Source organism: Moraxella sp. ZY210820, from assembly GCF_030674635.1.
Taxonomy (GTDB): domain Bacteria; phylum Pseudomonadota; class Gammaproteobacteria; order Pseudomonadales; family Moraxellaceae; genus Acinetobacter.
Genome location: NZ_CP089978.1, coordinates 173,015 through 230,685, shown reverse-complemented (window position 1 = coordinate 230,685; position 57,671 = coordinate 173,015). Strand labels below are relative to the sequence as shown.

58 protein-coding genes, 3 tRNA genes and 1 pseudogene (2 of these 62 running past the window's edge) are annotated in these 57,671 nt (G+C 35.8%); 31 read left to right on the top strand and 31 right to left on the bottom strand.

Annotated elements, in window-relative coordinates; all coding sequences use genetic code 11:
• From LU301_RS01160 to LU301_RS01095, 14 genes are all read left to right on the top strand, one after another.
• Positions 1–103, top strand: partial view of an ApeI family dehydratase gene (locus tag LU301_RS01160; protein WP_305271755.1) — the end only. It extends 1,619 nt beyond the left edge of the window; only the last 103 of its 1,722 coding nucleotides appear in the window; the start codon falls outside the window, past its left edge; it ends in the stop codon at positions 101–103.
• Positions 104–122: 19 nt separating this feature from the next.
• Positions 123–878 (top strand): glycosyltransferase family 2 protein, encoded by a 756-nt coding sequence (locus LU301_RS01155; protein ID WP_305271752.1) that lies wholly within the window; start codon positions 123–125, stop codon positions 876–878.
• Positions 875–1,804, top strand: a complete 930-nt coding sequence (locus LU301_RS01150; RefSeq protein WP_305271750.1) for a lysophospholipid acyltransferase family protein — start codon at positions 875–877, stop codon at positions 1,802–1,804. Before LU301_RS01155 ends, LU301_RS01150 begins: the two co-directional genes overlap by 4 nt.
• Positions 1,805–1,814: 10 nt before the next feature.
• A complete protein-coding gene (locus tag LU301_RS01145; RefSeq protein ID WP_305271749.1) occupies positions 1,815–2,231 on the top strand; it encodes an acyl-CoA thioesterase in 417 nt (138 codons plus the stop codon).
• A 49-nt stretch (positions 2,232–2,280) separates the two neighbouring features.
• Positions 2,281–2,985 (top strand): LolA family protein, encoded by a 705-nt coding sequence (locus tag LU301_RS01140; protein WP_305271747.1) that lies wholly within the window; start codon positions 2,281–2,283, stop codon positions 2,983–2,985.
• Positions 2,960–5,356: an MMPL family transporter gene (locus tag LU301_RS01135; RefSeq protein WP_305271746.1), complete on the top strand. Its 2,397-nt coding sequence runs from the start codon at positions 2,960–2,962 to the stop codon at positions 5,354–5,356. Before LU301_RS01140 ends, LU301_RS01135 begins: the two co-directional genes overlap by 26 nt.
• Entirely contained in the window at positions 5,337–6,608 is a 1,272-nt protein-coding gene (locus LU301_RS01130; protein ID WP_305271744.1) for an NAD(P)/FAD-dependent oxidoreductase, read from the top strand. Before LU301_RS01135 ends, LU301_RS01130 begins: the two co-directional genes overlap by 20 nt.
• A gap of 298 nt (positions 6,609–6,906) precedes the next feature.
• On the top strand, positions 6,907–8,562 hold the full coding sequence (locus LU301_RS01125; protein ID WP_305271742.1) for an AMP-binding protein: 1,656 nt from the start codon (positions 6,907–6,909) through the stop codon (positions 8,560–8,562).
• A 443-nt stretch (positions 8,563–9,005) separates the two neighbouring features.
• On the top strand, positions 9,006–9,569 hold the full coding sequence (locus tag LU301_RS01120; protein ID WP_305271741.1) for a DUF3261 domain-containing protein: 564 nt from the start codon (positions 9,006–9,008) through the stop codon (positions 9,567–9,569).
• 6 nt (positions 9,570–9,575) lie between these two features.
• Positions 9,576–10,748: a beta-ketoacyl-ACP synthase gene (locus tag LU301_RS01115; protein ID WP_370692211.1), complete on the top strand. Its 1,173-nt coding sequence runs from the start codon at positions 9,576–9,578 to the stop codon at positions 10,746–10,748.
• 11 nt (positions 10,749–10,759) lie between these two features.
• Positions 10,760–11,236, top strand: a complete 477-nt coding sequence (locus tag LU301_RS01110; RefSeq protein ID WP_305271737.1) for a hotdog family protein — start codon at positions 10,760–10,762, stop codon at positions 11,234–11,236.
• Positions 11,237–11,252: 16 nt separating this feature from the next.
• Positions 11,253–11,978, top strand: a complete 726-nt coding sequence (locus LU301_RS01105; RefSeq protein WP_305273896.1) for a 3-ketoacyl-ACP reductase FabG2 — start codon at positions 11,253–11,255, stop codon at positions 11,976–11,978.
• Positions 11,975–13,204, top strand: a complete 1,230-nt coding sequence (locus tag LU301_RS01100; protein WP_305271735.1) for a beta-ketoacyl-ACP synthase — start codon at positions 11,975–11,977, stop codon at positions 13,202–13,204. Before LU301_RS01105 ends, LU301_RS01100 begins: the two co-directional genes overlap by 4 nt.
• Before the next feature lie 108 nt (positions 13,205–13,312).
• A complete protein-coding gene (locus tag LU301_RS01095) occupies positions 13,313–13,741 on the top strand; it encodes an excinuclease (protein WP_305271732.1) in 429 nt (142 codons plus the stop codon).
• Between the two features lie 302 nt (positions 13,742–14,043).
• Here LU301_RS01095 and LU301_RS01090 read toward each other — a convergent pair whose 3' ends face one another.
• Positions 14,044–14,460 (bottom strand): hypothetical protein, encoded by a 417-nt coding sequence (locus tag LU301_RS01090; RefSeq protein ID WP_305271730.1) that lies wholly within the window; start codon positions 14,458–14,460, stop codon positions 14,044–14,046.
• A 122-nt stretch (positions 14,461–14,582) separates the two neighbouring features.
• Complete coding sequence (locus LU301_RS01085) at positions 14,583–14,972, bottom strand: hypothetical protein (protein ID WP_305271727.1); 390 nt, start codon at positions 14,970–14,972, stop codon at positions 14,583–14,585.
• Between the two features lie 211 nt (positions 14,973–15,183).
• Here LU301_RS01085 and LU301_RS01080 point away from each other — a divergent pair, with 211 nt between their 5' ends.
• From LU301_RS01080 to LU301_RS01065, 4 genes are all read left to right on the top strand, one after another.
• Positions 15,184–16,803 carry an inorganic phosphate transporter gene (locus LU301_RS01080; protein ID WP_305273895.1) on the top strand — a complete coding sequence of 540 codons (1,620 nt, stop codon included), beginning with the start codon at positions 15,184–15,186 and terminating at the stop codon, positions 16,801–16,803.
• A 141-nt stretch (positions 16,804–16,944) separates the two neighbouring features.
• Positions 16,945–17,625, top strand: a complete 681-nt coding sequence (tsaB, locus tag LU301_RS01075; protein WP_305271725.1) for a tRNA (adenosine(37)-N6)-threonylcarbamoyltransferase complex dimerization subunit type 1 TsaB — start codon at positions 16,945–16,947, stop codon at positions 17,623–17,625.
• Between the two features lie 9 nt (positions 17,626–17,634).
• Entirely contained in the window at positions 17,635–18,462 is an 828-nt protein-coding gene (locus tag LU301_RS01070; protein ID WP_305271723.1) for an undecaprenyl-diphosphate phosphatase, read from the top strand.
• Positions 18,456–19,289, top strand: a complete 834-nt coding sequence (locus LU301_RS01065) for a class I SAM-dependent methyltransferase (RefSeq protein WP_305271721.1) — start codon at positions 18,456–18,458, stop codon at positions 19,287–19,289. The genes LU301_RS01070 and LU301_RS01065 overlap by 7 nt, the downstream gene beginning before the upstream one ends.
• 58 nt (positions 19,290–19,347) lie before the next feature.
• On the opposite strand, the gene LU301_RS01060 is transcribed toward LU301_RS01065, so the two are convergent.
• From LU301_RS01060 to LU301_RS01025, 8 genes and pseudogenes are all read right to left on the bottom strand, one after another.
• Positions 19,348–20,136, bottom strand: a complete 789-nt coding sequence (locus LU301_RS01060) for a hypothetical protein (protein ID WP_305271718.1) — start codon at positions 20,134–20,136, stop codon at positions 19,348–19,350.
• Positions 20,137–20,140: 4 nt separating this feature from the next.
• On the bottom strand, positions 20,141–21,223 hold the full coding sequence (gene aroB, locus LU301_RS01055) for a 3-dehydroquinate synthase (protein ID WP_305271716.1): 1,083 nt from the start codon (positions 21,221–21,223) through the stop codon (positions 20,141–20,143).
• Between the two features lie 83 nt (positions 21,224–21,306).
• Positions 21,307–21,870 carry a shikimate kinase AroK gene (gene aroK, locus LU301_RS01050; RefSeq protein ID WP_305271714.1) on the bottom strand — a complete coding sequence of 188 codons (564 nt, stop codon included), beginning with the start codon at positions 21,868–21,870 and terminating at the stop codon, positions 21,307–21,309.
• A 92-nt stretch (positions 21,871–21,962) separates the two neighbouring features.
• Positions 21,963–24,089, bottom strand: coding sequence for a type IV pilus secretin PilQ (locus LU301_RS01045; protein WP_305271712.1), 2,127 nt, complete (start codon positions 24,087–24,089; stop codon positions 21,963–21,965).
• A 26-nt stretch (positions 24,090–24,115) separates the two neighbouring features.
• Complete coding sequence (locus tag LU301_RS01040) at positions 24,116–24,655, bottom strand: pilus assembly protein PilP (RefSeq protein ID WP_305271710.1); 540 nt, start codon at positions 24,653–24,655, stop codon at positions 24,116–24,118.
• Positions 24,655–25,353 carry a type IV pilus inner membrane component PilO gene (locus LU301_RS01035; protein WP_305271707.1) on the bottom strand — a complete coding sequence of 233 codons (699 nt, stop codon included), beginning with the start codon at positions 25,351–25,353 and terminating at the stop codon, positions 24,655–24,657. The genes LU301_RS01040 and LU301_RS01035 overlap by 1 nt, the downstream gene beginning before the upstream one ends.
• 197 nt (positions 25,354–25,550) lie before the next feature.
• A pseudogene (locus tag LU301_RS01030) lies at positions 25,551–26,243 on the bottom strand (PilN domain-containing protein); the annotation flags it as partial.
• Complete coding sequence (locus LU301_RS01025; RefSeq protein WP_305271705.1) at positions 26,243–27,301, bottom strand: pilus assembly protein PilM; 1,059 nt, start codon at positions 27,299–27,301, stop codon at positions 26,243–26,245. The gene LU301_RS01025 and the pseudogene LU301_RS01030, both read right to left, overlap by 1 nt.
• Positions 27,302–27,469: 168 nt before the next feature.
• Here LU301_RS01025 and LU301_RS01020 point away from each other — a divergent pair, with 168 nt between their 5' ends.
• The 6 genes from LU301_RS01020 to LU301_RS00995 all read left to right on the top strand — a co-directional run bounded on the left by LU301_RS01020 (position 27,470) and on the right by LU301_RS00995 (position 34,694).
• Positions 27,470–30,193, top strand: a complete 2,724-nt coding sequence (locus tag LU301_RS01020) for a penicillin-binding protein 1A (protein WP_305271703.1) — start codon at positions 27,470–27,472, stop codon at positions 30,191–30,193.
• A gap of 302 nt (positions 30,194–30,495) precedes the next feature.
• Positions 30,496–31,719 (top strand): hypothetical protein, encoded by a 1,224-nt coding sequence (locus LU301_RS01015; RefSeq protein ID WP_305271701.1) that lies wholly within the window; start codon positions 30,496–30,498, stop codon positions 31,717–31,719.
• Positions 31,720–31,756: 37 nt separating this feature from the next.
• The gene (gene ribBA, locus LU301_RS01010; protein ID WP_305271699.1) at positions 31,757–32,854 is read left to right on the top strand and encodes a bifunctional 3,4-dihydroxy-2-butanone-4-phosphate synthase/GTP cyclohydrolase II; all 1,098 of its coding nucleotides are present in this window, start codon (positions 31,757–31,759) and stop codon (positions 32,852–32,854) included.
• Positions 32,855–32,884: 30 nt separating this feature from the next.
• Positions 32,885–33,358, top strand: coding sequence for a 6,7-dimethyl-8-ribityllumazine synthase (gene ribH / locus LU301_RS01005; protein ID WP_305271696.1), 474 nt, complete (start codon positions 32,885–32,887; stop codon positions 33,356–33,358).
• A gap of 12 nt (positions 33,359–33,370) precedes the next feature.
• Positions 33,371–33,829: a transcription antitermination factor NusB gene (nusB, locus tag LU301_RS01000; RefSeq protein ID WP_305271694.1), complete on the top strand. Its 459-nt coding sequence runs from the start codon at positions 33,371–33,373 to the stop codon at positions 33,827–33,829.
• A 55-nt stretch (positions 33,830–33,884) separates the two neighbouring features.
• Positions 33,885–34,694 (top strand): hypothetical protein, encoded by an 810-nt coding sequence (locus tag LU301_RS00995; protein ID WP_305271692.1) that lies wholly within the window; start codon positions 33,885–33,887, stop codon positions 34,692–34,694.
• A 145-nt stretch (positions 34,695–34,839) separates the two neighbouring features.
• Here the strand turns inward: LU301_RS00995 and trhP are convergent, their stop codons facing one another.
• From trhP to LU301_RS00975, 4 genes are read right to left on the bottom strand one after another with little or no spacing between them, the layout of a single operon-like run.
• Entirely contained in the window at positions 34,840–36,240 is a 1,401-nt protein-coding gene (gene trhP / locus LU301_RS00990) for a prephenate-dependent tRNA uridine(34) hydroxylase TrhP (protein ID WP_432525796.1), read from the bottom strand.
• Between the two features lie 54 nt (positions 36,241–36,294).
• Complete coding sequence (locus LU301_RS00985; protein WP_305271688.1) at positions 36,295–37,287, bottom strand: hypothetical protein; 993 nt, start codon at positions 37,285–37,287, stop codon at positions 36,295–36,297.
• A 4-nt stretch (positions 37,288–37,291) separates the two neighbouring features.
• Positions 37,292–37,576, bottom strand: a complete 285-nt coding sequence (locus LU301_RS00980; protein WP_305271686.1) for a virulence factor — start codon at positions 37,574–37,576, stop codon at positions 37,292–37,294.
• 2 nt (positions 37,577–37,578) lie between these two features.
• Positions 37,579–37,785, bottom strand: coding sequence for a DUF5397 family protein (locus tag LU301_RS00975; RefSeq protein WP_305271684.1), 207 nt, complete (start codon positions 37,783–37,785; stop codon positions 37,579–37,581).
• 145 nt (positions 37,786–37,930) lie between these two features.
• Here LU301_RS00975 and hslO point away from each other — a divergent pair, with 145 nt between their 5' ends.
• A complete protein-coding gene (gene hslO / locus LU301_RS00970) occupies positions 37,931–38,806 on the top strand; it encodes an Hsp33 family molecular chaperone HslO (protein ID WP_305271682.1) in 876 nt (291 codons plus the stop codon).
• Positions 38,807–38,960: 154 nt separating this feature from the next.
• Here the strand turns inward: hslO and LU301_RS00965 are convergent, their stop codons facing one another.
• From LU301_RS00965 to LU301_RS00955, 3 genes are all read right to left on the bottom strand, one after another.
• On the bottom strand, positions 38,961–39,503 hold the full coding sequence (locus LU301_RS00965; RefSeq protein WP_305271680.1) for an REP-associated tyrosine transposase: 543 nt from the start codon (positions 39,501–39,503) through the stop codon (positions 38,961–38,963).
• Positions 39,504–39,563: 60 nt separating this feature from the next.
• The gene (locus LU301_RS00960; protein WP_305271678.1) at positions 39,564–40,025 is read right to left on the bottom strand and encodes a hypothetical protein; all 462 of its coding nucleotides are present in this window, start codon (positions 40,023–40,025) and stop codon (positions 39,564–39,566) included.
• Positions 40,026–40,105: 80 nt separating this feature from the next.
• The gene (locus LU301_RS00955) at positions 40,106–41,554 is read right to left on the bottom strand and encodes a protein adenylyltransferase SelO (RefSeq protein WP_305271676.1); all 1,449 of its coding nucleotides are present in this window, start codon (positions 41,552–41,554) and stop codon (positions 40,106–40,108) included.
• An 86-nt stretch (positions 41,555–41,640) separates the two neighbouring features.
• Here LU301_RS00955 and LU301_RS00950 point away from each other — a divergent pair, with 86 nt between their 5' ends.
• Together LU301_RS00950 and LU301_RS00945 are read left to right on the top strand one after the other, a co-directional pair.
• Entirely contained in the window at positions 41,641–42,273 is a 633-nt protein-coding gene (locus LU301_RS00950; RefSeq protein WP_305271674.1) for a DedA family protein, read from the top strand.
• Positions 42,274–42,350: 77 nt separating this feature from the next.
• Positions 42,351–42,426, top strand: a tRNA-Gly gene (locus LU301_RS00945).
• 110 nt (positions 42,427–42,536) lie between these two features.
• Here the strand turns inward: LU301_RS00945 and glmS are convergent.
• The 9 genes from glmS to LU301_RS00900 all read right to left on the bottom strand — a co-directional run bounded on the left by glmS (position 42,537) and on the right by LU301_RS00900 (position 51,713).
• Complete coding sequence (gene glmS / locus LU301_RS00940) at positions 42,537–44,375, bottom strand: glutamine--fructose-6-phosphate transaminase (isomerizing) (protein ID WP_305271672.1); 1,839 nt, start codon at positions 44,373–44,375, stop codon at positions 42,537–42,539.
• 109 nt (positions 44,376–44,484) lie between these two features.
• Entirely contained in the window at positions 44,485–45,510 is a 1,026-nt protein-coding gene (locus LU301_RS00935; RefSeq protein WP_305271670.1) for a PTS sugar transporter subunit IIC, read from the bottom strand.
• A 5-nt stretch (positions 45,511–45,515) separates the two neighbouring features.
• Complete coding sequence (glmU, locus tag LU301_RS00930; protein ID WP_305271668.1) at positions 45,516–46,883, bottom strand: bifunctional UDP-N-acetylglucosamine diphosphorylase/glucosamine-1-phosphate N-acetyltransferase GlmU; 1,368 nt, start codon at positions 46,881–46,883, stop codon at positions 45,516–45,518.
• A 358-nt stretch (positions 46,884–47,241) separates the two neighbouring features.
• Positions 47,242–47,853 carry a phosphatidylglycerophosphatase A family protein gene (locus tag LU301_RS00925; RefSeq protein ID WP_305271666.1) on the bottom strand — a complete coding sequence of 204 codons (612 nt, stop codon included), beginning with the start codon at positions 47,851–47,853 and terminating at the stop codon, positions 47,242–47,244.
• A 30-nt stretch (positions 47,854–47,883) separates the two neighbouring features.
• Positions 47,884–48,294, bottom strand: coding sequence for a S24 family peptidase (locus tag LU301_RS00920; protein WP_305271664.1), 411 nt, complete (start codon positions 48,292–48,294; stop codon positions 47,884–47,886).
• Between the two features lie 5 nt (positions 48,295–48,299).
• Positions 48,300–48,881 carry a nucleotidyltransferase family protein gene (locus tag LU301_RS00915; protein ID WP_305271662.1) on the bottom strand — a complete coding sequence of 194 codons (582 nt, stop codon included), beginning with the start codon at positions 48,879–48,881 and terminating at the stop codon, positions 48,300–48,302.
• The gene (locus tag LU301_RS00910; RefSeq protein WP_305271660.1) at positions 48,871–49,887 is read right to left on the bottom strand and encodes a hypothetical protein; all 1,017 of its coding nucleotides are present in this window, start codon (positions 49,885–49,887) and stop codon (positions 48,871–48,873) included. The genes LU301_RS00915 and LU301_RS00910 overlap by 11 nt, the downstream gene beginning before the upstream one ends.
• A complete protein-coding gene (gene thiL, locus LU301_RS00905; RefSeq protein WP_305271657.1) occupies positions 49,887–50,852 on the bottom strand; it encodes a thiamine-phosphate kinase in 966 nt (321 codons plus the stop codon). The genes LU301_RS00910 and thiL overlap by 1 nt, the downstream gene beginning before the upstream one ends.
• A gap of 27 nt (positions 50,853–50,879) precedes the next feature.
• The gene (locus LU301_RS00900) at positions 50,880–51,713 is read right to left on the bottom strand and encodes an RsiV family protein (protein ID WP_305271654.1); all 834 of its coding nucleotides are present in this window, start codon (positions 51,711–51,713) and stop codon (positions 50,880–50,882) included.
• 239 nt (positions 51,714–51,952) lie between these two features.
• On the opposite strand from LU301_RS00900, the gene LU301_RS00895 reads away from it, so the two are divergent.
• The 3 genes from LU301_RS00895 to LU301_RS00885 all read left to right on the top strand — a co-directional run bounded on the left by LU301_RS00895 (position 51,953) and on the right by LU301_RS00885 (position 53,216).
• Positions 51,953–52,028 (top strand) — tRNA-Glu (locus tag LU301_RS00895).
• A 148-nt stretch (positions 52,029–52,176) separates the two neighbouring features.
• Entirely contained in the window at positions 52,177–52,518 is a 342-nt protein-coding gene (locus LU301_RS00890) for a hypothetical protein (protein ID WP_305271651.1), read from the top strand.
• 173 nt (positions 52,519–52,691) lie between these two features.
• Positions 52,692–53,216: an SgcJ/EcaC family oxidoreductase gene (locus LU301_RS00885; protein ID WP_305271649.1), complete on the top strand. Its 525-nt coding sequence runs from the start codon at positions 52,692–52,694 to the stop codon at positions 53,214–53,216.
• Between the two features lie 135 nt (positions 53,217–53,351).
• Here LU301_RS00885 and LU301_RS00880 read toward each other — a convergent pair.
• Positions 53,352–53,427, bottom strand: a tRNA-Phe gene (locus LU301_RS00880).
• Between the two features lie 185 nt (positions 53,428–53,612).
• Here LU301_RS00880 and LU301_RS00875 point away from each other — a divergent pair.
• On the top strand, positions 53,613–54,455 hold the full coding sequence (locus LU301_RS00875) for a matrixin family metalloprotease (protein ID WP_305271647.1): 843 nt from the start codon (positions 53,613–53,615) through the stop codon (positions 54,453–54,455).
• A 1-nt stretch (position 54,456) separates the two neighbouring features.
• Here the strand turns inward: LU301_RS00875 and LU301_RS00870 are convergent, their stop codons facing one another.
• The 4 genes in view from LU301_RS00870 to LU301_RS00855 are tightly spaced (at most 40 nt apart) and all read right to left on the bottom strand, a layout consistent with a single transcriptional unit that may run on beyond the window.
• Positions 54,457–54,906 carry a rhomboid family intramembrane serine protease gene (locus LU301_RS00870; protein ID WP_305271645.1) on the bottom strand — a complete coding sequence of 150 codons (450 nt, stop codon included), beginning with the start codon at positions 54,904–54,906 and terminating at the stop codon, positions 54,457–54,459.
• Entirely contained in the window at positions 54,906–55,214 is a 309-nt protein-coding gene (locus LU301_RS00865; RefSeq protein ID WP_305271642.1) for a rhomboid family intramembrane serine protease, read from the bottom strand. Before LU301_RS00865 ends, LU301_RS00870 begins: the two co-directional genes overlap by 1 nt.
• A 40-nt stretch (positions 55,215–55,254) precedes the next feature.
• A complete protein-coding gene (gene mraY, locus LU301_RS00860) occupies positions 55,255–56,370 on the bottom strand; it encodes a phospho-N-acetylmuramoyl-pentapeptide-transferase (RefSeq protein WP_305271640.1) in 1,116 nt (371 codons plus the stop codon).
• A protein-coding gene (locus tag LU301_RS00855) for a UDP-N-acetylmuramoyl-tripeptide--D-alanyl-D-alanine ligase (RefSeq protein WP_305271638.1) crosses the window boundary here: on the bottom strand, positions 56,371–57,671 show its 3' portion. 124 nt of this gene lie beyond the right edge of the window; 1,301 of the gene's 1,425 nt are visible here — the last part of the coding sequence; its start codon lies off the right edge, out of view — the gene reads right to left on this strand; the stop codon is at positions 56,371–56,373.

Genomic DNA, 57,671 nt, shown 5'->3' with positions numbered 1-57,671 from the left:
AGATTTGCATTTGACACGCACTCAACATAAAATTAGTTTTCAGCTCAAGTCTGATGAAAATATCATTGCGTCAGGACGTTTATTATTTAATTTAACTGAATAAAAACCATGGATTGACCATCATGACTATATTTAAACCATGTTTAATTTTGCCTGTTTATAATCACCCACATTATTTACTGCGTTTGGCTGAACATATCCAACAATATGACTGCACTATTATTTTTATTGATGATGGCAGTCATGCAGAATGCAAGGCTATTTTACAGCAAATCCAAAATCAATATCCTGAAACCATTGTATTACAACATGAATATAATCAAGGTAAAGGACAAGCCGTTATGACAGGCTTAGATTATGCTTATCAACATGGTTTTAGCCATGCCTTACAACTTGATGTTGATGGTCAGCACGATTGGCAAGATATTGATAAATTTTTAAAATCTGCACAACAGCATCCACAAGCAATGATTATTGGTAATCCAATTTATGCTGATGATGTGCCTAAAAGTCGCTTATATGGTCGCTATGCAACACATATTTGGGTGTGGATTAATTCGCTTTCTTTTGCCATCAAAGATAGTATGTGTGGCTTTCGTGTCTATCCTGTGCCTGCCTGTTGGCGTATTCTGCAAAAATATACTTTGCGTAAGCGTATGGGCTTTGATAGCGAAATTTTAGTATATTTACGTTGGCAAGGCATTGATTTTATTAATATACCAACTAAAGTCATTTATCCTGAAGATGGGATTTCTCATTTTAGATTATGGGAAGATAATATCGAATTATCCAAAATGCACGCACAATTATTTTTTGGTATGCTATGGCGTTTACCCTATTTATTATGGAAAAAAATCGCCAAAGGGTCATCGTCATGACACAAGCAAACGATTGGAATACACAACAAGAAAAAGGCAGTTTTTTCCTGCTTAAATTAACCGTATGGCTCTATCGTCATTTAGGACACTATGTATTTACACTGATTTTAAATATTATCATTTTTTGGTATTGGCTATTTTCACCTAAAACACGGCGTGTATCTTTAGAATATTTACAACGTGTCGCCCAATACAATCCACAATTATTTGCTACAAAACCAAACATTTGGCATAGTTATGTGCATTTACGTCAATTTGGTATTGCTATTTTGGATAAAATTGATGCTTGGCTGGGTCAAACCACAGAACACGATTTACAACTGTTTGGTCATGAACATATCCGTCAATATTATGGCAAAGGTGCAGTGATTATGGTTTCACACTTTGGTAATATTGAATTATTGCGTGCCATTAAATCAGACCATCACCAACAAGTGAATGTTTTGGTATATAATCAACATGCTGAACAGTTTAATGTTTTTTTACAGTCAATTAATCCTAAAGCAGGTGTACGTTTAATTTCGGTGGCAGAGCTAGGGATAGAAACGGCAATGGTTTTACAACAACGTTTAGATGCTGGCGAATGGATTATCATTGCGGTGGATAGAGTGCCAATTCATTCTACACGCCAACAAGCCATTGATTTTTTAGGCGAGCCTGCCTATTTTCCTGAAGGTGCGTGGTGGTTGGCACATTTATTGCAAGCCCCTGTGATAGCGGTGTTTTGTTATCGTGCGATGCAACAACAGCAACAAACATTTCAGCTCCATATTCACCCATTGAGTGAGAAATTTCAATTACCACGTCAGCAACGCCAGCAGGTTTTACAGCAATATATGTCGCAATATGTGCAATTATTAGAGCAACATTGTTTAAATGCACCATATCAATGGTTTAATTTTTTTGATTTTTGGATAAAGAAATAAAGGCTCAATCATGCAAGCAGAAATTGAAATTGATGTTCCCTTCCACGATGTTGATAGCATGAATGTGGTATGGCATGGACATTATTTAAAATATTTTGAATTGGCACGTTGTCAATTATTAGAGCAATTTGATTATAATTATAATCAAATGCGTGAGTCTGGCTATGTTTATCCTGTAATTGAAAGCCACATTCGTTATGTACATGGTATTATTTTTAATCAAAAAATCCGTGTAGTTGCCAAATTAGTTGAATGGGAAAATCGCTTAAAAATTGACTATATTATTTATGATGCTCAAAGCAATAAACGTCTTACTAAAGGTTATACGATTCAAGTTGCCGTGCGTATCGAAGACCGTGAATTATGTTTAGCCAGTCCGCCCATTTTGTTACAAAAACTACAACAATGGTCAGCATTTAATGCTTAATTGTTAGTTAAAATAATGCCTTTCATCGTTAATTTAATATGAGCATTTTATGAATACACGTTTTTTAAATTTATCTTATATCAGAGCCATTACATTAAGCACTTTTGCTTTAATAAGTGGCATGGTAATGATGACACCACAACACGTACTTGCCAATACACAACTCACAAAGCAACAGAGCGAACAGCAAGCATTACAAAGCATTTTTCAGCGTTTATCTCAACAAACGATGGTGCGTGCCAATTTTATCCAACAAAAAAAATTAGCGACCATGAATAAAACATTTAATTCTTCAGGTCATATCGTATTTACTAAACAACACGGCGTATTATGGCGTATCCAAGCCCCTGTACAAGCGGATTTAATCATGACTCCAAAAGTTGTGGTACAAAAAACAGCCAATACACAAAGTAAAATTAATCTCACACAAAATCAATATGCAGGTGTAGCAAGTGTCTTTATGCAACTGATGGCAGGCGACCAAAAAACCTTAAAACAGCATTTTAATATTCAACAAGTACATTATACAGCACAAAATTGGCAATTAAAGCTAACGCCCAAATCTGCTACCATGCAACGCTTATTTGCTCAAGTAGATATTTCAGGACATGACTATGTACAAAATATCATCATACAAGAAAAAGCTCAAGGCAAAACCGCAGGCGGAACAACACAGATTCAATTTAGCCAACACAAAAATACTCCAACATCATTAAATAGTAGTGAATATGCACTTTTTGAATTGGCGAAATAATCCACATAGCGTACCATCACGTTATCGTATAGCAACCTATGTATGGCTGACGATTGTTATGGTAGTTGCCATCATTATGATGTCCATGTGGTGGCAAAAAAGTATTCATATTCAAAGTGATATTGTTAAATTATTACCTAATTTAGCCGTACCTGAACACGTCTTAGAAACACAACAAAAAGTCAATCAACAACTCAATCGTAATGCATTTATCATGCTACAAAGCCAAGATAAACAAGCATTAGAGAAAGCAACTGAGCAATTCGAACAAGCAATTACACAATCAACGCTTTGGCAACCTTTACAAAAAAATAGCTCATCAGAACAGTTTGCTAGCACTTTATATCAGCAACGTACAGGCTTACTCGATACACAAAGCAGGCAGTTTTTACAGCAAGGTCAATATGATGCCTTACTTGAAAAAAGTATGTTACAAATGCTCAATCCCATCATGCCGATTCATGAGCAAATGCTTAAAGATGACCCATTATTACTTTTCTCTCAATATTTAATGCAACAAGCTCAAGGCAATCAAGGCAATATTGAGCTGGAACAGGGCTGGGCAACACATCAGCAAGTTTTATCAGACGATGAAAATCCTGAGAGTTTATATTCACGTTTGATTGTTTTACAACTCACACAAAGTCCCTATAATATTGATTATCAACAACAAACAAGTGATTGGCTCAAACAAATACAACAACAAATTCAAGCACAATCTAATGATAAAACACATCAAGTCAATATGCTTTGGTCTGGCACACTCGCTTTTGCAACTTTTGGTACACAATCAGCCGAATATGAAATTTCTACTATAGGCTTAGGCTCTAGTATTGGAATTATTTTATTAGTATTATTTGGTTTTCGCTCGGTTCGCCCTCTATTTACTGAATTTATTGCAGTATCAATTGGATCATTAATGGCTTTTGCCGTCACTCATTGGCTATTTGGCGAAGTACATTTAATGACCTTAGTGTTTGGTGCAAGTTTGATTGGAGCCAGTGTTGATTTTTCTTTTTATTTTATGGCATTACAATCGCAATACCGAAATCAAAATGGCTTTAATGTTTTAACCCCTGTATTACCTAGTCTGTTTTTAGGACTCATGACGACTATTTTAGCCTATTTATTTTTAACACTTACACCATTTCCTGCTTTTAAACAAATTTCTGTATTTTCAATGGTAGGATTATTTTCAGCATGGGTAAGCAGTATTTTATTATTACCACGTTTACCTGCCTTAAATGTTCAACCCGCTTTAAATTGTTTAGCATTTTTACAACGTAGCCGTGTCGCAATTGTTCATCGACCAATACGCCGTTATACAATCATTGCTTTAACACTCATCGTGAGTGCTTTCGGTTTAAACCATGTTCAGTTTAATGATGATGTACGTAATTTACAAAGTGCTGACCCAACATTAATTGCTCATGATAAAAAAATCCGTGAATTATTTTCTGCTCAAGGTAGTAGTGAATATTTCATTATTAGCAGTAACAATGCAACAGAAACCGAACAAGCTGAAATTCAGCTATTAGACCAACTATCTACCCTACAACAACAAGGTAAAATTGAAACATTTCAAGCTGCAGGGCAATGGTATAATACTCAACTACACCAGCAAAATATTGAATTACTACAAAAAATTCCTACATCATATTTACAGCAATATGCTCAAGCGATGCAAATTCCATTGGTACAGTTACAACTATGGCAACAACAGCTAGCACAACAAGCAACTTTAAATTTTGATAGTTTTAAAACACATCCTTTAGCACAACTGATTTTATCCGAGCATGAACGTGTGGTATTATTACATGGCATTCATGATAAAACTGCACTACAAGCATTACAAAATAAGCATGTGTATTTTATGCAACCTACCACTGCATTATCAGAACAATTCGCCTTACATCGCCAACAAGCACAATGGCTACTCCTTGGAGCAATGTTAAGTTTAGCAATTTTAATTGGAATATTATACGGTTATCGCTCAATATTACCCATTATGCTCCCTGTAAGTTTAGCATTGGCTTTAACATTTGCTATTCAAGCGATGTTAAATGTACAATTAAACTTATTTAGCATTATGGGGTGCTTTTTAATTTTGGGAATTGGCGTAGATTATGCTATATTTTATCGTCATGCTGGACAACGTGATGATGTGGTCTCAATGGCACTATTTTTATGTATGCTATCCACGCTATTCGGTTTCGGCTTACTCTCATTAAGCAATACCTATGCGATTTTTTGTTTTGGATTTACCGTGTTATGTGGCGTGATTTTATCCTATATTTTTGCCAGCTATTTAACACCTGTCGATCAAGATTATTTTTCTAAAGGGCAACAAAATGCAAACCATACACACTGATGTCGTTATTATTGGTGCAGGGCCTTCGGGTAGTTCTGCAGCAAGTTTATTATGCCAAAAAGGATATAAAGTCATCATTATTGAACGACAGCATTTTCCACGTTTTTCCATTGGCGAATCTTTATTACCGCAATCAATGATATTTTTGGAAGAAGCGAAATTATTAGACAAAATTAAAGCACACGTTGCCACGGAACATTTCCAATTTAAAGATGGTGCAAGATTTTTGCGTGGTACAGAAACGGCTTATTATAATTTTACAGAAAAATTTACTGCAGGACCAGGAACAACATGGCAAGTTCGCCGAGCTAGTTTTGACCATTTACTCGCTCAAGGAGCAATAGAACAAGGAGCTGAAATCCGCTTTGGCGAAACCGTACTTGCCGTTGATATCGCAGGTGAAAAACCATGTATTACCGTACAAAATGAACAACATGAAACTTATCAAATTCAAGCTAAATTCTTACTTGATGCGAGCGGTTTTGGACGTATTTTACCAAAATTACTGGACTTAGAATATCCGTCTAATTTTCCAGTTCGTCAGGCAATTTTTACCCACATTGAAGATGGCATCACACAACATCCAAGTTTTGACCGCAATAAAATTTTAATTACCGTGCATGAAAAAGACCATCGCATTTGGTATTGGTTAATTCCTTTTGCAGATGGACGAGCATCATTTGGTGTCGTAGCTGAACAAGCCATTTTAGAAAGTTATCAACGTAAACATGAAGATAATGAACCAGAACATATTTTAAAACGTATTTTGGCTGATGATGTTGCTCTGTCAGATGTATTAAAACACGCTAAATTTGATACACCTGTACGTACTTTGGTCGGTTATTCTGCGAATGTTAAACAATTATATGGTCATCGTTTTGCCTTACTGGGTAATGCAGGCGAATTTTTAGACCCTGTATTTTCATCAGGTGTTACCATCGCCTTAAAATCATCAAGCATGGCCGTTCCCTTAGTAGATAAAGTATTACAAGGACAAGAAGTCGATTGGCAAAACGAATATGAAAACCCTTTACGCAAGGGTATTAACGTATTTCGTGCTTATGTGGAAGCATGGTATCACGGTGATTTTCAAGATGTCGTTTTCTCTAAACATCAAAATGAAAATGTGCGGAATATGGTCAGTTCACTTTTGGCAGGTTATGCGTGGGACGATAGTAATCCGATGAATAACCAATCAGCACGCCATTTAAAAACGTTGGCAGAATATTGTCGTATGCAAGACAATCGATAGTATATTTTATATACATTATATATCCAATATGATAATTTTTTCCCTTTCATTCCAAGACTAAAGTTGTAGTGAATATTCGTTGAAAAACCATCAGTACATTGTTATGATAAACTGACCGATAGTTAAGATATATACTAATTCAACCTAAAAATTGGTATAGGTTTGTAGGGGCAAATCACATTTGCCCTTATGCAAACCTTGTGTTTATTGGGCGAATATGATTCGCCCCTACAACACAATGGTTAATTTTGTACCAGTTCTTAAGCTCTTTGACTATAGTTAAGATAAGGAATTTATCATGACGGATTTTCACACAGGTTTAGGCAAAAATTCAGCAAATTATCAGCCATTGACGCCAATTGATTTTTTGGAGCGTACCGCACGCATTTATCCACAGCGGACGGCAATTATTTACGATGATTTACAGCATAATCATTATACACAAACGTGGGCGGAAACCTTTACTCGCTGTAAACAACTCGCATCAGCCCTAAAAGGATTGGGTATCGATAAAAATGATACGGTCGCCGTGATGTTACCCAATACACCAGCGATGGTTGAAGTTGCATTTGGTGTGCCAATGGCAGGTGCAGTCTTATCCACGCTGAATACCCGTTTGGATATTAACGCACTCACCTTTTGTTTACAGCATTCTGAAGCTAAAGTGCTGATTTTAGATAGCGAATTTGCCCATCATGCAGAATTGATTGCAGAAACTTTTCCGAATTTAATCATTATTCATGCCACTGATAATGCCATTCAGGTTGAACCATTTGGACAGATGAGTTATGAAGAATTACTGACCAAAGCCGATGATTTAGACGCATGGGAAAAACCCGAAGATGAATGGGAAGCCATCACCCTAAATTATACATCTGGCACAACAGGCGTGCCAAAAGGTGTGGTTTATCACCATCGTGGAGCAGCACTGAACGCTATTTCTAATATTTTAGATTGGGATATGCCAAAATTTGCTACTTATTTGTGGACATTACCACTCTTTCATTGTAATGGTTGGTGTTTCCCGTGGTCAGTGGCAGAGCGTGCTGGCGTGAATGTGTGTTTACGCAAAATTGATGCCGATTTGATATTACAACTCATTGCCAAATATCAAGTCACACATTATTGTGCCGCACCGATTGTGCATAATATGATTGCTGGCGGTAAAGATGAATTAAAACAACATATCCAACATCAAGTCAAAGGTTGGGTGGCAGGTGCTCCACCATCAGAAGCAATGCTTGAAAAAATGGAAGCAATGGGCTTTCATATCAGCCATGTATATGGTTTAACTGAAGTTTATGGACCTGTAACCATCTGCGTAGAACATGATGAATGGAACGATTTGACGGTGGCTGAACGTGCTAGCAAAAAATCACGTCAGGGCGTAACCGCTCATTTGATGGCAGGTTTTGAAGTATTTAAACAAGGCACGACCATTCCTGTAGAAGCCGATGGCGAAGAGATGGGTGAATTGGCATTGCGTGGTAATATGGTGATGAAAGGCTATCTGAAAAGTCGTAAAGCCACAGAAGAAGCCTTCCGTGATGGTTGGTTTAGAACAGGTGATTTAGGTGTAAAATATCCTGATGGTTACATCAAAATTATGGATAGATTAAAAGATATTATTATTTCTGGTGGGGAAAATATCTCTAGTATTGAAGTGGAAAATATTTTGTATCGTATGCCTGAAGTGGCAAGCTGTGCTGTCGTTGCTGCACCACACGAAAAATGGGGCGAAGTGCCTGTGGCATTTATTGAAATTCAACAAGGTTGTACCTTAGACCGTACATCGGTGATTGAGCATTGTCGTAAACATTTGGCAGGTTTCCAAGTGCCAAAACACATTGTGTTTGCTGAAATTCCAAAAACCAGTACAGGTAAAGTGCAAAAATTTGAATTGCGTCAGGTCGCAAAATCGATGGCTCATGAAGTGGATAAAGTTACACATTAATGTCTAAATAGACATACGCAAGAAGTTTGCTAGCTATAAAAATGATTAACATTTTACAGCTCATTGCCAATGCTAAATTTGAGAAAGTATGTTGTTGATATTTCTATATTAGGTACTTCAATTTTATTGGTGTTATTGTTAAAGTAACTTTGATTATGACCTTTACTGTTGATTTAAGCAAGACTAAAAATATCAACACTTATTATTTCCTATTCTAAAAAATCTTCCTAATTTCAATAGGAAGATTTTTTTTAATTACAAACACTGCCCCAATCAAGTAAAACATAGCGTTTATCTCTTGTTTAGAATGAATTTTTAAGATAGAATTTCTTTTCAATTTGTTCCATTTGAATCTAGTAATATTCATGAAAAATGATAATTATATGCTTTAAAAAACAGATATTTCCCTTTATCTTATCAAGTATAAAATTGGATATAACCCTATGATAAATTTTAAATTATATATTATCATCATCATACTAACTGGACTGAGTGGATGCCAAAGTTTGCTCCCTACTGCTAAAGGTTTACCTGAGTTACAACTGAGCATATCACAAATTACACAAGCAACAAGCACACAACAACAAGTAGAAATGATTTGGCGTGAACAATCGTTCAGTTTTTTGTTGTATCAACAGCAACAAGCACAACAACTTCATGTGATTGCAATGACTTTTTCAGGACAAGTTTTATTTGAACTTCATTATGATGGCAAAAAAATCAATGTGTTACAACGTTATTCTGCTTTAAAAAATCTACCTTTGGATTTTTTGATGCGTGATATTTGGTGGGCAACATTACCGAGTTCACAATTACAATCTGCTTTAACATCATTAAACTATCAACTGATTGAACAAGAAAATTCACGACAAATTCTCAACGATCAACAACAAACTAGACTCTCCGTTCAGCGTGAAACACAAAAAACACTGATTGATAATCATGTGATACCCTATCGCCTGATTTTGAGTACAACCCAAGAACAATTTTTACTTGATCATGAATAGGATAAAATGATGTCAGCCGTAGGTATTCAGCTTAGTTCCGCATTATCTGCTTTAAATCAGCCCAATATTGATTTAAAACAGATTCTCACTAGCGATTTTAATCCATTATCAATCAATGAGCATTTACTCAACCGTCCTATTTGGGTTGGAGCTTATCCTGATAGTACAGAATTGGCTTTAGCTGATGAATTACAAGTGTTAAATTCCCGCAATTTACGTTTTGCCTTATTGGCATTACAACCCATTTTAACAACATTAAAACAACAAACGGCTAGTATTCCATCCTCACGTTTAGCTATTGTACTCGGGACTTCAACTTCTGGTATTAGCGATAATCAACAGCACCTCAAACAACAAAAACAAACAGGTCGCATAGAAAAATTAGACTATGATAAACAAGCTATGCATGCCTTAACCATCGGAGTACAACGCTATTTGGGTTGGACTGGCATTTGCTATAGTATTTCGACTGCCTGCTCTTCAAGTGGCAAAGCATTGGCAACAGGACAACGTTTACTTCATGCAGATTTAGCTGATGTGGTTTTAGTTGGTGGTGTAGATACTTTATGTCCTTTGACCTTAAACGGTTTTGATTGTTTAGATAGTTTATCCAGTCATATTTGCCAGCCGTTTGGTATAGGACGTGATGGTATCAATATTGGCGAAGCAGCCGCTCTATTTGTTTTAAGCAAAGATAAAGCACCTACTATGCTCATCAGTAGTGGTGATGCGATGGACGCATGGCATATTTCCGCACCACACCCAGAAGGTTTAGGAGCTTATACAGCAATGCAACGTGCTTTACAACAAGCTAATTTAACTATTGATGATATTGATTATATCAACTTACACGGCACCGCTACCCCACAAAATGATGCAATGGAAACAAAAGCCATTCGACAACTTGGAGCAACACAAACTTTCGTCAGCAGTAGCAAACATAAAACTGGACATTGCTTAGGTGCAGCAGGGGCAATCGAAGCATATATTTGCCAACAAATTCTGCAAGATAAACAACTGTGGTTACCCCATCATCAATATGGTCAAATTGATGATGAGTTAAGCGATTTAAATTATGTAACACCTACATCAAATATTAAAAAAGTCGATTATATTTTAAGTAATTCTTTTGCTTTTGGTGGAAGTAATGTCAGTTTAATATTCACTCGTGGTTATTAAGTAGTTATTCTATGAATACAGCATATCAAAATACAACAGAATCGGTATTACCTTATATTTTACATCGCTCACCAATATTATTAATTGATGAATTATTATCTATTGATGAAAACCGTGTGATTTCACAGCTTGAAATTCGCCCAGAACTCATGTTTTGTGAATCACAAGGCTTACCTACATGGGTGAGTATTGAAATTATGGCTCAAACTATCAGCTTATATGCAGGTAAACAAGGTAGTCTTGCAGGACAAGCACCTAAACTTGGTTTTTTATTAGGTACACGCAAATTATTATTACCATTTGACCATTTTCCACTAGCAAGTCGCTTACAGATTACTGCGGAAAAACAATATATTCACGATAATTTAGGCGTATTCAATTGCCACATTGATGTCATTCATTCATCATCACAGCAAGTTTTACCGCCTATTCAAGCGGTATTAAGCGTCTATGAACCACAAGATGCAACAGAGTTTTTAAATAAATAATAGATGAGTATAGATGATGAACAGACGTATTTTAGTAACAGGCTCCAATCGTGGTATTGGCAAGGCTATCGCCCTAAGTTTAGCCCAAGCGGGATTTGATGTTACCATTCACACACGCAGTCGTATGCATGAGGCACAGCAAGTGGTTGCCGAAATTCAAGCAATGGGACGAGAAAGTCATGCTCTACAATTTGATGTCAATGACCGTGCAACGATTGAACATATTTTAAATCAAGATATTGAACAATATGGTGCTTTTTATGGCGTGGTCTTAAATGCAGGATTGACACGAGATGGGGCATTCCCTGCTCTTTCTGATGATGATTGGGACAATGTCATCGATACTAGCCTGAACGGTTTTTATAATGTACTCAAACCACTCATCATGCCAATGATACGCCTAAAACAAGGCGGACGTATTGTTACTATCGCCTCTGTATCAGGCATTATGGGTAATCGTGGGCAAGTGAATTATAGTGCTGCCAAAGCAGGTTTAATTGGAGCAACCAAAGCCTTAGCGATTGAACTTGCTAAACGTAAAATCACCGTAAATTGTGTCGCACCAGGGTTAATTGAAACAGACATGATTACCGATGAAATTAAAGACCATGCACTCCCCCTAATTCCAATGGGACGTATGGGACAAGCCGATGAAGTGGCAAATTTAGTTAAATTTTTATGTTCTGATGAAGCAAGTTATATTACCCGACAAGTCATTTCAATCAATGGAGGAATGCTATGAAACGTGTCGTCATTACAGGTATGGCAGGCATTACATCACTAGGTGAAAATGCTGATGATATTTTTACCGCCTTTGCCGAACAGCGTAGTGGTGTAAAATATATCGCTGAATGGGAAAACCGTGACGGTTTAAATACTCGTTTGGGGGCACCTGTAGAGCATTTTACTATTCCAGAACATTTCACACGTAAAACCATTCGTGGTATGGGGCGTGTTGCACTCATGTCCGTTATTACTGCTGAAAATGCCTTAAAAGATGCGGGACTAAACCAGCATCCAATTTTAACATCAGGACAAGTTGGCGTGGCTTTTGGTTCATCGGCAGGAAGCGTTGATGCAATTACCGATATGGGTGAATTTTTACTACACAATAATGGCAAAAAAATTAATGCAACCACTTATATCCGTATGATGTCGCATACCAGTGCGGTCAATATAACCGTGCATTTTGGTTTAAAAGGTTTAACATTACCAACATCAAGTGCTTGTACTTCTGGCTCAATGGCAATTGGTCAAGCTTTTGAAGCCATTAAATATGGTAAACAAACCATTATGCTCGCAGGTGGAGCTGAAGAGTTTAGTGCAGGTAGTGCGGCAGTATTTGATGTACTTTTTGCCACTAGCTGTAAAAATGACCAACCACAAACTACACCACAACCATTCGATGCACAACGTGATGGCTTAGTCATTGGTGAAGGTAGTGCCTGCCTGATTTTAGAAGAATATGAGCATGCCAAAACACGTGGTGCAACCATTTATGCTGAAATTATCGGTTATGGCTCAAATACTGATGGTGAACACGTTACACGACCAGCCAGCGAACAAATGGGACAATGTATGCAACTCGCTTTACAAGATGCCCAACTTAGTGCAGATGATATTGATTATATCAATGCACATGGCACGGCGACCGAACAAGGCGATATTGCAGAAACCCAAGCTACAGCACGTATTTTAGGTAAAAAACCAATCAGTTCATTAAAAAGTTATTTTGGACATACACTAGGGGCGTGCGGTGCGATTGAAGCATGGCTCAGTATTGAAATGTTACGCCGTAATCAATTTATTCCAACGCTCAATTTACAACAGATTGATGAACGTTGTGGCGATTTAGATTATATCCAACATCAAACTCGACATATTGATAACGCAAACATGATTATGAGTAATAATTTCGCTTTCGGTGGCATTAATACATCCTTGATTTTTAAAAAAGTTGATTTGTGATAGAATAAATCTTATACTCATCATCAATAATCGCTGTACACTATGATGATATTATCTCAATATCATCATAGATAATACACCATGTAATGCAATTTTTGGAGAAAAAATATGCTTAAAAAATTAATGTTAATGACAACTTTAGCAGTTGGCTTGACGACTATCGCTCACGCTAAAGATGAAGCACACTATCTTGATTTTAACCAAGCTGTACAAAATGCTATTTCACAGGGTTTAATTGACGGTAAAGTCAAATTTAATCTAGCAGGTACACGCTCTGGCGGTCAAGTAATTAAAAAAGATGTGATTTCAAACAAAAAAACCAATGGTTTTGCTAAATCAGTAGAAAAATCATGTGAACACGCTTTACATTCAGCACTCATTCACTTAGATGCTACTGCAAAAGCACAAGGTGCTACTGCAGTCAATAATATCGTAGGATATTTTAAGAAAATTGAATACCGCAGTACTTCAAAATATCAATGCTACAAAGGTACAGCGATTGCTTCTGTAACTTTAAAAGGCGATTTGGTACGTTAATTTTCAGTTGATATAGCCAAATAACCTAAGAATTGGTACAAAATTCACTATTGTATCGTAGGGGCGAATCATATTCGCCCTGTATGAATAAATATCATATTTATTGGGCAAATGTGATTTGCCCCTACAAATCTGTACCAATTTTTAGGTTAAATTAGTATATGATTTGCCCCTACAAATCTATATCAATTTTTAGGTTGAGTTAGGATAGTGAATAAAAAATATTCACTATCCTTTTGAAAAATCAATAAAAAATCCTATAAGAACATCTTATAGGATTTTTTGTGATTTGTACTAAATCATTATTGTGCTTGTGCAACACTTGGTACTGCACAACTTGTTTTAAAACGTTGTTCTTCTGTATCAGTATAGGTATATTCTGCACGTGTTGCATTATGCGTAAAGATACTATTATCATCTGAATAAGTATCCATATGCGTATGCTCTTTTGGACGATAGAATGGATAAACTGTTTTTGGTGTATCGTCATATTCACGTGTTAAGATACTTTGACCATTCATTGTCGTTAATTCGATGGTTTGTAAATCGATAAAACGAACTTCAACTGTTTCACCATTGTTACAAGTAAATTGTTTAGATACAACTTTTTGCATCACAGGTGCATTCATCGCTGATGGCTTACTATCTTCAATATGTGCCATAGCAGTTGTTGAAGCAAGAGCTAAACCCATCAAAGCCCAAAGAGATAATTTTTTCATAAACTTTTAACCAGTTATTTAGAGGAAATTTACTTATTTTATCAAGAAATATCATGCTTGAATATAGTTTATGCGATATTTATCACATTTTTTACATTTCTTAGCGAAATAAACACACGTGATTATTTTTTCATAAAATCGTTATAGCAAGCATTTAAAGTTTTAGCAACAGCATTCGCTACAATTTTAGTACGTGCATTGCTATCTACAGCAGCCTGACCTAATTCAACTGCAGTTACACTTTGCGGTGCTTTCTCACTCACACAACCACATACATTTGTTAAAACTGTAGATTGTTGCTCTGAATTCATCGCCACAGAGGCTAATTTCCATGCTTGATGGTTTTGAATTTCACTACGACATTTTTGGTCAGCTGCATATTTAAATACACCTACACCCACATTAGTTACAGTATTCATACCATTGGCAATATCTGTACTGCTCACTGTACCCGTTGTACATGCCGTTAATGCACTACTAGCAAGTAGTGCCAAAATTAACGATTTTTTCATTACATTTCTCTATAGAACTTAACATTAAATTTATCATAATCAATTTTTATTCATTATTCAAACAGTTGATTGTATCAATATCTTATCATTTGCATACATGAAATGTGAGCATCATTTATATCAATCATATCTTATTTTTTGTCATTAAATTGTCATATTACTATTTTATAATATTAAGATTTAGTTATACTTTTTAAATTATTATATGAATATGCAACCCAATTCATCATACCCTCATCAAAACACAGAAACTCATCATGAACATCAAGCAACCAATGTGCATGTGAAAAATCCTAAATTTTTTAAACCAGCCTTTTTTACGCTAATTATCGGGACTTTATTTTATATAGCCATACAACTTAATGCAGATTTAGCTCATGTTCCAGCTTTAAGTTTTGGTGTTTTAGCGTTATTGGCAATGGCTTTATTTTTAGCCTTAGGTTTTGAATTTGTAAATGGTTTCCACGATACAGCAAATGCTGTTGCAACAGTGATTTATACCAATGCTCTGCCTGCACCTGTTGCAGTCATTTGGGCGGGTTTTTGTAATTTTCTTGGAGTGATGGTTGCAAGCGGTGCAGTTGCCTATGGTATTATCGCCCTATTGCCTGTTGAATTAATTATGAATGTGAGTAGCGGTGCAGGGTTTGCGATGGTATTTGCCATGTTACTTGCTGCTATCATCTGGAATTTAGGGACGTGGTTTTTTGGTATTCCAGCATCGAGCTCACATACATTAATTGGTTCAATTTTAGGTGTGGGCATTATGAACTATATCTTACACTCAAGCACAGGTGCAAGCGGTGTCGATACGGAACAAGTAATAAAAGTTGGTAAAGCCCTATTATTTTCACCGTTAATTGGTTTCTTATTTGCAGGGATTTTATTCTTTTTAGTTAAAAAAGTATTCCATAAACATTTTGAATTATTTCAACCACCTAAGGGTAATCAACCACCACCACCTATTATCCGTGCCATTTTGATTTTTACTTGTACAGGCGTAAGTTTTGCTCATGGCTCAAATGATGGGCAAAAAGGTATGGGCTTAATCATGTTAATTTTAATTGGTTTAGTGCCTTTAGCCTATTCATTAAATAAAAATTTAGATGCTCAACATTTACAATCATTCCAACAATTATCAGCTCAAACCGCTCAAATTATTAGTCCAAATACACAATTAGATGAAACCAAAGCACGTCAAATTTTAACCACTTATGTACAAACCAAACAACATACCCCTGAAGTTTTACCTGCCTTAGCCAGTCTTACGCAAGATTTAGGGCAAGAATTAAAAACTCATGGCGATATTAAAAGTATCCCTGAATATAAAGTGGCTGAAGTGCGTAATGATATGTATTTAAGTCATACCGTATTTAAACGTTTAGATAAAGCCAAAGCCTTACCAACAATGGACGATACGCAAAAACAAACAGTACAAGCCTATCGCTCTAATTTAGATAGCTTTTTACAATACATTCCAACTTGGGTCAAAGTAGCCGTTGCCCTAGCACTTGGTCTAGGTACAATGGTTGGTTGGAAACGCATCGTAATTACCGTTGGTGAAAAAATTGGTAAAAACCATATGACTTATGGTCAAGGAATGTCAGCAGAATTAGTGGCGATGAGTACCATTGCTGCAGCTGATGGTTTTGGTATGCCTGTATCAACTACACACGTTTTAAATAGTGCAGTTGCTGGTACAATGGTAGCCAATCAATCAGGTTTAAATGCCAATACTATTAAAAGTATCTTATCAGCTTGGGTACTCACTTTACCAGTTACCATTTGTTTATCAGGTGGATTATATTGGTTATTACTGAAAGTGTTTTAATCATACTAAGGCAGATATCTGATCTGCCTTTTTACTATCGTTTAAATTGAGTTTAACAATATTATTAACGAAATTAAAAACAGCAAATGGCGATTTTATAGTATTATATTACGCTTTCTATTTTTCTATCATAGGTTAAATATGCGACTGTTGGCACTTGAAACTGCAAATGAATATTGTTCTATCGCCTTTTATGAACAGCAACAATGCCGTTTTTTTCAGCTTGATGAACGCACCAAAATGCAAACTCAAGTGATTTTACCCATGATTGAACAAGGATTGACTCATTGTGGCTGGTCATTTGCTGATTTATCTGCGATTGCTTTTAGTCGTGGACCGGGGTCATTTAGCGGTGTACGCATTAATGCAACTGTCGCTCAAGCACTCGCATGGGCAAATGATATTCCTGTCATCAGTGTTTCAACCTTACAAGCCTTAGCCCAACACGCCTATCAACAACAAAATTTAAGCCAAGTCAGTGCGATTATTGACGCACGCATGAATGAAGTGTATTTAGCTAATTTTAGCTGTGATAGTCGTGGGATTATGCAAGCGATTGATAATGAACAATTATTAGACTATCCATCAGCTCAACACTATGCACAATTTACAGCGGTGGGTTCTGGTGCAAAATTTGTACAAGATGATACAGCATTTACCCAACTAATGCCAACCGCTCATGACATTGCCCAAATCGCATTAAAGACACCAACTTCACAATGGTTAAAACCTGAACAAGCATTGCCTGTTTATTTACGCAATGATGCATGGAAAAAAATCAATGAACAAGGTAAAAATCCTTCAACATCAACCAATATTTAGGAGTAAATTATGGACATTTTATTATTTATCAAAGCCTTTATTATGGGTATTGTTGAAGGCATTACCGAATTTTTGCCGATTTCTAGTACAGGACATTTAATGCTTTCTGCCGATTTAATGAATTTTTGGCAAGATGAAAAAAAATTAACCGTATTTGTCGCTGTTATTCAAATTGGTGCAATTTTAGCCGTTATTTTTGAATATTGGCATAAATTATGGGGAACAGCAAAAGGTATGCTCACAGGCGATAAACAAAGTCGCCAGTTAGGTTTAGGCTTGATTTTTGCATCTATTCCGATTGTAATTGCTGGGCTAACACTTGATGATTTAATCGAAAGCATTCTAGGTAGCAATGTTATTATTGCCATCAGTTTAATTGTTGGCGGTCTCATTATTTGGTGGGTCGAAAAACATCCACCAATAGTAGTCGCAGAAGAAGTCGAACATTTGACTATTAAACAATCTATTTTAATTGGTCTTATTCAAATGCTATCGCTCATTCCCGGGACATCTCGCTCTGGTGCAACCATTATCGGGGCAATGTTTATGGGCGTATCTCGTAAAGCAGCCACTGAATTTTCATTTTTCTTAGGTTTACCAGTGTTAATTGGTGCGGGATTATTGGCATTTCTCAAAGGTTATCAAACCTTTGTAACTGTTGAAGATTGGGCGGTATTAGGCTTTGGCATTTTCATTTCATTTGTCTCAGCTTTATTATTTATTCGTGCTTTAGTCGCTTATGTCGCTAAACGTGATTTTATGATTTTTGCTTATTATCGTATTCTTTCAGGCATTATTATTTTAATTTTTGCATTAACAGGTTGGCAGTTATGGTAAATACAACAACAGCCATAGCCATTTATTATGACAATCCGCTTCATTTAAATACCATTCAAGACTATCAGCAACGCCTACATCAACGTGGTGTTATTAGTCAATTACATTATATTGATAAAATTAATGCCAAATTTTTACGCTTAAATGCTGAACTTGCCCTTGTATTTGATGATGATGGTTTGTCATTGGCATGTAATGGTATGAAAATGAATCCTGATTGGCAAGGAGAAATCAATCGCTTAAAACGAGCAGGATTAAAATCAGAAATGCTTGCTCGTGCGTGCCAAGTGGATAAACAGCCACAATTATTAGATGCCACTGCAGGACTTGGGCATGATAGCTTATTGATGGCACATTTAGGTGCAAATATTATACTGGTAGAACGAGACCCCATTTTATATACATTATTAGAATATCAGTACCAAAATGCATTACAACATGAATTTTTAGCACCGATTGCACAACGTATACAACTTGTTTTTGTTGATGCTCAACACTATTTACAACAACTTATTGAAAAACAACACTATATTGATGTAATTTATCTTGACCCAATGTTTCCACAACGCAATCAACATCAACACAAAAAAGCACAAGTCAAAAAACAAATGCAACTATTACACATTTTGCTAGAACAAGATAATGTTGATAGACAACAAAACCCTAATGCCATGGATTTAGGCGATAGACTATTACCTTTAGCACAACAAGTGGCTAAACGTGTGATTGTAAAACGTCCACGCTTGGCAGTTTATTTAAATCAACAAACTCCAGACCACCAGTGGTTAGGCGATACTTGCCGTTTTGATGGTTATTTCTGGAAATAATAGATTTATTTTAGCTGTGGAAAAGTTAAAAAGTTATCCACAGCATGCAACCAAATAATTATTCTGTAGTTTTAGTTTGTGTCTCTTTAGCAGACTGGGTTACTGGCACTTGTGGACGTACTACACGTGTTACAGGTTCTACAGGTGGAGGGGTAGTTATTGTCGTACCATTTGGACTCACTGGTGCTGATGGTGGTACAACTTTAGGTATAGCAACAGAACGTAAATTTATCGTATATAAACGATTAGCCGAACCATTCGTTATTTCTTCTGAACCCACTTCATTCACTAATTTTACATAATCAGCAAAGGGCTTTGGTTCAGGCTTTAATGTTTTAGGAATATCTAAAGTAATCAACTGCTCTGCTAAACGCTGTGCTCCTTCTTTGGTTTTTAAACTACCATATAGCACAACATAGATTTCTTCTTGATTTTCACCACTCAAACGTGTATAAAATAATTCTTTTTCATTTTGATGATGTTGCATATAATCTAACACAACACGCTCTTCATTCGCACGGAATAATTCTACCGTCCATTTCTTTTGATTCGCTTGAATAAACTTAGTCCCACGGAAATTAGGTCCATGATCATTATTAATCGACACGACACGTTTTTTTAACTCTAATGGAACAACTTCTTGCGTTAAAGCACCTAAAGTTTTATGCGTAGTTACAGCTTCTATTTGAATTTCTTCAGTGCTACTCTCTTCAGCTTGCTGTTTAACCATATTTAAGCTTGGTTTATCAACCAAAAACCACGACACCAAAGCCCCTGTTACACATAGAATTGCAACAAAACCCCAATATTTTTGGGGTAAATGTGGATTAGACTGCATAGCACTCATCTAATTAAACCTTTTGCTGTGAAATAATAGTTTGTCGTAATGCTGTTACATCAAAATCTTTAGTAATAAATGCTTGCCCTAATTTTTTCAATAAAATCAAACGCAATTGACCATTTAACACTTTTTTATCATGACTCATATAAGCTAAAAATTCATCTAATGGAATTTGTGGTGCTTGTGTAGGTAAATTTGCACGTTGGATAATACCTTTAACTCGCTCTACATCTTCAGTAGAAATCCAACCCATGCGTTGTGACAAATCAGCAGCCATTACCATACCAGCCGCCACTGCCTCACCATGTAACCATGTACCATAACCCATATATGACTCAATCGCATGACCAAATGTATGTCCTAAATTGAGTAAAGCACGATTACCTTGTTCAGTTTCATCTTCAGCAACAATATTTGCTTTTTGCTGACAACAACGATAAACCGCTTCAGCCAATAAATCTTCATCACGAGCAATCAACGCTTCCATATGTTGCTCAAGCCATACAAGAAATGATTCATCACCTAAAAGTGCATATTTAATTACTTCTGCCATACCTGCTGATAACTCACGATCAGCTAAGGTATCTAACTGAGCCATATCCGCCAATACTACATTGGGTTGCTTAAACGCCCCAATCATATTTTTACCAAGCGGATGATTAATTCCTGTTTTACCTCCCACACTTGAATCTACTTGTGATAATAATGTAGTTGGTACTTGAACAAAATTTACACCACGCTGAAAACTAGCAGCAGCATAACCAGCCATATCACCAATTACCCCACCACCTAAGGCTAATATCGTACAATCCCGATTAAAACCAACTTCTAATAAAGCATCAAAAATTAAATGTAGATGTTGGAAATCTTTATATTGTTCGCCATCAGGTAGAATACATTCAGCAACATATTTACCTAAACTTTGTAATGCTGTTTTATAATGTATCAAATACAATGGTGCAACTGTCGTATTTGTTACAATCATCACTTGTTGGCTTTTAATATATGGTGCTAATAATGTTGCAACATCTAACTGACTTCCAATAAAAATTGGATAACGACGCTCACCTAATTCTACGTATAATGTTTGCATTTGACTTACTCAATCAATTCATCTAATAAAAATGTGGATTATGGTATTTATTTTACCTTAATCCACATCGAAAATCATTAGCTTTAAAAATAAGACTTATATTGTGGTAAATTTTCTTTACCTAAAGTCATTTCAATGATTTTACTGGCTAATAAACGTGGCTCACCTTGATGTGTTTCAATCACATAATCTGCAACTTCACGATATAAAGGATCACGTATAGCCAATAAATCTCTCAAGCGTTGTTCTGGGTTTTCAACCTGTAACAATGGACGATTTTTATCACGATATGTTCTTTGTAACTGTATTTCAACTGGTGTATATAAATAAATCACAATACCATCTCGTTGTAACAATAACCGATTAGCACGTTGTGTTACTACACCACCGCCTGTTGCAACCACTAGATTAGTTTGCTGTGCTAATTCATTTAAAACAGCAATTTCTCTCTGGCGAAAACCACTTTCCCCTTCTTTCTCAAAAATCCAAGGAATAGTTGCACCTGTTTTACGTTCGATTTCATGGTCGCTATCAACAAAAGAACGCCCTAGCATTTCTGCTAGATAGCGTCCAATTGTTGTTTTGCCTGCTCCCATAGGGCCTATCAAATAAATATTAGACAGACTTTGACTACGAATATTTGGCAAAAAACACCTCTAAACTTATTCTAATCATACAGTGTGTATTGAATATTTTATCTATAGAATTCAATATTCAATACACCCTAGAAATCATAGGATTAATTTCTTAAACTGTTGTCATTAATAATTCGTGGTGTTACGAAAATTAATAACTCACGTTTATTTTCTTTCTTCACGTCTTGACGGAACAAGCGACCAACAGCAGGTAAATCACCCAATAATGGTACTTTATTAACTTGATTTTGGTTAATTTGTTCAAACACACCACCTAGCACGACAGTTTCACCATCATTAACTAAGACATTGGTATTCACTTCATTTTTATTTAAAATCGCTTCACCATTATTTGCATAGCCAGCAAGTGAGTCATTGGTAACATTCAATTGCATTTGTACTTTACCTTCAGGCGTGATACTCGGTGTAACATCTAATTGTAGAACAGCTTCTTTAAACTCAGTAGTTACTGTTGTTTGTCCTCCAGAAGATGACACTGTTTGATAAGGAATCTCTTGACCTGTTTTAATGGTTGCTTTTTGTTTATCCGCAGTTAAGACTTTTGGTGTTGAAATTACTTCACCACGACCATCAGCTTGTAAAGCTGATAATTCTAAATCGAGCATAAAATCAGATAAATTTAACAAACCAAATGCTATTTTTGCAGCCCCAGTTGTAGTTACACCTAAATCTACATTTAAATTAGAAGGACGTTGAATAGTATAAGTTACTCCACCTGTACTATTCGTAGTTGGAGTCCTTAAATCCCAAAGGGTAGTTTGACTACCACCAACTTTAAAACGCCCATTATCACGATTACCTAAAATCCCCCAAGACACACCTAACTCTTTACTAAAATCCGTGGTTGCACGTACTACACGTGCTTCAACCATTACTTGTTTAACTGGTACATCAAGTAATTCTATCATTTTACGAATTTTATCTAGGTTTTTTGCAGTATCGTTGATGACTAAGGTATTGGTACGGTCATCTGCAACTGCACTACCACGAGCACTTAATAAGCTATCTAAAGACAAACTATTACCAATTGTAGTATCTGAATTACCACCATTAGCATATTTACGTGCTTCTTGACGTGCATCATCTAAGAATTTACCAATCACACTTGCTTTAGCATAACTTAAACGCATATATTCAGTTTGAATCGGTGCAAGTTTGATACCTTGAGCAATGGCATCTGCTTCTTCTTTTTCGGCTTTAATAAGATCTGCTGCTGGTGCTACCCAAATGACATTACCAGTACGACGTTTATCAAGATTTTTTGTCTTTAAGATAACATCTAATGCTTGATCAGCAGGAACATCTCTTAAATTTAAAGTGATATTACCTTGTACATTATCAGCTGCAACAATATTGGTACCTGTAAAATCACCTAATAACTGTAATACTTCACGCACACCAATATCTTGGAATTGTAAAGAAATTTTCTTTCCTGTATAGGTTGGTGTAGGTGCTTTAAATACTTGCTCTACAGGACGTTTGAAATTTAAAGTTAAACGTTTATCTGATTGATACGAAGTAAAGTCATAGCCACCTTCAGTTTGAATAGTAATCACACCATTCGAACCATCATTATAAGCATCAATCGCGGTTACTGGTGTCGCAAACTCCGCAGTATTCAAACGGCGTACCAACTGGCTTGGAATTTTGCTACCACGTGTACGAATAACAACTTTAGAACCTTGTTGTTGTACATCAAGCGGTGTTTTAGCTGCTAATAAATCAACAACAACAACACCTTCATTTTTTCCAGTGCCTTTTTGGAAATTAATATTTGCCACGCCCATTTTAGGTACTGCAGCTTGTTTAGCCACCTGTGCTTGTTGAGCTTTAGCATTATTAATTTTTAAAATAAAAGTATTACCTTCTACACGACTGGTAAAACCAGCTGCACTTTTGATATTTACTGTTAAACGTGAGCGTTGAGCATCTGTTTCTAAATCAACAGCAGAAACTTCATTACCTGTAACAGGAATTTGTTTTTTGCCTACCGTTTGACCTACTTGTGGAAAATCCAAAAGTAGACGTGTTGGCTGATTTAACTGATATGCTTGTGGTTGTGGTGGTAAACCATTAAACATCACACGGATTTCAGTACCGTCTGCGACAGCGACGGGTGCAATATTGGTAATATTTACTTGTGCGTTAGCAACCTGTACCATTGCTAAAGCAACAGCACCTAATGAAAATTGACGAACTAAAGAATTCATATTTAGGCTTCCAATCAAAATTTATTTTACTTAATCGCAGATGATGCTGCTTGTGGCAATATTAATGTACGTGGACGTTCAATATACGCACCACGACCATCAGGTACAATTTCAATCAAATCGACTTGTACAGGTGTAATACGTACAATACGACCATGATTTTGCCCCAGATAGTTACCACGACTTACACTAATGATTTTACCTTCTGGTGTTTGAATTAAGGCTTCAATATGGCCTGCACGATTTTGCATACTACCTTTAAGCAATAATGTCTCTAAAGCAAATTTCTCTAGTGGCTGCTTAGGACGAGCTTCATTTGGATAAACTTTACGCCCTGCCATCGTTTTAATCTCAGCAGCAATAGATGCTGGAATAAATGGCGAACGAAGAGAGTTTGCAGCATACAAGAATGTTTGCACAGGTGTAAATACAGGAATCGGCTCAGGTTGCTTTGGAGGATTACGACGAATTTCTTCCATTTTATCCTGTGCGATTTGTTGGCGGTCATCACAACCGACCATCAATGTTGCAACAGTTGCTGTTAAAATCAGATGATGGAGTTTCATTAGTTAGCTCCCCCTTCTTTACCTGCTTCTGGTGTAGTTACTTCAGCAGTTTGTTCTTTATAGCGATACGTTTTTGCAGTAATTTTATAAGTTACTACTGGAATATCTGATTTTGAATCAACATTACCAATAATTTCAAAATCATGCAACGTTACAATACGTGGTAATAACGCAATATTACTTACAAAATTACCAAAATTGTGATAATCACCCGTTGCTTCAATGGTAATCGGCTGTTCGATAAAGAACTCTTGTGTAACTTCTGGCTCCAGTTTAATATTTTTAAACTTCAAACCTGCATTTACACCTGTAATGTTAATATCTTCAACCAAAGCAGGAATCTCAGTTTCTTTAGGTAATTGAGTTAATTGCTGTTGGAATTGAGCTTCCATTTGTTTCAGTTGCTCTTGCAATAATTTTGAATTACGCACACGAGAATCTTTTTCCTGAAACTCTTTCAATAAGTTTTCCTGTTGTGCTTCTGCAGTTGAAATCTCTTCTTGTTTTGGCTTAATCACAAAGAAATAACCTGCAGCACAAACTGCAGCAAAGATAAAAATCCACACTGTAATTTTTACAGGTAGTGGCCAACCACCTACATTGCTATTATCTAGATTATTAAATTGTTTAAAGAACTGATCAACTGTCATTTTCTTCTTTGGTGTTACATTTACACCATCTAAATCTTCACGACTCATTATTTAGCCCCTTGATTATTTACTGGTGCAGGTGCAGGTTCAGGTTGTGCCTGACCATTCACAGGTGCAGATTGTGGTGCAGGCTGTGCTTGTCCATCTGCAGGTGTAGGTTGCTGTGCAGACTGTACTTGACCATTTGCAGGTACAGGTTGCGGTTCAGGCTGTGCTTGTCCATCTGTAGGTGCTACAATCACCGCATTCGGATCTACAGAAACATCAGTTGTCTCAGTTGCTTTAGAAATATCACCTAAATCAACAGTTACTACAAATTGACCATACTTAATTTCAGGACGCTGTAATAGAGATGTCAGTTCTTGTGCACCCATTGGATCAGTTGTTGATATTGATTTAGCAACATTATTAAATGCATTTGTAACAATATTTAACTTTGTTTCATCAACTGCAACAAATGAATTCATAAATGCATTACGAAACCATGGAGAATTTTCTAAACCACGTAATAATTCTGCCACTACATTTGGATCTTGTGCCTTGCCCTCGATGGTAAATTTATCACCTTTACGCTCAAATTTCGTAAAATGCATTTGCTGTGGTGCAATACGCACCATCTCATCAGCAATATGCACAATGACTGGACGTTGAGCTTGTAAGCCATCAATCAGTTTCATACGTTCGATAATATCAGCACGTTGTTTATCCAAACCTTCTAAATCTTTGAGCTCAGTATCCAATTTAGCATTTTCCGCAACAATCATTTCATTGACTTGTTGTTGTTGCTCTAACTGCTGACTAAAATACATAAAGCCCGCAAAAACGGTAACCGCCCCTAATAATCCCGCCAATACTGAACGTGTTTGAAATTCTTTTTTACGCTTTTCACGTAACTCGGCACGCCAAGGGAGTAAGTTAATATTTACTGTTTTTATCATTAATCAAACCCTCGTAAAGCCAAGCCACACACTGTAAGTAGACCTGCGGCATCATTTTCAATTTTCTTAGTATCGATGTGGTTAGCGAAACTCATTTGAACAAATGGATTTGCAACTGTTGTACGATAACCTAAGTTACCTTGTAACTTTCGAGCTAAACCTGGTAAATTCGCACTACCACCAATTAATAATAAATGGTCAATTTCACCTACTGTTGAAGATGATTGGAAGAATTGTAAAGCACGAGAAGCTTGTTGTTCAACCTGTTCTAAGAAAGGTTCCAAAACTTCTGCTTCATAATCATCTGGCAAACGACCTTCTATTTTTGCTTCATTTGCTTCTTTAAAATCAATACCATAATGGTTTTGAATTGCTTGAGTTAATGCCTTACCACCAAATGACTGTTCACGTGTATAAATCACTTTACCATTTTGTAATACAGAGAATGTTGTGGTTGAATGCCCAATATCCAACACTCCTAGTATATTAACATTCACCGTAAAGGTATTTGCAATAGTCGCTAAAGCACGCTCTAAAGCATAGCCTTCTGTATCAACGACTTTTGGTGTTAAACCTGCAACGTTCAATACTTCAACACGAGCGTCCACATTTTCAGTACGTGTGGCAACAAGTGCGACATTAACTTTGCCCGCAGTTCGTGCAGGCTCATCTAAAACCGCAAAATCTAAATTTGCTTCATCTAATGAGAATGGAATATACTGCTCTGCTTCCATACGAATTTGTACTTCCCGCTCATCATCTGTCATATCTGCATCCATTTCAATGACTTTATTAATTACTAGCGAATTTGGGATTGCTGTGGCAGCATTTACTGTACGTGTATCAGCTTTCTCAATCGCTTTTTCTAAAGCTTCACCTACAGCATCTGTATTTACAATATTTTTCTCAACGACACTACCTTCTGGCAATTCAACACTGGCATAGTTTTCTACCCAGTATCGACCATTTTGTTTCGTGAGTTCAAGAACTTTAACTGAAGTCGAAGTAATATCCACTCCAATTATGCCGTTCGTCGGCTTACGTTTTAACTTGAGCACAACATTATTCCTATATTATTTTGTATGCTATTTCGCAAACAAATGACAAAAACAAGTACATATTCATATTTTATTCAATTTTTCGCAAAAAATCTAACATTTTCTTGCAATAAAACGCTATACTTGCAAAAATATTTTGTCTGCACCCTGTATTTAAGCCGATTTATTATGAAAAATCTATCTTTTTTTAAAATTTTTCGCTCAATTTTGATTTTTTTTGCCATGATGCTCATTACTATTCCAATGGGTTTTTATGGAATGTATCTTTATATTACTCCTTCGTTACCAGATGTAAAAACATTAAAAAAAGCACCTTTATTAAAACCATTACAAATTTATACCATTGATGAACAGCTCATTGCTGAGTTTGGTTCAAAACTTTCTTTACCTGTCACTTACCAAGAAATCCCACAAGATTTTATTCATGCGTTTTTAGCAGCAGAAGACTCATCATTTTTTGAACACGGCGGGATTAGTTTTAAAAGTTTAGGGCGTGCCGTGAGTGAATCTATTACTGGTGCAGATACACAAACTGGTGGCTCAACTATCACTATGCAGGTTGCTAAAAATTATTTCTTAACGCCTGATCGTACATTTAAACGTAAATTAACAGAAATCTTTTTAGCACGCCATATTGAAGAAAACTTAGATAAAGAAGAAATTTTAACACTCTATGTCAATAAAATTTTCTTAGGTAAAAATGCTTATGGTATTCAAGCAGCAGCTCAAATTTACTACGATAAAAAATTAAAAGATTTAACTATTGCACAGATGGCAATGTTGGCAGGCTTACCTAAAGCACCATCAAAATATAATCCTGTCGTTAATCCTGAACGTGCTTTAGAACGTCGTAATTGGATTTTAGGACGTATGCTACAATTGGGCTATATCAATCAAGCACAATATACACAAGCAATTTCCGAACCAATCGCACTCAATATGGTAACACGTACCGTACCAAATCGTTTTCCTTATGTTGCAGAAATGGTACGTAAAGAATTAGTCAGCAATTTTGGTGAACAAGCAATTGATTCTGGCTTTAAAGTTTATACTACCATTGATAGTGTACGTCAAACTTATGCAGAAGAAGCTGTACGTAAAGGAATTGAAGATTATGACCGCCGCCATGGTTGGCGTGGCCCAGAAGCACATGATGTACCACTAGAAAATTTTGTACCCTATTATAATATGTTCCCTGCAAAAGTGCTAAAAGTTACAGGTGTAGGATTTACTGCTGAATTACAAGATGGCGAACTTGTGCGTGTTTCACGCCAAAATATGCCTGCTTATATCTTCCGTAATGCTAATGTGGCTACTGGTGGCGGTGTAGGACAGTTTGTTAAAGAAAAAGATATTGTACGTTTACGCCCTAATAAAGACCGTACTGTTTGGACTTTGGTTCATACACCACGTGTACAAGCACAGCTAATTTCTATTCACCCAAATGATGGCTCGATTGTAGCCATTGCAGGTGGATATAATTATTTCCACTCAAAATTTAACCGTGCTACTCAAGGCTGGCGACAACCTGGTTCTATTATTAAACCATTTGTTTATGCACTAGCTTTAGAACGTGGCATGACACCGCATACACACATTAGTGATAATGCTATTCGTATTGGTAGTTGGTCACCTAAAAATGCTGATGGTCGTTATTTAGGTATGATGCCTTTACGCCGTGCTTTATATTTATCACGTAACACGGTTTCTGTACGTTTATTACAAATGGTTGGCTTAGAACGTACTCGTCAGTTATTTATTGATTTTGGTTTAACTGAAGAACAAATTCCACGCAACTACACCATCGCTTTGGGTACACCACAAGTATTACCAATTCAAATGGCAACAGGCTATGCGACTTTTGCGAATGGCGGTTATCGTGTACAACCTTACTTTATTCAACGTATCGAAGATCATACAGGCAAGCAAATTTTTAAAGCAAATCCTGAATATGCGTGTATTAAATGTATTGCTGATAATAAGAAAATCACTGATATGATTATTAAACGTGGTGTTGAACAAGATGAAGCTGATGATGAAAATGCAACTTTAGATGAAATTAATGCAAAAATTGAAACTAAAGAAAAAGCAATGAACGGTAAACAAGCGGAACAGAAAGAGTCTACTCAAACCGCTAAAATCCAAGCAGAATATCGTCAAGCTCATCGTATCTTAAAATCAAATTCTGCCTATGAAATGGCTGGTATTTTACGTGATGTAATCCGTATAGGTACAGGTAAAGCCGCTTTAAAAATTGGGCGTGGAGATTTAGGAGGTAAAACAGGTACTACTAATGATGCCAAAGATGCATGGTTCGCTGGTTTTAACGGACAAATGGTAACTGTGGTTTGGGTCGGTTATGACCAACCTGCCACTTTAGGTCGCCGTGAATATGGTGGTGTTGCCGCCTTACCAATTTGGTCTAATTTTATGGCAAAATCATTGCGTGGTACGCCTGAAAGTTGGGTAAAACTTGATGAAAATGGCAATAAAACTATCGACCGTAGCGATATTGTTGTTGCTAATCAATCTAAAGATAAAAAGCAAAACAATACTCAAGAAAAATCAGCACCGCCTGAAGCTGTACCAATTTATCTAGCTCGTTCAATCAATACAGCACCTGCACCACGTCCAAGTTCACGCAATGTAGAAAATGACTTTGCAGATTTACCGGGTGAAAGTATTCCTGAAGAAATTATTACGCCTAAACGTAAATCCACTTCTTCTCGTCAGCAAGACGTAGAAAATAAGCGTAATAATGAATCTGAACAAGCACCACAAGTACATATTGAAGAACAAAATATTCGTCCATCTCGCCAAGCACCACCTAAAATGGGCTCATCAGAGACTCATAATGATGGTTTAGAAAACTTGTTAGATGGTAATATGTAACCAATTCATATAGTCGATTTATATCAGAATAATACAATAAATGTAGGGGTTTATTACATAAACCCTTTGTAAAATCAATTGCTTGGGCGAATATGATTCGCCCCTACTGTTCAATTTTGAATTGAATTAACTATATAGAAAGAACGATTCAAGATGAATCGTTCTTTTATTTGTATTGCATAAATGTCTAAGCTTTGTCGTTTTATTCGCACTAAGTCAAGAAATGACAATACTTTATGATAAAAAATAGGTATAATATAGGCTATTTGTTACTTCATCATTGATTAGGCGGAAGTTGTGCCGTGAAAGCACCCAAATTAGGCTTATTTGCATTTATCTTATCTATTAGCTTTATTATCCATAGTTTGCTATTTTTTATTGCAAGCAATCATTTATTGCAACAAAATCATGCTCAACAAGCACAATTATTGATGAAGCAACTTAGCCAAGAAAGTGCAACTTTATTGGAAAATGAAAATTTTGTCGCTCTTGCTTTATTGGCTGAACGTTATAGTGCTTCACCTGGAATTGCTTCTTTACAACTCTACGATGAACAAGAACAGCAAATTATTGTGGCTGGTTCAAATAAAACACAAACAAGCCAAACCATTACCCAAGATGTAAAACTTGATAATAAAATTGTCGGTCATATTGAATTATCACTCCGTGAAAATAGCAGTAGTGAAATTTTTCATGTGATTTGGTGGGCGATTTTACTTTCTTTTTTATTACATTTATTTGTATTTTTTATCTATATTCTCGTTATTCGTCCACGTCTAAGTGCGTATGTACAACATTTAATTGAGCAAGAACAAATTCAAGCAGAAATTTTACAACTCAAACAAGAGTTACAAACTGAACAAGAGCAAATTGCTCAATTAACCCAATTAATTGATGAGTATGAAGGCTATCAACCAACTGAACCAGAATATACTCAACATGACAATATCGTGATGAATATCAAATTTCATGACCCAAATCAGTTATTTCATAGCTTAAGTCCAATTTTATCACAAAAATATTTGCAAACCTGCCAAGTATTATTGCAACGTAGTGTATTATTAAGTTGTAAGCAATTTAATATCAGCCCAGAAAAAGTAAGTATGCTACAAAGTTTTAATGAACAGGGAGCAAGTATTGGCATTTCTTCACAAACTGAATTTGCAATTGATTGTTTAATGACCATTAATAGTTTAGCACATTCATTATTTGATACTTTACATCAAACTTATAAAGAGAATAAACGCTTTACTTTACCAATTTGTAGTGCAATTGCTGAGACATCAACACAATACGATGCTTTCACTACTGCAACACGTTTAACTCAGCACTTAAAAGCACAACAAAAAGCGATTTATCTCAAACATGAGCATTTAAAACCATTGACGCAATCTTATCAATTTACGAGCTTTGAAAATCCAAGTAATAGTTTAATGCGTCAATCTTATCTGATTACAGGTATGAATGCTCAATTAGCTAATTTAGTTGGTGAGTTAAGAGCTAATATTTTACATAATCCATCTTAACTTATCATTTAAAATATAAACAAAATAGAGGTCTTATATGCAACTAAATACCGTTGAAGAACTGATTGCCGATATACGTGCAGGCAAAATGGTCATTCTCATGGATGATGAAGACCGTGAAAATGAAGGCGATTTGGTGATGGCAGCCACACACGTTCGTCCTGAAGATATTAACTTTATGATTACCCATGCTCGTGGATTAGTCTGCTTACCAATTAGTAAAGAACGTGCAGAACAACTGAATTTACCTTTGATGGTCGAAAGTAATGGTGCTCAGCACGGTACAAATTTCACGCTATCGATTGAAGCGGCGGAAGGTGTTGCAACAGGCATTTCTGCCAAAGAACGGGCTCATACCATTCGTACAGCAGTTGCCGCTCATGCTAAACCATCTGACATCGTACAGCCTGGGCATATTTTCCCCTTGATTGCACAACCTGGTGGCGTATTACATCGAGCAGGACATACAGAAGCAAGCTGTGATTTAGCTCGTTTGGCGGGCTTAGAACCTGCGGCTGTCATTTGTGAAATCATCAAAGAAGACGGCGAAATGGCTCGCCGTCCAGATTTAGAGATTTTTGCTCAACAACACGGTTTAAAAATTGGTACAATTGCCGATTTAATTCATTATCGCATGACCAATGAACAAACCATTGAGCGTATTGATCAACAAAGCATTCATACAACTTATGGTGAATTTGAGTTGTATCGTTATCGTGAAATGGGCAGTCCTGATATTCATGTAGCATTGGTTAAAGGCAATCCTGCTGATGGTATTTCAACCGTGCGTGTACATGGTTTTAAACCTGCTCGAGATTTATTGAAAATTCAGCAGAATAATCAATCATCTTGGGACATCGACCGTGCATTACAATACATTGCCAATAGCGAACGTGGTGTATTTGTATGGATTGGACAAGAAATGCAAGATTTAGGACAGGCTTTAGGACAAGTACAACAGCCAACGCATGCTAAATCAAATAGTACATTATCTCGTCAATATCAAACCATTGGCGTGGGTGCTCAAATCTTGCGTGATGTTGGGGTACAACAAATGCGTTTATTGAGTTCTCCATTAAAATTCAATGCCTTGTCTGGGTTTAATTTAGAAGTGGTTGAATATATTTCAGCTTAATGTGTCATCAAAATATTAAAGGTAAAAACAATGTCTATCCAAAAAATTGAAGGTCAATTACACCTTGCTCAACAAGACCGTTATGCGATTGTTGTTGGTCGTTTTAATAGCTTTGTGGTTGAACATTTACTTGAAGGTGCGATTGACACCTTAAAACGTCATGGCGTAGCGGAAGAAAATATCACTGTTGCTTATGCACCGGGGGCATGGGAATTACCAGTTGTGGTGAAAAAATTTGCTCAAGCCAATAAACATGACGCAATTATTGCACTTGGTGCGGTGATTCGTGGTAGCACACCACACTTTGATTTTGTAGCTGGTGAATGTGCCAAAGGTTTAGGAGTTGTGGCATTAGAAAGCACGCTCCCTGTCATCAATGGTGTTTTAACAACTGACAGCATCGAACAAGCAATTGAACGTTCTGGCACAAAAGCAGGTAATAAAGGCTCTGAAGCTGCATTGACCGCCATTGAAATGGTTCAATTATTAAAACAAATTGGATAAAAGGCGATAGATATGGCTCAACAACGTACCCAACAAGCCATTTATTCAGCAAAACGCAAGGCTCGCCGTTTTGCGGTGCAAGGCATTTATGAATGGCAAATGAGTGGCAATCCTGCTCATGAAATCGAAGCTCGTACTCGTGCTGAAAATGCTATGCACAAAGTCGATTTAAATTATTATCATGAATTGCTCAGCGAAGTGATTCGCCAAGTAAGTGATTTAGATGCTCTGCTGTCCTCAGTCATTGACCGTGATTTAAGTACGCTTGATGCAGTAGAATTAGCAACTTTACGTCTTGGCACTTATGAATTGCGAGACCATATTGAAATTCCGTATCGTGTGGTCTTGGACGAAGCGATTGAATTAGCAAAACATTTTGGCGGTGCCGATAGCCATAAATATATCAACGGTGTGTTGGATAAAATGGCGAGTAAATTGCGTGCTGATGAAAAAGCGGTTAATCATACTTAAACTTAAAATACGCCATTTAATGATTTAGATGGCGTTTTTTAATATGGGAAGAATTATGTCAAATTATCGCCATCAATTTAATGAAATTCTTAAAGAATTTAAACAAAATCCTTATCAAAACAATCATCAAGCAATTGCAAAATTATATGATTTAAAACAAGAATTAGAAAATCAAACACAGCAAAATAATTTTGATAATGATATGGTGTTATTTTCCATTTATAATACATTGGGCTTTTTTGCCTCTGCTTATGAAATTTATCAAAAACATCATACAGCTGATACGCCAAAAGCAAAAGCACAACTTTATAAAATTGCCGAAAAAGCAAAATCGCACGGCAATCATTTTGCATTAAAAGACATTCGCCAAGAAAAATCCAAGATTAAAAAGCGTAAAACCAAAATCACATTAAGCCTTGATGATTTTGTATTAGATTTACAACAATCTAACGATGAATATGACTGGTTTATAATTGACAGAAACATTCCAATTTTTTGGAGAAATTTTAAATCCAAAAATGAAAAGATTGAAGTTGTTATTCATAAAAATTGTTTAGAGCAATATTTACCCAAAATTACAGACTTGGTCAATCATTTTGCTTATTTAGAGCCGAATATTTTAATGGATTATTATAACAATCCACCCCAAAATGGGCATTCTTACACCATAGAATGCACACAAATACAAGCTGATGAAAATTGGTTTAATTCCTTAGAAATTTATCGTTATCAAATTTCTACTTATGGTGATCATGATAATCCATCTTTTTCTGTTAATATTTCTGTGGGCGATATTTATGATATAGACCACATATTAAATTTAGAATTTAATGAAAAAGATTTATTTATTATCTCTTATAGTTAAAAATTTTGACGTAGTTATTCATAAAACTATCGTATTGACCGTCAGTCAAAAGCTGATAAAACTATCTAGCATTTTAACTGACGGCAATATGAGTTATAATCACGTATTGTATAAATTTAATCCATATTTCAAATAGCTATTCCTATCAAGTATAAATCGGCTCATCAACCTTTTTCATAATAAGGGCAAATTTTAAAACATCTTCCCCTAAGTCTTTAAAAGGATTAGAAATTTGGCAAACCCAACCAGAGCCTAACGCCCCATCAATCGGATTTCCTTTTTTATCCCACATCTCATTTAAAGTATAATTTACATTACCTTGTGGGGTCATAATTTCAATTTCATCGCCCACCATGATTTTATTTTTTACATCAAGCGTTAAACGTTCTGCGGTTACCGTTGCAACTTCAGCCACAAATTGTTGGTTATCTGTTTTTGACGTACCATATTCATAATTTTGATAATCGCTATGCACATGACGGCGTAAAAAACCTTCGGTATAACCACGATTTGCCAAGCCATCTAATGCACCAATCAATGATGTATCAAATGGTTTTCCTGCCACCGCATCATCAATCGCTTTACGATAGACTTGTGCTGTACGAGCCACATAATAATGCGACTTGGTACGCCCTTCAATTTTTAATGAATGTACGCCCATATTTACCAAATCAGGTACGAGTTCAACCGCACGCAAATCCTTAGAATTCATAATATAAGTGCCATGCTCATCTTCATACATCGCCATCAATTCACCTTTACGTCCCTGCTCTTCAATCAACACCACTTCATTTGATGGCTGTTCCACATAATCATCGCCCATAATCGCATCGCCATTTAAGTTAATGGTCTGAATTTGCTGACTCGGGTTAAAGGTTTGCACAGGTTGTTCTACAGGCACAATATCGCCCGTTTCATTTTCAGTAGCTTTGTAGGTATTGTAGCTCCAACGGCATGAATTAGTACAAGTTCCCTGATTGGCATCACGTTTATTGATATAACCCGATAATAAACAACGCCCAGAATACGCCATACACAACGCACCATGCACAAAAACTTCAATTTCCATATCTGGAACTTCGGCAATAATTTCACCAATTTCTTTCATCGACAATTCACGGCTTAAAATGACACGGCTAATGCCCATTTGTTTCCAAAATTTCACCGTTGCCCAATTTACCGCATTGGCTTGTACCGATAAATGAATGACTTGATCGGGAAATGCTTCACGCACCATCATAATCATACCCGCATCGGACATAATCAATGCATCTGGTTTCATGTCAATAATTGGACGTAAATCGTCAATAAAGGTTTTGAGTTTGGCATTATGTGCTTGAATATTCACCACAACATAAAATTGTTTACCCAACGCATGAGCATATTCGATGCCCTTTTTTAAATTTTCTTCATCAAAATCATTATTACGCACACGCAAACTATAACGTGCCTGCCCTGCATATACGGCATCTGCACCGTAAGCGAAAGCATATTGCATATTTTTAAATGTACCCGCTGGGCAAAGGAGTTCGGCTTTTTTCATCATTTGGTTCATAAATATTCGCTAAAAATAACTTGGCTAGTCAATATTATACAATTCTTAATGTGCTTTCGCATCAAAAAAGGTATTCGGCTTGAAATAAATATCGTTCCATTCAGATTGATAAATTTCAACCTGATAATTTTTGCCCTGCTCTAAATTTGGATTGTAGCCCTGTTTCCAATCTTGATGGACGAGAAAATAACCATCTTGAAAGCGAAATTGTTTGGCATTTTCACTGACAATTTTCCATTTTTGATAGCGTTCTTTTTGCTCAACCAATTCCATCACCACAGATTGTGGAGCGATATTTCGCTGTTCATTAATATAACGCTGTATGGATAATGCAAAATAGGTAACCATCGTTCCTGCAAATATCCCAACCGTAATACTACTGATTACAACCGCTTTATTTTTTTCATCTTGTTTACACACAAAATAACACACGATGGTTGTTAATATGATACCTATCAAAAACCAAGTGAACATATATTCACTTGATGTATGCCACGCTTGAATCATAAAATGGTCAAAACATAATGTAATCGGTATCAAAAATAAACTGACCATCAAAATATAAACAGGCATATAACCAACTGGTTTACTGCCATAACTATCAAATATTTTTTCTTCAACATCAATATATTGTCGGATATCTTCGATAAATTGCTCAGAATCTTTTAAATAATTTAACTCAATGCGTAATGATGTAAACTGTTTTGATGTAATCCATAAATGTTGAATATTTATCAATTTTGCATGGCGTGTTTCATTGACTAATGCAATCTCTTTAATATCATCATAAGCAATTTTAAGTTGTGGTGCAAAACATAAAAATTTGGAATAAATCCCCGTTTCCGTAACAATATAGGATAAACTTTGACGATAATACATGATAAAAAATGTAATTGCCAAAAGTGGCATAGCTATATTATTTAATTTACCATGCACCATAAAATGATAAATTTCATACACCACAAATATCGCAATTATCACTAATGTTAAATGACTGCTGTTTTTTGGGGGATACGTTTTTTCTTTTAAATTATTCATTTATCTAAAAATCTTCTTTGAAAAAAGAATTAAAATCAGACCATTGTTCAACTTTAAAAGCACGAATATCTCTAATTGATAGACTAAACCACGACAATTTTTTAAGAGATACCATTGCTTTGGTAATCAATGCCATATCTTCATTTTCAGTAATATACAAACTTCCCTGCACACGATTAAAGCCGAATTTCTTTAATGTTGCTTCAATATCAGCATACGCCTGCGTAACACCTTTGGGGTGATTTTTAGCAGTTTCTTTGACTGATAAATCAAAACCAATCGCATACATATTTATTCTGCCTCTGGGTCTAAAAGAATTTCATTGAGCGGATAATAATCTTTTTCCCCTGTTTCTAATTTATGAATTTCCACCCAAATTTTACCATCATCTCCTTGCTCTGATTTATCAGATACTAAATAAGGATGACCATATAAACCAAACGTTCTAATCGAACCAACAGGAACTATCATTTCTTGTTGTATCATTAATGCACTCATCACTCATACCTTTTTAAATATATCTTATTTTTATATTATAGATACTCAAGAAAGTCAAGAAAATATCTGAATATTAAAAACACTCCCTTTTAATTTTGCAAATCAACTCCATATAGATAAAAGTTTTACAGTTTAGAGAAAGAAAATGAACGATTATCGCCAACGATTTTTTATTGCAGATGCTCCTGTGCGTGGAGAGGTAGTGCATTTGCAAGATAGTCTCAACACCATTTTATCGCAACGAGATTATGCCCCTGCGGTTAAAATTTTATTGGGTGAAATGTTGGTTGCAACTGCATTATTAGCCAGTACACTTAAAATTCAAGGACGAATTAGCCTACAAATTCAAGCCAGTGGTGCATTTAAATGGGCAATGGCAGAATGTAACCATTTGGGTGAAGTGCGTGCTTTGGCGGATTATGAACCACAAAATGATTATCAGCAACTGAATCATCAAGTCGTGCTAAATAGTTTACAACAGCCAGTGTTATTTATTAATATTGAACCTGAATTTGGCGAACGGTATCAAGGTATTGTGCCGTTAGATCAGGCAACATTGGCAGAATGTTTAAAGCAATATTTTGATTTATCAGTACAAATTCCAACCGAAATTATTTTAGCGAGTGATGAACAACAAGCAGGTGGTTTATTATTGCAACTGTTGCCACGCCAAGAGCATGAAAAAGAATTTATTGATGAAGATTTATTCCCACGCTTAAAAATGTTGGCTCAGACCTTAAAAGCTGATGAATTGTTGAATTTAGAAGCCAATGAAATTTTATATCGTTTGTATCATGAAGAGCAAATTCGTTTGCCTGAGTTAGAAGAATTAAAATTTGGTTGTACCTGTTCGCATGAACGTTGTGAAAATGCTTTATTACAAATTGGTGTTGATGCGGTGAAAGATACCTTAATGCACCAAGACCCAATTGTGATGGATTGTCAATTTTGTCAAGCCCGTTATCAATTTGGAGCAAGTGAGGCATTAGCATTATTTGGTGAGAAATTAAGCATTCATTAAATCAAAATATCAGATGGCAAAATAGTTGTCATCTGATATTAAAATGGATTTGGTATTTTTATGATATAAATAGTTGATAAATAAATAAAAAGTAAAGTAAAAAGTAGGGTGCGTACCACGCACCATTTAATATATTATATTGACAATATTACTTTTAATCTAATTCATTTAAATCAGATATATCAATATTATTTCCCCAATTTTCATCATAAAAACCATTTTTAACGTAGCGATGAAAAGTAGAATATTGCCATTCTTTAACTTGTTGTACTAAACCATGTTTAATTGGATTATAATGGATATAATTTAGATGTTGTATTAAATCATTATTATCACGAATTAGATGTTCATAAAATCTTCTTTGAAAAATACCTTTTTCATTTCTTAATACTTTGGATAAACTTAAATCGTGTATATCCATTTGGTATTGTGGACATAATTTTGTAGTTTTTCGTTTGATTGCTCCCCAAAAACGACCGAAATTAACATCAGGGTTGTCAAATTCTATAATGCAATGTAAATGGTCTGGTAATTGTACCCAAGCGATAACTTGAAATGGACAAATTGTTCTCACTTCCTTAATTGCGTCACGAAAAGCATTTAAAAAATCAGGTTGACAAAATATCGCTCTGCGTTCAAAAGCAACTAATGTGAAAAAATACATTTTTCCTGAATAATAGCGTAAATAGTTTGACATGATATAATCTGATTTTGATGTTTATGTGAATGGTGCGTGGTACGCACCCTACGCTGTTATTTATTTTTCTAATGCCTGTATATTTGGACAGTCGATAAATTTTCTCTCATGCCTTAATAGCTCTCGTTGATTTTTATCTAAAACAATGAATACCATATTCACTTGGTCTTCACGTAATACTTTCACAAAAGCTTGACGTTCTTTATTCGTATATAGCCATTTTTTAGATAATATATCACAACTTTTTACATCCATACTTGCTTTCAAATCATCAAAAATATAAGAAGGAATTTGAAAATTATCATGTCTAATATAATTAACTTGATATATGAATTGTGGATAACGATTTTCAGCAGACATAATTACTTTAGCATCTCTATCATCATTTTGCTGATTAAACGTACTTATATCCATTTCTTTTAAAAATTCACGAATTTGGCTTTGTAAATAATAAGAATTAATCACAGGATAAATCACAAAACCTGCTATTATTAATGCAAATAAAATAACTAACTTTTTCATGAAAATAACCCATCAAATCATATCATACTGATTATCATATAATTTTTAGATATGATAATCAATACAAATATATAAAAAAATTAAGACGAACAACTCAACACCACTTCAGGCATGGATTTCGGTTGTGGAGCAATATCACTTGGTTTTTCTAAATCTGGTTTAATTTGATAAGGATTTTTTACCAATTCAAATAAACGTTCGACTTCACTAAAATCCAGTTGTTCCGCCTGTTCAATTGCTGTTTGCAGTTGATGTTTACGCAAAATATAATACGGATTCACCTGTTGCATGGTTTGATTTAAACTATTTATATCTTGATTTTCTCTAATATTATCATACTGTTGCTTAAAATTATCAAAAGCACGGGTATCTAAACATTGTTGGCGTAAATCATCAAAACGTTGTTGCTGTAGCAAAATAAAACTTTGACTATAATCGAGTTGTTCCTGTTTTAAAATATTCAAAAATGCTAAACCACAATCCCAGCTATCAACATGAAAATCAGGCAAGCCCATTTTTTGTGCTAAGCCTTGTTGATAGGTATCTAAAAAATAATCTTCAAAATTTTCTAAACAATCGAGTAATTGCTGTTGAAATTGTTTTTTGCTGATGCCTTGTGGGGCAAGTGGAATCAACGTATTGAGCCATGCCCATAAATTCCAATGTGCAATTGCAGGTTGATTTTGATAAACATATCGCCCTTGATGGTCAGAATGATGATGAATACGGGCTGGACGAAAACGTTCCATAAATTCAAAAGGTCCAAAATCTAAGGTTGAACCAGTAATATTCATATTGTCAGTGTTCATGACACCGTGTGCAAAGCCAACGAGTTGCCAATGAGCAATTAAAGAAGCTGTATTACGAATTACTTCTCGTACAAAAGCCAAAATGGGTATCTCTTCTTCTGTACAATGTGGATAATGCCATTCTATACATTTTTTGGTAAATTCTGCCAATAAATCAGGCTGATATTGGCGAATCCATTCAAAATGACCGAAACGAATATGACTATCTGCTGTGCGTAATAACATAGCACCACGTTCTAAACCATCACGCTGAATACGTTGATGAGATGTACAAAATCCAATCGCTTGGCTTGATGCAACACCTAATTCCGTCAGTACATGCCCTGCCAAATATTCTCTAATGGTTGAACGTAATACCGCTCGTCCATCACCCATACGAGAATAAGGTGTTTTACCTGCACCTTTGAGGTGTAAATCTATGATATTTCCTTGTTTATCATACAGTTGAGCTAACAATAAGCCACGTCCATCACCAAGTTGCCCTGCCCATTGTCCAAACTGATGTCCTGCATAAACCATTGCCAAACTTGGAAATTCAGCAAATGTTTGATGTCCGCTACAATAATCTAACCAAGCGGATTGTTCTTGCGTTGTCCATTGTAATTGTTCAGCTAATTTGATATTAAAATGTCCTGCAATCGGTTCGCCATCAAGTGGAATAGGTGTTTGGCAATGATAAAGCTGATGATTTAAAGTCGCATAACGTGAAATAATTTGCATAATGAAAAGTGTTGTTTATAAAAAATTACTTAATTATAGTACGTTTTCTGCTACTATAATCCAAATTTTTTGTATCGAATCATATCATGGAACTTATTAATTTTATTTTGCATATCGACCAATATTTAGCCGTTTTTTTAAATGATTATGGTTCTTGGTTATATGCGATTTTATTTGTGATTATTTTTGTAGAAACTGGATTAGTGGTCATGCCATTTTTACCAGGAGATAGTTTATTATTTGCTACAGGTGCATTAGCCGCTTTTACAGGTGCATTAGACCCTGTCTTACTCATTATTATTATGTTTATCGCTGCAGTTTTGGGTGATACGCTTAATTATCATATTGGTAAATATATTGGTCCAAAAGTTTTTGAACGTGATTATAAATGGATTAATCGCCAACATCTCATTAGCACACAGAAGTTTTTTGAAAAACACGGCGGTAAAACCATTATTTTAGCACGTTTCTTGCCATTTGCTCGTACGTTTGCTCCATTTGTGGCAGGTGCAGGCAGTATGAATTATAAATACTTTTTAATGTACAATGTGATTGGTGGTTTTTTATGGATTACATCTTTTACATTATTAGGTTATTTTTTTGGCAATCAACCAATTATTAAGCAAAATTTCACTTATGTAATGATGGGTATTATTATATTTAGTGTCTTACCTGTAGTAATTGGTTTTGTACGTGAAAAACTAAAAGCTAAAAATTGATTTAAAAATAACCACTTAAACTATAGAATAAAAAAATTATTTGACAATAAAAAAAATTATGTTATTATATAGCTCATGCGGGAATAGCTCAGTTGGTAGAGCATAACCTTGCCAAGGTTGGGGTCGCGAGTTCGAGTCTCGTTTCCCGCTCCAAATTCTTAAAAGCCTAGATTAAAATATCTAGGCTTTTTTACTATCAATAACTTTTTCTAAAAAATAAAAGACAATATCAGATATTGCCTTTTATTTACAGCTATGACAAATTACTCCACCGTAACACTCTTCGCCAAATTTCTTGGTTTATCGACATCAGTTCCTTTAGCTAAGGCAGCATGATATGAAAGTAATTGTACAGGCACGGTATGCACAATCGGCGATAATACGCCAATATGACGTGGTGTACGAATTAAATGTACATTATCATCTGCTTCAAATTGCGTATCTAAATCAGTAAAGACAAATAATTCTCCACCACGAGCAGACACTTCTTGCATATTGGCTTTGACTTTATCCAATAAACTGTCATTTGGTGCAATGACCACCACAGGCATATTTTCATCAACCAAAGCGAGTGGACCATGTTTTAATTCGCCTGCAGGATAACTTTCAGCGTGAATATAGGTAATTTCCTTTAATTTCAACGCACCTTCTAACGCAATTGGATAATGAATACCACGCCCTAAAAATAATGCACTTGGTTTATTGGCAAACTTAGTCGCCCAAGACGCAATTTGCGGTTCAAGATTTAAAGCGTGTTGTACATCGTTCGGTAAGTTGCGTAATTGGCTAGTATAATCAGCGATTTGTTGTTCATTGACAAAACCACGCAATTTACCTAAAGTAACCGCGAGTCCAAATAAAACAACCAGTTGTGTGGTAAAGGCTTTGGTACTTGCCACGCCAATTTCCGCCCCTGCACGGGTATAAAGTACCAATTCACTGTTGCGTGGTAGAGCAGATTCCATCACATTACAAATGGATAAGCTATGTTTATGTCCTAAACTTTGTGCATATTTTAACGCTTCCATCGTATCTAGCGTTTCGCCAGATTGTGAAATTGTAATAATGAGTTGTTTAGGATTGACAATCACATCACGATAACGATATTCGCTAGCAATTTCCACATCTGTTGGGATTTTGGCAATACTTTCTAGCCAATATTTTGCAGTTAAAGCCGAATAATACGAAGTTCCACACGCCAATATTTTAATACTGTCAATTTCTTTAAATACATTTTCAGCATTTTCACCAAAATTAATCGCTTCAAAACCACCATCTAAAAAGACTTCGGCAGTATCGGCTATCGCTTTTGGTTGTTCGTAAATTTCCTTTTGCATAAAGTGGTTATAGCCACCAAGTTCTAAACTTGCCAATGACAATTCAGAAGTTTTAACGATACGATTAACTTCACTGCCTGTTTTATCAATCAATTTGACAATGCCATTTGTATTTAATAAAGCAATATCTCCATCTTCTAAATAGCTAATTTTGCGAGTAAAAGCAATCACTGCGGATACATCAGACGCAATAAAAGTTTCATCATCGCCAAACGCCACAAGCAATGGGCAACCCATACGAGCAACCACCATCTCGGATGGATTGTCTTGGGCAATCACGGCAATGGCGTACGCTCCGTGAAAATTGCGACTTGCCTTTTGCACCGCGTCAAATAAATTTCCGCCATTATTTGTGTATTCGTGTTTGACACTGTGGGCGATGACTTCGGTGTCGGTTTGCGATTCAAATTCATAGCCAAGTTTTTGCAAACGAGCTTTTTCACTTTCAAAATTTTCAATAATGCCATTATGCACCACCGCAATGAGACCGCCCGAAATGTGTGGGTGAGCGTTTGGCTCGGTAACACCACCGTGCGTTGCCCAACGAGTATGCCCTATACCGAGAGAGCCTGTCAAACCTTTTTCTTTGGCTGCATCTTCCATGTTTTGTACACGCCCCACACGGCGAACACGAGCTATTTTTTCAGGGGTATGGACAGCAATGCCTGATGAATCGTAACCACGATATTCAAGACGTTTTAAGCCGTCCGTTAAAAAATCTACAATATTGGCATTTTTGCGAATGCCACCAACGATACCGCACATATTAAGTTCCTTAGTATCTAGTTAAAGTTTTGATAATATTAAAAATATTATCGTGAATACCTTACTCCAAATCGTTAAGTAAGGAATATAAAATATTGATGATGTAACATCATAATTCAGGTAATTTTAAATCACCCTGTTTAATCCAACCTTTAGCGTACATAAATTTAGCAAACAATAAGGTTAAAATTGCAGGCAATACAAAATGAAATAACCCAATTAATATCCATGTTCGTACGCTAACACCCATTGATTCCAGCGTACCAACCTGACCAACCAGACCAGATGTTCCCATGCCCGCTCCTACCGCAATGTTTGTCATGTCAAACATTACCGTTGCAAAAGGTGCTAAAATCGCCCCTGCCAAAGTAGGTGGCAACCAAATTTTTGGGTTCTTTAGGATATTAGGCATTTGTATCATGCTTGTACCAAGCCCTTGCGATATCACACCAGATATACCATTGTCCCGATAGCTCATTACCGCAAAACCCACCATTTGACATGCACAGCCGATAGTTGATGCTCCTGCCGACACCCCTGATAACCCTAAACTTACCGCAATCGCGACACTTGATATAGGAGATGTTAAAAGCAATCCCATCATGACCGCTACCGCCATACTCATTAAGATGGGAGATAATGCCATTGCCCAAGTAATAAATTCACCAAGTGATGTCATCATACTAACGATGATAGGCGATACTAAATGTGCAGTCGCCATACCAAACATCAAGGTCATTAGTGGTGTGATGATGATGTCTACAGGTGTGGTCTTATGAAAAAATTTACCACATTCAGCCCCAACAATCCCAGCAAATAATGCACCTACCACGCCGCCAAGTTCCATACCTGCCAAACCTGTGGCAACACTAGAAAATAGGACAAGCGGTGGAGCTTTTAATCCATATGCCACACCAACGCCAATTGCACCACCAACACTTGATTGAGCCTGTGTACCAATCATAATCAGTGCATCAAACCCTAGCCATGTACCTATATTTTTTAAAATTAACCCAATGATGAGCGAACCAAATAGTCCCATCGCCATACCATTGAGTGCATCGATACCATAGCGTTGCCAAGTAAAACTGATATTTTGACGTTTAAGATGTGTTAATAACCAGCTATTCACCATAATGATTATTTACTTGGTTTTTCAGGTCTCACCCACCCTTCAATCGTTACCTGTCGTCCACGAGCAATGGCTAATTTGCCTGCTTCACAATCTTTAGTAATGGCACTACCACCACCCACCGTTGCACGGTCGCCAATGGTAACAGGTGCTATCAATACCGCATTTGAGCCGATACGTACTTCATCGCCAATCACAGTTTTATATTTATTCACACCGTCATAATTTGCGGTAATCGTACCTGCACCAATATTAGTTTTTTTACCAATCGTTGCATCACCCAAATACGCCAAGTGGTTCGCCTTTGCTCCGCTTGCCATTTGCGTGTTTTTTAGCTCAACAAAGTTACCAATATGCACTTCATCAGCCGTTACTGCATTGGGGCGAAGGCGGGCAAAAGGTCCAATCTGATTATTTTCACCAACAATGGCATTTTCAAAAATGCTATACGGAGCGACCACCGTCCCACTGGCAATTTTGGTATTTTTGATAATACAACCCGCCCCAATTTTGACATTATCACCAATTTCACAATCACCCTCAAAAACCACATTGATGTCAATCTCGACATCTTTGCCCACTGTCAGCGTCCCACGCAAATCAAAACGGCTAGGGTCGATGATATGTACGCCAGCTTTCATCAGATTTTGTGCTTGGTGAGCCTGCCAAGTGCGTTCTAGGCTAGCAAGCTGTATGCGGTCATTGACCCCTTCGATTTCAAAGGCGTGCGTGGGCGACACGGTGTCAATCTTGATACCATCATCGACCGCCATTTTGACGATGTCGGTGAGATAGTACTCGCCTTGGGCGTTGTGATTGTTTAAGTTTTTAAGGTAGCGGTGTAAAATCTCATTGGCAACACAATACACACCGCTGTTGATTTCAGTAATTTGTTTTTGAGCGTCTGTGGCATCTTTTTCTTCGACGATGGCGATGACTTGACCGTCTTGACGGATAATACGCCCCAAACCAAAAGGATTATCCACGCTCATTGTCAGCATTGTAAAGGGGCTGTCGCTGTCTGCTAGTTTTTGCAAAGTATCCACGCCGATGAGTGGCACATCACCTGACAAAATCAAACTTTTGCCGTCCGTTGGCAATACAGGCAAAGTCATCATCACGGCGTGTCCTGTGCCAAGCTGTTCGGCTTGCTCTACCCAGTCAATTTGCTCATCTGCAAAGGCGTTTTTGACCTGCTCTCCACCAAAACCATAGATGACGATGTTTTTTTGACTGCCTAATTTTTTAGCTGTGGTTAAAACGTGCTGTAATAACGGTTCCCCTGCCAATGGTTGCAATACTTTTGGCTTGGTGGATTTCATTCGTGTGCCTTTACCCGCAGCCATAATAATGACGTTTAATGCTTGTTTATTCATGGGAATTCCCTATTTAAAATCAGAAATATCATTATTATATCATGAAATTTGGTGATAAAATTTGCATTTTCGTAATGCTAAATAAGTCTAATTCTCTATTTTTTAGAAAAGTGTTTATTAATCAAAATAATCAATAATATCATGATTATACAAAATACTATACCCGTGAAAAGCGGATAATTCGTAAATAAATACATCACTAATGTCATCAATAAACGAATCAATCCCACAAGAATTAAGGCAAAAAATTCAAAAATAAAACCAAATAATTCGCCAAAAAACTTACCAAAACCCATCAAAAATTGAATATTTATAATATTTTGTATCATACCAATCACTTAAATCCCTATATTAGACATCATGTTATAAAAAAATAATAGATGATAAGCAAGTAACAAAACATCGCCATTATCCCTGCAAGCACATCATCAATCAAAATACCAAATCCACCCGATACATTTTTATCCACCCATTTAATCGGAAAAGGCTTAATAATATCAAAAAAACGAAACAATATAAATGGTACAATTAAATAGGTAAAAATATCAATAAAATAATCACTTGTTGCATTATATATTTTAAAACCATGATAATTTTCTATTATTGTTCCAAAATCATAAAATTTATAATAAGAAATAGGCAATAACGCAATCCACATTCCCACCCATTCATCAAAGACGATATGTGGGTCATCGTGCACATTCATTAAATCCGAAGTTTTACCACAAATATAACTGCCAATCAAACAGCCAATCACCGTGATAATTAAAAATCCCCAAAATCCTAATAATAACATCGGTATGGCAATAACAAGTCCGCCCACCGTTCCCCAAGTGCCGGGGGCTTTTTTGGGTAAACCAGAACCTAAGCCAACCCCAAGCCAATAAACACACTTCTCCCAAAGTGTGGCGGAAGTTGGGCAAGGCGGGCAAGGATTAGATTTGCGAATGTCGGGTTTGTGGTTAGTCATAACAATTTTACTTATATTCCTATTAATAAATTAATCAAAATTTTGCATAATATAACGCAATCTTCCAATTACCTTTAAATTATTTAAATGCTCTCCAAAAACTTCAATATTTTGGTACTTTGGATTATCTGCAATTAAAATAATTTTATCTAATAAAATTTGAACTCGCCTAACAATTAGTCTTGAATTAATGCTAAAAAGATAGATTTTACCATCTTGTAATTTATTATCAGATAAATCGGCAAGCATAATACCTTTGCCATTTAGAGTTGGTTTCATTGTTTCGCCACTATAAGGAAAAAAGGCACAATTTTCAACTTGCACGCCCAATTCGTCAGCCAATTCTTTGCTAATAGGTAGAAATTCGGTTGGATTGTCTTTCTTCTTTTCAAAATCAGAATAGGTTTCACCAAAAATTAAATGCGATGGAATTTCATTCATTGTCTTTAACTCTCGAACGATTTAACAAAATTTCTTTTATAAAGTATATGATTTTGGATATTGGTTAAAGCGTCATTTTCGTCCCAAATTTGCAATTCCCAAGGGTAATAAAAATTACTAGAATTTTTAAAATAAATATGGATACCAACATAACCATCAACATCTCTTAAATACCAATTTTTAAGACCATATTTGTCTTTGTAATCGTCCAATTTTTCCAAAATAATGGCAATGTCATCGGACGGCAAAACAATTCTTGCTCCAAAAATATCATTTAAAATATTATTGGTTGGGTATTGATTTTGACGATTTAAATAACGCTCAATTTTATCTTGAATACTTTCAGAAGTTTTAACACGGTAATAAAAGTTAATGTCTTTGGTATCGGAAAATAATAAATAATCGTTAATGGACTCGTGTAAATTGAGCCGATAAGAAAAAATATGTTCGGTTGGAACATTTTTTAGACTACGGCTTAAATTAATTTTTTCTACTTTGCCTGTTTCAAAATAATCAGCCGAATATTTGGCGTGAATTAAGTTGATTTCACGGATTAGTCGTTCGGTTTTTTCTATGTTATCGCTCATTTAAATTACCCAATTTATATCCACACCATTTTTGCAATACTTTTTCAAAATCTTCAATCATCACATCAAAAGGATAATTAAGTTTTTTGTGATATTTTTGTGCAAAAGTTTTGATGGCAATTAAAAAATATTCTGCTAATTTGGCTTTTTGTTCATTTTGGCTTAAATCGCTAAATTCTTTTTCTAAATAAATCTCAATATCTGCACGCCCCGTATTTTTCATAAAATTGCTATATTTAAACCGAGTGACTGCATTATAACCATTTTGACGAATTTCATCATCACTATATTTTGATTTGAGTAATTTTTCTTCGTGTTCACGATTATCAATGCGATCATAAATCGCATAATGGCACGGATATAAAATCAGTCCATTTTTTTCTCTTGATGGATAGCCTAAATTTAATCTAAACGAGATATAATGAATAATTTTATTATAATTCTCTGGTAACATATCTTGATGAATAAGACATTGTAAACTTTTTAATTCATCTTCTAAAAAATCAGAATTTGGGTATGAATTTTCAAAATAAGGGTGAATAAAAATAGGAGCTTTTTCAAACCAATTTCTTTGTGTTAATAATTTAATATCTTGAATATTTTCAACGGTTGGATATTCCCATAATATTGTTTCTTGTGTGGTATTCTGATTAGAACTTTGATGATAAAAAGTTCTCCCTTGCTCCATTGTTAGCCCTAATTTTCGTTTTGACCATATTGCTTCAACAAAATGGCGATTGCCAAATTTATCCTTAAAATAGGTTATTGGGCTACCATTGAAAAATTGCCCTTTAATGGCTTGTAATGGCTCTTTTTCGCCCCAGCCAATCATCGCCAAGCATTCACACAAACGCACTGCTTTGTTCCAATCACTGGCATTTTTATAATCGGCATAACTCAAAAATTCGTTAAATAAATTTTCTCGTAACTTATCTTGATTAGCAAAATCGATTAAATAACTTTCTAAATCAGATAATTCATCAATTTGATAAATTTTTTCAATCATCAAAAATGCTCCCAACCCTTAATCTCAAAATCCACTGGTTGATTGTTAAAAAATAATTCCAACCCTTGTTTCTCTACAATTTCGCCAATCTGATAAATTAAATTAGGATAAAGCTGATTAAATTTATCAAAGTTATCTTTACTCATTGTAAAGCATAATTGATAATCATCGCCCCCATTTAAAATATGTTGATATTTTTTATCAAAGGGCAAAGCATTTAATTCATCAGCACAAGGGATATTGTCTAAATACAATTTTGCCCCAACGCCACTTGCATTTAAAATATGCCCCAAATCTTGCCCCAAGCCGTCTGATATGTCAATCATACTATGGGCATAACCGATTAACTTTTGTCCCAATTCTATTTGTGGGGTGGGATATTGTAAGGCGGTTTTTAATTCATCATTTAAATCATCTAGGGCATTAGCATATTTACAATACCCATTCTCGCCCAAAATATAAGACAATACCAAACTTGCCGAGCCGATATGACCACTGACACAAATCACATCACCAATTTTAGCGTTATTTCTTTTTATGCTTTTGCCTTTTTGAATAAAGCCAAGTGCGGTGATAGAAATGGTTAAAATATCGGATTTTGTGGTATCGCCACCAATCAGCTCGACATTAAACTTTTTGCAAATATCAGCTATGCCACGACTAAATGCTTTGAGCCAGTCATTATCATTACTCGGCAATGATAATCCTAATAAAATCGCATAAGGTGTTGCCCCCATACTCGCCAAATCCGATAAATTCACCGCCACCGATTTATAGCCAATGGCATAAGGCGAAGTTTCAAAAACAAAATGTCGTCCTGCAACCAGCGTATCCACACAGCTGACGAGTTCACAATCAGACGGAATAGTACTTATTGCACAGTCATCGCCAATCCCTAAAATGGTATTAGAATGCTTGGCGGTGGCGGTTTTAAAGTGGGTGTGGATTAGGGAAAATTCGGACATCATCACTCCAATCATGATTCATTTTCATCAATTTGACCACTCTTTATCATCAAAATTAGCCAAATCTTGGTTTAAATATTTAGGTTTAATAATACCTTGCAAAGCTTTTTTATCAATATTTAAGATAAAAAATCCCATCGCATACGCCCCTAATTGATAAGGGTCATAACTAAATGTCATACCCTTAGGCGTAAAATAAAAATTATCCTCTAAATAAAATGGCCATGTTTGTTGATAATCCACAAATTCTTGTTCACTCAATACTAAACCATTCTCTTCATCATAGTTTTTTACATTTGCTTTAAATGCTTGAAAAACAAGCTGTTCTAATTCTCGTTTTTTGCTAGCATTGATTATAATATCATCTATTTTTAGTTGTTTTTTCTTTTTTAAATCAAAAACATAAAACGTTTTTGATGGCATACCATGTGCACCACCTTGATATTCAAAAAATTCATTCGCTATCTGCATAATTTGTGTATTATGACTAATTAAACTCGGCTCATAAAATAATTGATAACGATTGGGATTCACATCAGCTTGTTGTAATTCTTCATAAACCCAATCAGCTGTTTCATCAAAAGCCTGTCGTAATTCTTGCTGTTTTTTTGGATTTGCATAATCGCCATTCACAATCTCATCAATCCATGCAAAATCCGTTTTCAGCAATTTAACATCGACAACCATACAATATGGGTCATTTTCCTTTATTTCCTGATTTTGATGAACTTTTTTACACGCTTGCCCAACTTTTTGCGGAATTTGATAATCAAAAGCATAGGTTTTAAAATGAATCGGTTGAGCCATAGCAGTAGTTATTAATACCAAACTACCTAATAAAAGTGTAATTTGCTTTTTCATCTATATTCTCCCATATGATAAAAATAGGATTTATCGTTTTGAATTATACCTAAACTTAGTCTGAAATCAATGTAACTTAATGATAAAAATAAAGCCAAATGAATTTAAATACCACATTTTGTATAAAAAAAAATCATATGAATATTTTTTTATAAATTATGCTTGACCTTGTATCATAATTCTTATATCATACGCACCACGCAGAGATGTTAAAGAAAATTTAATAATCTGTTCCAAAAGTCCCTATCGTCTAGAGGCCTAGGACATCGCCCTTTCACGGCGGTAACCGGGGTTCGAATCCCCGTAGGGACGCCAAATTTTAGTAAAACTAAATTTAGGTTTTCAATCACCGATCCTCCTCGGTGATTTTTTTTATTTAAATTTTATAAAATTATCACTTCTCTCTAGGTTTTTACCCATAATTCTTATACAATAAGCCTTTTTTATTGAGTTAGAAAAAGTTATGTTTCGTTGTCCTAAATGTCAAAGTAATAAAATTATGCCACTTGCAGGTACATCACCTGATAGCCCACGTCCAAATGTACCTAAAAGTCTTATGATGCTATTACCGAGTATTTTTATTTTACTCTGTTTAGGTGTTTATAGTATTCTAGTTACCATTTTTGGTAAAGGTATTGGTACAACTGTACAAGGTCTAATTTTAGCAGCTTTTGTGCTCACTGCTGTTTCAGCTGTGATGTTTGTGCGTGATTTACCTGATTTTAAATTATCATTACAAGCCTTTTTACAAAATCAAAAACGCTGGAAATGCCGTGATTGTGGCGAAGAATGGGAAAATCAATAATTCCTGCTCTCAATCATTTTAAATATGCTATGTAGAATATTGACATAGCATTTTTTAATACTTCTACCTATCATTTTACTTACTGTTACATTCAAATACATTTTAGCTACTTATTTTACCTTATAATTCTATTTATAATCATATTTCACATTTGTTATGGAAATAGGTGTACGATGTTAAAACGTCCTTTATTAGTAGCTAGTATCGCAATGACTGTGATGGTTGTACCATTTTCTGCTCAAGCAAAAAAAGTACAAACTCCTAAGGTTCAAGCCCCTCAAGCTCAAGAAGTCATTGAATGTAAAGTCATTACTGAAACTGAGGTAGCTGCATTATTTGACCGTTGGAATGCTTCTTTAGCTACAGGCAATCCAAAAAAAGTTGTTGCTAACTATGCAACTGACTCAATTTTATTACCGACTGTTTCAAACAAACCACGTTTTAGCCCTGCTGAAAAAGAAGATTATTTCCACCACTTCTTAGAAAAGAAACCACAGGGTAAAATTGACGAACGTTTTATACAAATCGGCTGTAATACTGCTTTAGATGCTGGTTTATATACATTTAGCTTTAATGATGGTAGTAAAGTAAGTGGTCGTTATAGCTATACATACCGTTGGAATGGTGCTGAATGGTTAATTACACATCATCACTCTTCAGCAATGCCAGAGAAGAAAGAAGCTACCACTCATCACTAAGCAACTATTTCTTAGTTGAAACAATATGCTAAAAAGATTTTCTTTTTAGCATATTTTTGTTTTTAATAGACAAAATAAAAACTCTCTTAAGTAATTTAAGAGAGTTTTTACCATCTTTAGGAGTTAGATGAAATATGGTGGCGTGAGGCAGGATCGAACTGCCGACACACGGATTTTCAATCCGTTGCTCTACCGACTGAGCTATCGCGCCATATGTGGTGTATTAAACACTATTCTTGTAGTTAGGTCAATGATTTTTTTTCTATTTTCAGTTTAATGCTTGTTTTTTATGCTATAATCCCCCATTGATAGCTTTTATATTGTAATATTTCTATTTTAATGCTTATGTTACGTTATTTTATCTGGTTACTATCACTTATCTTTATTGTAACGTTAATGGTACAATCACACTATTATCCACAACTGCAATTCAATAGTTTTACCCAGCGTTTACTCCATCCATTTGACCACCGTGTGCGTTATCGTATTGGCGAAATTGATCCACGTTTTGGTTTATCTGAACAGGACGTAAAAAATCTCATCCAACGTGCGACTTATATTTGGCAACGGGATACAGGCAAATCATGGTTTGTTTACGATAAAGATGCCCGTTTAACGGTCAATTTTATTTTTGATGAACGTCAGCAAACCACATTAGATTATCAAAAAACACATCAAAATATCCAACAAATGAAGCATTATCAACAACAAAATGCTCAGACTTTAGAGCAAAATCGTGCCAATTTAGATCGTGAATTTAATGCTTTACAAGCGGAAATTCGCCAACTCAATCAACAATATGACCATCTTAATGCTCAATTTCAACACACACCGCCAGAACATCAAGTACAGCTACACGCACAATTAACTCAACTTGAGCAACAAAAGCACTTTTTACAGGCAAAAGCTCAATCTTTTGAGTCTAATCAGCAACGCTTTAATCAACAAGTTCAGCAATACAATCAACACGCTCAACAAGTAGATTACGCTATTCAACAAGCCTATATTAAATTCCGCCCACGAGAGTTTCATAAAGGTATTTTTAACGGACGTGAAATTAATATTTATGAATACCAATCGCAAGATGATTTGATTTTAACACTCGCACATGAATTTGGTCATGCTTTAGATTTAGACCATAATGATGACCCAACTGCTCTGATGTATCCTATGGCTCAAAAGCAAGATTTAGCTAATTTTCGCTTAAAACCTGCTGATATTAAAATGTTAGAGCGTTGAGTTACTTTCTCAATCGCAAGCATAAATCCGCCAAAATAAAGCCCACCACTGCTCCACCAATATGGGCTAAATGGGCAATATTTTGTCCCAAAATAGACCAACCACTGATTTGAGCAAAGAGCTCATAAATCACCATAAAAGAAACAAAATATTTCGCTTGAATCGGTTTAGGAATAAATAAAAACTCTACTTGATGATGGGGATACAGTCGTGCAAATGCAGTTAATACACCAAAAACTGCACCTGAGGCACCGATTGTTTTTTGCCAATATTCACCCAATGCAGAAAGTGCAATCTCTCGACTTTGTTCGGGTGCATAAATTGTACCTTGTGCTAATTGTTGATAAATTTGTGTTTCACTTAAGCCATATTGCATGAGCTGTGCAACGCTTTGTGAAAGTTGATAATCCGCATAAAACAAATGCAATGCTGAACCAGCAAATGCAGACATCAAAAATAAATCAACAAAAATTTTGCCGTCCCCAAACGATAATACACCGCAATACCAAAACTCCACAATGCAAACATATTGAAGAATAAATGCCCAAAGCCTTGATGACTAAATATCGATGTGAGCCATTGCCAATGTTGATAATCAGCATGAATAGGTAACCATAATGCCAGTATATTTTTCACATCAGGCTGTAAATTGATGATAGCAAACACAACGATATTAATCAAAATAATCGTATAAACTATCGGTGCATCTTTGATATAGCGAAGTAACATAGCAATCAGCCATAAAAAACGTATCAGCATTTTAACTGATACGTTCCATTATGCAACATATTTTAATGAATTAACGTAACTTTAATGTCATCAAACCAAAAATCACCAACATAATAGTAATAATCCAGAAACGAATGACGATTTTAGTTTCTTTCCAACCTTTCTTTTCATAGTGATGATGAATCGGTGCCATTAAAAATACACGTTTATTACGCAAACGTAGCGAGCCAATTTGTAAGAAAACTGACATCGCTTCCCACACAAATACACCACCCATAATGGCAAATACAATCTCTTGACGTACCATGACCGCAATCGTGCCTAATACTGCACCTAAAGCGAGAGAACCAACATCGCCCATAAACACATCGGCAGGTGCTGCATTAAACCATAAAAAGGCAAAACCCGCCCCTGCAATCGCTGAACAAATAATGACTAATTCTGATGCATAATTAATATAAGGAATATGTAGATAAGTCGCAAAACGCACATCACCAGACAAATAGGCAAATACCCCTAAACCAGCTGCTACCAAAATGACAGGCATAATTGCCAAGCCATCTAAACCATCAGTAATATTCACCGCATTTGACGCACCATTAATTACTAAATAAGTAAAGGCAATAAATAATAAACCAAATGGTACAGCACTAAATGGTACAGCATAAATTTCAGATTTAATAAAAGGTAAGGTTAAATCCAACATCGCTTTGGCAGCCGTTGGACTTTGTAATGTTGAGATATAATACAAACTAATCCCTACACCTAATGCCCCAACCGATGTCCAGAAAAACTTTTTGCGTGCAGGCAAACCCGCATTATTTTTATAACGAATTTTAATCCAATCGTCTGCCCAACCAACTGCACCAAAAATAACCATTACAGCTAATACAATCCATACATAGGGATTGCTTAAATCAGCCCATAGCAATGTTCCCACCATAATAGAAAACAGGATTAAAATCCCGCCCATCGTTGGTGTACCTTGTTTAGCACCATGATCGACAAATTGACTGACTGATTGACCATATTTTAATGCTCGTAACTTAGCAATAAACATCGGTCCAAACAGTAACCCAAAGCCTAAAGCAGTGAGCATGGCAAGCATTGCCCTAAAATTCACATAACGGAAAACATTAAAAAAACTATACTGTTCAGCAAGTTGTTGAAACAACCAATATAACATTTAGAAACTCTCCAACAGAGCATTTAGCACGTTTTCCATTTTGGTATAACGTGAACCTTTAAATAACATTGCGATGGTAACATCTTTTGAATACGATTGAATTTTTTGTTGCAATAATGCGATTAATTCAGCTTGATTTTGACTTATCATCGTTTCAGCCTGAGCGTGTTGTGCTGTTTTTGCTCCTGCCAAAATATCTGACGAAAATTGACCAACACTATATAAAAAATCAATCGGTTTTTGTACCAAATCTCGACCTAAAGCAAAATGTTCCGACTGTGCTTCATCGCCTAATTCACCAATATCGCCAATCACCATGATTTTAATATCAGCATTTTGTTGTGATAATACATCAGCAGCGGCACGCATCGAGGTCGGATTAGCATTATAAGTATCATCAATCAAGGTATATTGATATTTTTGAATAAAGTTTAACCGTCCTTTTACCCCTTGTGCAGTTGCTAAACCACGTTGAATATCTGCTAATGAAATATTTAAAGCCAATGCAAACGCAATCGCATTCAATGCATTATACACATTATGCTCGCCTGCAAAGGGTAAATCGATATGAATTTTACCTTGGGGCGTAACCGCATCAAAACTTGATGATTGAGCAAAAAGTTGAATATTTTCAGCATAAATATCGCCTGATGTATCTTTACTTACAGCATAATGACGATAATTTTGACTCGCTTGTTTTAATTGTGCTGCAAAATCATCATAAGCAGGGTAAACTGCTACACCATCATGTTGAATATGCTGATAAATCTCTGATTTTGCTTTACAAATCCCTTCACGTCCACCAAATTCGCCCATGTGTGCTGTACCGATATTAATGACCCCAGCCACATCTGGACGCACTAAATTCGCTGTATAATCAATCTCACCAAGATGATTTGCCCCAAGTTCAAACACCGCATAACGATGGTCTTGACGCAATTCTAATAACATCATCGGTACGCCCAAATCATTATTGAGATTACCACGTGTGATGAGTGTTTCACCTAAACGAGCAAAAATACTACCGAGCATTTCTTTGGTTGTGGTTTTTCCACTACTGCCTGTCAATGCAACCACTTGTAAATTTTGACATTCTGCACGGCGATATGCCCCCAAATGCCCTAATGCTAAACGTGTATCCGCCACAACTAATTGTGGAACATCGATGTCAGCAATGACTCGTTGCACAATCACACAACTTACCCCTTGCTCCGCCACTTGCTTCACAAAATCATGGGCATCAAAACGTTCGCCTTTGAGTGCTAAAAAGGCATCGCCTGCTTGGGCTTGACGAGAATCAG

Bases quoted from the DNA above. Each gene is read 5' to 3' on its own strand.
- LU301_RS00995 (WP_305271692.1), top strand. From the start codon at position 33,885: ATGTCAAATTATCGCCATCAATTTAATGAAATTCTTAAAGAATTTAAA.
- ribBA (WP_305271699.1), top strand. From the start codon at position 31,757: ATGCAACTAAATACCGTTGAAGAACTGATTGCCGATATACGTGCAGGC.
- LU301_RS01045 (WP_305271712.1), bottom strand. From the start codon at position 24,089: ATGAATTCTTTAGTTCGTCAATTTTCATTAGGTGCTGTTGCTTTAGCA.
- LU301_RS01120 (WP_305271741.1), top strand. From the start codon at position 9,006: ATGATAAATTTTAAATTATATATTATCATCATCATACTAACTGGACTG.
- LU301_RS00975 (WP_305271684.1), bottom strand. From the start codon at position 37,785: ATGAGTGCATTAATGATACAACAAGAAATGATAGTTCCTGTTGGTTCG.
- LU301_RS01020 (WP_305271703.1), top strand. From the start codon at position 27,470: ATGAAAAATCTATCTTTTTTTAAAATTTTTCGCTCAATTTTGATTTTT.
- LU301_RS01095 (WP_305271732.1), top strand. From the start codon at position 13,313: ATGCTTAAAAAATTAATGTTAATGACAACTTTAGCAGTTGGCTTGACG.
- LU301_RS00915 (WP_305271662.1), bottom strand. From the start codon at position 48,881: ATGAGCGATAACATAGAAAAAACCGAACGACTAATCCGTGAAATCAAC.
- LU301_RS01140 (WP_305271747.1), top strand. From the start codon at position 2,281: ATGAATACACGTTTTTTAAATTTATCTTATATCAGAGCCATTACATTA.
- LU301_RS00900 (WP_305271654.1), bottom strand. From the start codon at position 51,713: ATGAAAAAGCAAATTACACTTTTATTAGGTAGTTTGGTATTAATAACT.
- LU301_RS01130 (WP_305271744.1), top strand. From the start codon at position 5,337: ATGCAAACCATACACACTGATGTCGTTATTATTGGTGCAGGGCCTTCG.
- LU301_RS01155 (WP_305271752.1), top strand. From the start codon at position 123: ATGACTATATTTAAACCATGTTTAATTTTGCCTGTTTATAATCACCCA.
- mraY (WP_305271640.1), bottom strand. From the start codon at position 56,370: ATGTTATATTGGTTGTTTCAACAACTTGCTGAACAGTATAGTTTTTTT.
- LU301_RS01060 (WP_305271718.1), bottom strand. From the start codon at position 20,136: ATGAGTGCTATGCAGTCTAATCCACATTTACCCCAAAAATATTGGGGT.
- glmU (WP_305271668.1), bottom strand. From the start codon at position 46,883: ATGAATAAACAAGCATTAAACGTCATTATTATGGCTGCGGGTAAAGGC.
- LU301_RS01080 (WP_305273895.1), top strand. From the start codon at position 15,184: ATGCAACCCAATTCATCATACCCTCATCAAAACACAGAAACTCATCAT.
- LU301_RS01070 (WP_305271723.1), top strand. From the start codon at position 17,635: ATGGACATTTTATTATTTATCAAAGCCTTTATTATGGGTATTGTTGAA.
- LU301_RS01110 (WP_305271737.1), top strand. From the start codon at position 10,760: ATGAATACAGCATATCAAAATACAACAGAATCGGTATTACCTTATATT.
- LU301_RS00965 (WP_305271680.1), bottom strand. From the start codon at position 39,503: ATGTCAAACTATTTACGCTATTATTCAGGAAAAATGTATTTTTTCACA.
- tsaB (WP_305271725.1), top strand. From the start codon at position 16,945: ATGCGACTGTTGGCACTTGAAACTGCAAATGAATATTGTTCTATCGCC.
- aroB (WP_305271716.1), bottom strand. From the start codon at position 21,223: ATGCAAACATTATACGTAGAATTAGGTGAGCGTCGTTATCCAATTTTT.
- LU301_RS00875 (WP_305271647.1), top strand. From the start codon at position 53,613: ATGGTACAATCACACTATTATCCACAACTGCAATTCAATAGTTTTACC.
- LU301_RS00925 (WP_305271666.1), bottom strand. From the start codon at position 47,853: ATGACTAACCACAAACCCGACATTCGCAAATCTAATCCTTGCCCGCCT.
- LU301_RS00910 (WP_305271660.1), bottom strand. From the start codon at position 49,887: ATGATTGAAAAAATTTATCAAATTGATGAATTATCTGATTTAGAAAGT.
- LU301_RS01135 (WP_305271746.1), top strand. From the start codon at position 2,960: ATGCACTTTTTGAATTGGCGAAATAATCCACATAGCGTACCATCACGT.
- hslO (WP_305271682.1), top strand. From the start codon at position 37,931: ATGAACGATTATCGCCAACGATTTTTTATTGCAGATGCTCCTGTGCGT.
- glmS (WP_305271672.1), bottom strand. From the start codon at position 44,375: ATGTGCGGTATCGTTGGTGGCATTCGCAAAAATGCCAATATTGTAGAT.
- LU301_RS00935 (WP_305271670.1), bottom strand. From the start codon at position 45,510: ATGGTGAATAGCTGGTTATTAACACATCTTAAACGTCAAAATATCAGT.
- LU301_RS01065 (WP_305271721.1), top strand. From the start codon at position 18,456: ATGGTAAATACAACAACAGCCATAGCCATTTATTATGACAATCCGCTT.
- LU301_RS00920 (WP_305271664.1), bottom strand. From the start codon at position 48,294: ATGAATGAAATTCCATCGCATTTAATTTTTGGTGAAACCTATTCTGAT.
- LU301_RS01085 (WP_305271727.1), bottom strand. From the start codon at position 14,972: ATGAAAAAATCGTTAATTTTGGCACTACTTGCTAGTAGTGCATTAACG.
- LU301_RS00980 (WP_305271686.1), bottom strand. From the start codon at position 37,576: ATGTATGCGATTGGTTTTGATTTATCAGTCAAAGAAACTGCTAAAAAT.
- thiL (WP_305271657.1), bottom strand. From the start codon at position 50,852: ATGTCCGAATTTTCCCTAATCCACACCCACTTTAAAACCGCCACCGCC.
- LU301_RS00865 (WP_305271642.1), bottom strand. From the start codon at position 55,214: ATGCTGATACGTTTTTTATGGCTGATTGCTATGTTACTTCGCTATATC.
- LU301_RS00890 (WP_305271651.1), top strand. From the start codon at position 52,177: ATGTTTCGTTGTCCTAAATGTCAAAGTAATAAAATTATGCCACTTGCA.
- LU301_RS00985 (WP_305271688.1), bottom strand. From the start codon at position 37,287: ATGAATAATTTAAAAGAAAAAACGTATCCCCCAAAAAACAGCAGTCAT.
- LU301_RS01040 (WP_305271710.1), bottom strand. From the start codon at position 24,655: ATGAAACTCCATCATCTGATTTTAACAGCAACTGTTGCAACATTGATG.
- LU301_RS00885 (WP_305271649.1), top strand. From the start codon at position 52,692: ATGTTAAAACGTCCTTTATTAGTAGCTAGTATCGCAATGACTGTGATG.
- LU301_RS01115 (WP_370692211.1), top strand. From the start codon at position 9,576: ATGATGTCAGCCGTAGGTATTCAGCTTAGTTCCGCATTATCTGCTTTA.
- ribH (WP_305271696.1), top strand. From the start codon at position 32,885: ATGTCTATCCAAAAAATTGAAGGTCAATTACACCTTGCTCAACAAGAC.
- LU301_RS00960 (WP_305271678.1), bottom strand. From the start codon at position 40,025: ATGAAAAAGTTAGTTATTTTATTTGCATTAATAATAGCAGGTTTTGTG.
- LU301_RS01150 (WP_305271750.1), top strand. From the start codon at position 875: ATGACACAAGCAAACGATTGGAATACACAACAAGAAAAAGGCAGTTTT.
- LU301_RS01090 (WP_305271730.1), bottom strand. From the start codon at position 14,460: ATGAAAAAATTATCTCTTTGGGCTTTGATGGGTTTAGCTCTTGCTTCA.
- LU301_RS00955 (WP_305271676.1), bottom strand. From the start codon at position 41,554: ATGCAAATTATTTCACGTTATGCGACTTTAAATCATCAGCTTTATCAT.
- trhP (WP_432525796.1), bottom strand. From the start codon at position 36,240: ATGATGAAAAAAGCCGAACTCCTTTGCCCAGCGGGTACATTTAAAAAT.
- LU301_RS01125 (WP_305271742.1), top strand. From the start codon at position 6,907: ATGACGGATTTTCACACAGGTTTAGGCAAAAATTCAGCAAATTATCAG.
- LU301_RS01035 (WP_305271707.1), bottom strand. From the start codon at position 25,353: ATGAGTCGTGAAGATTTAGATGGTGTAAATGTAACACCAAAGAAGAAA.
- LU301_RS00870 (WP_305271645.1), bottom strand. From the start codon at position 54,906: ATGTCTGCATTTGCTGGTTCAGCATTGCATTTGTTTTATGCGGATTAT.
- LU301_RS00950 (WP_305271674.1), top strand. From the start codon at position 41,641: ATGGAACTTATTAATTTTATTTTGCATATCGACCAATATTTAGCCGTT.
- LU301_RS01145 (WP_305271749.1), top strand. From the start codon at position 1,815: ATGCAAGCAGAAATTGAAATTGATGTTCCCTTCCACGATGTTGATAGC.
- LU301_RS01105 (WP_305273896.1), top strand. From the start codon at position 11,253: ATGAACAGACGTATTTTAGTAACAGGCTCCAATCGTGGTATTGGCAAG.
- nusB (WP_305271694.1), top strand. From the start codon at position 33,371: ATGGCTCAACAACGTACCCAACAAGCCATTTATTCAGCAAAACGCAAG.
- LU301_RS01100 (WP_305271735.1), top strand. From the start codon at position 11,975: ATGAAACGTGTCGTCATTACAGGTATGGCAGGCATTACATCACTAGGT.